Source organism: Actinoplanes sp. NPDC049316 (genome assembly GCF_040677315.1).
In the GTDB taxonomy this organism is placed as follows: Bacteria; Actinomycetota; Actinomycetes; order Mycobacteriales; family Micromonosporaceae; genus Actinoplanes.
On the sequence record NZ_JBFAQM010000004.1, the window covers coordinates 281624 to 338447 of the forward strand.

The following is a 56824-nucleotide window of genomic DNA, read 5'->3' on the forward strand; positions in this document are numbered from 1 at the left end:
TCTCCTCGTAGACGGCGTGCGCGTTGGCGTTCGTCTGGCTCAGCGCGACGAGGCCCACGGCCGCGACCACACCGCCGGCCAGCAGCGCCACGACGAGCGCCAGGCCGATCTTGACACCGACCCGCAGGTTGGCGATCCAGCCGCCGTGCTCGCCGTCCGCCGTACGTGCCCGTCGTGCCATCGGTGCCCCTCCGGTTGCGTCCCACTGTGGGTGTGAGCGCTCCTATCGGCGCGAGGATGCATCGGTTGAGCTTTGGTGATCGATCAGCCGCGCACCAGGCCGTTGCGGTACGCGTACACGACGGCCTGCACGCGGGTCCGCAGCCCGAGCTTCATGAGGATGCGGGACAGGCGGGTCTTGACCGTCGCCTCGCCCAGGTACATCCGCGCGGCGCCGGCGCGCTGCTCTCCCCGTGGCGCGACGTGTCGATGCTGGGCTTCCTCGGCCTGCTCCTGCTCTACATCGGGCTGGCCCGGACGGGCGTCGTCGGCTGGTGGGCCACCGGCGTCTACGTCGTCGCGCTGGTGGGGATGTTCACCGCGCTGTTCGCCCCGCTCGCAGTCGTAGGGATCCGAGCAGCCCGCCGCGCGCGGACGCTGTGACGAGCTGCCCGCCGGGGGCCGTGGAGGCGGCCTCCGGCGCGGGCGTGGCGGCCCTGCGGCGGCCGGACGGCCGGACCCGGACCCGGCGGGCGAGGTCGGCGACGAAGGTGAGCGGCGGCAACAGCAGCAGGAACAGCAGGACGGGCCAGGCCCACGGGTGGCTCTCCACGGCGTCGACCCCGGCGCCGAGCCCCGGGAACAACCGGTCGTGCAGCCACGGGAGCCAAGGCGCGGCCCCGAGCAGGAGCGCCGCGACCAGCACCAGGGTACGCAGCGCCCCGGCCGCCCCGGGCCCGAGCGTGAGCGCGAGCACGACCGCCCCCGTGGCGCAGGCGACCATCCCGGTCAGGCCCAGCAGGGTGATGTCGGTCAGCAACGCCAGCACCCCGCAGGCCAGCAGGGCGAGACCGCTGAGCACCATCGGCCCGCGCCGCCCGGAGCTGCGGTCCACGGCCTGGTACGCCGTACGCGTCACCGCCCGTACGGTGGCGAACGTCGGCCGCAGCGAGCGCGGCGGGTCCGCCATCCCGGTCCCGGCCGCCGTGGCCACCGCCGCCGCCCGCGTGGCCGTACGCAGGAACAACGGCGTACGCCTGCGGGCCTCCTCGCGCAGGGTCTCGCCGGGAACCGGGCAGGAGTCGAGCAGCGCGGCGGTCTCCGTACGCGACGGCTGCTCCTGCGCCGACCACGCGTCGAAGGCCTGCAGCCACTGCCCCCGGCCACCCTCGTCACGGATCTCCTCGGCCACCACGCGCAGCTCCTCCGCGGCGATGTCCTCCTGGAAGGCCTCGGCCAGCCACATGGCGAGGCCGGGCAGGCTCGGCGGGACGGGCAGCGTCTCGTCGTCCAGGAACGCCAGCGCGGCGCGATGCTCGCCGGGCACCGGCCGGCCGAACTCCGCCAGCCGGTCCACGAACGTCGCCACGCGCCGGCCGGCGGGAACGCCGTCGTTCTCCAGCACGGCCAGGACGCGCCGCGGGTCGAGGAGCAGGTGCACGAGCCAGCCGCACCCGTCGAGCCGGCCCCACATCCAGTCGTTGGCGCGCCACGACCGCTTGTAGAAGGCACCGAAGTGATGGACCTGCAGGCCGGTCAGCTTGCTCGCCGCGGTCGGATGGCCCGGCGCCAGCCCGCTGCGGGTGTCGGCGCTGACCTGGATCAGCTCGACGAACTGCTCCACCTCCTGCAGGACCGGCAGCACCGACCGTACGGCCACGTGCAGGTCCAGCAGCATCCGGACCGGTTCCGGGCCGCCGAGGACGGCGAGGTAGGCCTGGATCTCCTCGCCGGCCGCCGCGCGCCGCTGGGCCGCCGACGGCCGGGCGCCGTCGGGGGCGGGACTGCCGGCCGTCACCGCGTCCCCGGCGAGCCGCCGCAGCCGTCCCGCGACCAGGTTCACCACACCGGTGAGCTCGCGCCACGCGGCACGCAGGTCCTCCTCGGAGCCCTGCAGCCGCGCGTACTCCGCGGCCAGCTCCGCCACATCGCCGGGCAGCGACGCGACCGAGGCGCGGCGGGCCACCGGGTCCAGGTGAGTCCGGACGAACGACTTGATCTGCGTCTGGCGCGTCTCGCTGAGCGGCCGCAGCACCCGCATGGCCGCATGGGCGAAGGCGTAGCGGTCCTCGACCGACCCGGACAGCGTGTAGCCCAGCCGGACCAGGCGCAGCACGGTCGCCTTGGCCGCGTCGAACGCGGGCCGGCCGAGGGCCACCGCCGCCTCGGCCGCCTCCGCCTCGGTCGCGGGCGGCTCGGCGGGCCAGCGCCGGTTGACCGCGTCGACGGCCGCCGCCCGCAGCTCCTCCATCTGGTCGGTGCCGGGCAGGAACGGCCCCTCGGCGTGCTCCGGCCACAGCGCCGGCAGCTGCCGGGCGATCTCGGCCAGGAGCGGCGTCACGAGCCAGTTGCCCTGCCGCCGCCGGTAGTCCGCCCACGCGCCCGGGTCGGTGAGCAGGCCGCCGTCGCCCAGCCGGCCCGCGAGGACCGCGAGGCGAAGCCGGGTGTCGGCCATGGCGCGTACCCGGTCGTTGTGTTCCTTGATCGCGGCCAGGTCGGCCGCGATGGACTGGTTCATGGTCGCGTTCAGATCCGCGAGCAGGGCGGCGGCCAGATCCGGCGGCTGCGCCTTGCTGCTCTCCGGCGGTGCCGCGGCAGGAGCGCTCGACGGTACGACGTACAGCAGCGCACGGCGGACGTGCCGGTCCCCTTCCCGGTCGAAGATCGTCTGGAGCACGGGCGCGAGGGGGCGGTTGACGAGCAGGCCGCCGTCCGCCGCCCAGTGCGAGCGGGTCGCGTCCACGTACGGCGTCATGTCCGGGTGCAGGTCGTCCAGCTCCCCGGCGGCCCGGCGGCCGACCGGCAGGAACGACGGCTCGAAGGCCCCCGGGAAGGAGGCGCTGCTGCGGGCGGCGAGGGCCAGCGGCGCCGCGATGTCACCGGCGAGCGCGGACTCGTCGAAGTGGAACAGCGCGTGGTGGTCGGCGTCGCCGATCTGCGTACCGTAATCGTCGGTGAACCGGCCGATCTCCGGCGACAGCAGCGTCGTGGTGATGAAGACGTCGGTCCTGCGGGGTTCCGCGACCGTCGCCCGGCCGCCGAGGATCGTCCGGATGCCGGAGTTCAGCGCGGTCAGCATCTGGTCGTCGCCCCGCAGCAGTGAGGGCGGCGCGGGCTCGCCGGGGTCGCGCAGCAGCCGGCCGACGTCGCCCGCCTCCAGCCAGATCCCCCGCAGCCCGCCCAGGCCGACGCGGCGCGCACCGGACAGCCCGAGCAGCGCGGCGTTGATGCCGCCCGCGCTCGTGCCGGCGAGCACGTCGACGCCCACCTGCACATCCACCAGCTCCAGCAGCCGCTGGTAGCGCTCCCGCAGCCGCAGGGCGGCGCCGCGCTCCGCCGGCTGCGGGAACGGCTCCCGGGGTGTCCGCAGGGCGCTCGCCTGCACGAGCAGGTCCAGCTCCCGCGCCACGCCGCCCATCCACACGGCGAGGCTGACCCCGCCGGTGAACGCGAGCGCCAGGCGTACCTCCTGGGTCGCCAGCGTCGCCGGCCGGGGACCGCCGTCCGGCGCGGCGGCGCCGCGCGAGGTCAGGTCCGGACGCCGCGGGACGACCTCGTCCGGCGCCGTCGTGATGCCGGGCTCGGCGGCGGTGGTCTCCGCGGCGGGCGGTACGGGAATGGTGGGAACGCTCACGACGCACCTCCTCTGTGCCTGCCAAGCCGATGCACGGGCACGGTCGGTGATACCGGCGGTCGGGTTGCGGACCGGTTGAACCTCGGACGACCGCTCACCAGCGGCGTACGGCGACCGATGGTGCACACATGGAACGCTTGCCCGCTCGCGTCGTACCCGCGGTGGCGGTCGTCGCGGGGCTGCCCACCGTACTGGCGCCGGGGTCCGGGGTGGCCCAGGTGGCGTACACGGCCGGCTTCTCCGCCGTCGTGGTGCTGGCGTGGCTGGCCGTACGCGCGAGCACCGGAGCGGCCCGGCTGCCGCACGCGCTGATCGCGGGCGCGCTGACCACCTGGCTCGGCGGCGACCTGCTCTACCTGCTGCTCGACCGGGCCGTCGGCGACCTGGGCGACGTCTCCGCCGCCGACGGGCTCTGGGTGCTGGGTTATCCGGTGCTGGCCGCGGGCCTGCTCGTGATGGTGCGGCGGCGGGCGCCCGGCCGGCTGCGCGAGGCGGCGCTCGACGGGTTCGCCATGGCGACCGTCGTAGGGGCGCTGTTCTGGCAGTTCATGATCCTGCCGGCGTTCCGCGACAACGAGCTGTCGGCCGCGGTGGTGGTCACCGCCTTCTACCCCTTCGGCGACGTGCTGCTGTTCGCCACGGGCGCGTTGCTGGTGTTCGCACCCGGCGGCCGCCGCGGTCCGATGCGGTGTGTCGTGGCCGCGCTGGCCATCACCTTCCTCGGCGACGTGTTCCTGTCCGCAGGCTCGATGTGGCTGCCCGACCTCGACGTCGACCGCCTGGACGCCGCGCTCCTGCTGGCCAACAGCCTGTTCGCCGCCGCGCTGTGGCACCGGGGAGCCGGCGCGCCCACCGCGGCCCCCGCCGACCGCCTGCACCCGGCCCGGGTGGTCTTCCTCGGCGTCGCGCTGCTCACCCTGCCGGCGCTCGCGGTCACCCGCGTCGCCGACGACGCCATCAGCCGGGGCACGCTGCTCACCGCGATGGTGCTGCTGACCGTCATCATCCTCGTCCGGTTCACGCTGGTCGTCCGCGAGCAGGAACAGGCCCGCTCGGCGCTCGCCCACCGCGCCACCCACGACGACCTCACCGGGCTCATCAACCGCCAGGACCTGCACGCCCGGCTCGCCGCGGCCCTGGAACGCGGCGACGACGTCCTCGTGCACTTCCTCGACCTGGACGGCTTTAAGGCGGTCAACGACCGGTACGGCCACGCCGCCGGCGACTTCGTGCTCACCGAGGTCGCCCGGCGGCTGCGCCGGCAGGCCCGCACCGGCGACACCGTGGCGCGGCTGGGCGGCGACGAGTTCGTGGTGGTCACCGACACCACGGTCGACGCCGCGCGGATGGCCCGCCGGCTGCGCGACGCGGTGCACGCGCCGATGCCGTTCGAGGGTCACGACCTGGTCGTCGACGTCAGCGTGGGACACGCCCGGGTCGGCCCGCAGTACACGACCTCGGACCAGCTGCTGGCCGCCGCGGACAGCCAGATGTACCGGGAGAAGGCCGGGCACCGTACCCGCCGCGACGCCGGCCGGACGAAGCCCGGAACTGTCGTACCGCTGCCGTAGGGTCCCCTCGTCGCTTCCGAGAGGGGATCCCATGCGCCTGCCCGTCCGCTTCGAGCCCGCCGCCGAGCCGGTGGCGGCCCCGGTGACCAAGCTGGGCGGCCGGCCCGACTGGCTCACCGGCCCGGAATGGCCGCTGTCGGCCGCGCTGGGCGAGCCCATGACCTTCATCGGCCAGTTCCGCGTGGACGACGGCGAGAGCCCCGCCTGGCGTACGTCTTCATGAGCGACGACGACGCGGACGGGACGTGGGAGCCGGAGAGCGGCGAGAACGCGGTCATCGTCCAGCCGGGCGCCGGCGCGCCGCCGTTCGTCACCGCCGCACCGCTGCACGAGGGCCCCAGCCTGCCCGGCACCGACCACCTGCCGGTCGAGGACACGCTCGCGGACGACGAGGTGCCCTGGCAGTTCCTCGGCGGCGAGCCGGTGTGGCTGCAGGGCGACGAGACCCCCGGGGAGGGCTGGCGGCTGGTCGGTCAGATCACCGACGCCATGGGCCACAACTTCGGCGACGCGGGCATCGCGTACGTCTTCGTCTCCCCCGACGCCGCCGAGGGCCGCTTCCTCTGGCAGTGCGGCTGACCGCCGGCGGACAACGCGACCGGCGGACAACGCAGCCGGCGGGCGACGCGGCGGCACGGCTGCCCGGTCCAGCGGCGTGGGCGGCCGGCCACCGGCGGCCTCTTCCCGGCGCCGCGCCCGGCGGGCCTGCCGCGGCAGCGGCGTGGCGGGTCGATCCCGCGGCGACGGCGACAGCGTGGGCGGGCCGGCGGCGGCGTGGGCGGGCCGGCGGCGGCGGGGCGGTGCAGGTCAGAGGGGGTACGGTGGCCGTGATCCGCTACCGTGGGCGGCCATGAACGAAGCGCCGCCGCGGCCCCCGGCCTGGATCGACTGGCCCCTTCGCGTCCTCGCCGTCATCTTCGTGCTTCCGTTCCGTCTGCTGTGGGAGCTGCTCGGCGTCGTCGGCCGGTTCCTCGCCCGGTACGTGGGGCGGCCGCTGGCCTGGCTCGGGCACCACCTGATCGTCGTGCCGGTGACGTTCCTGTGGCGCTACCTGGTCGTCGTGCCGCTCTCGTTCCTGTGGCGCTATCTGATCGTCGTGCCGGGACTGTGGTTGTGGCGGTGGGTCGTCGTCGTGCCGTTGTCGTGGCTGGCGCACTGGCTGCTCGTGGTCCCGGGCCGGTGGCTGTGGGAACGGCGGCGGGCTTTGCTGCGACCGCTCGCGCTGGTCGTGCGGTATCTGGTCGTCGTGCCGGTGGGGTGGCTGCTGACCGTCGTCACACCCGTCCTGGTGCTCCTCGGCAACGGGATCGCCGCGGTGGCGCGCGGCTTCGTGCGCTGGGTGCTGGTGCCGGCGTGGCAGGGCATCGGGTGGGTGTCGTGGCAGGTGTACCGGTGGCTGCTGCGGCCGGGGTGGCGGGGCGCGGGCTGGCTGTTGCGGCAGGCGTACCGATGGCTGCTGCGGCCGGTCGGGCTGGCCGTGCGGTGGGGGTGGCAGCACACGGTCGGGCCCGCGTACCGGATGGTGGCCGCCGCCGGACGATGGGTGCGCGAGAGCGTGCTGCGTCCCACCGCGGACACGGCCCGCGCGGTGCTGGTCTCGGTGGGCCTCCGCCGGTGACCCGCGTGGCCGATTCGTTCAAGACGGCGGGCGGGCGGCGCTTCTAGGGTTCTGCCATGAGCGCTGAACGATTCATCATGGCCGAGGCGCGCGTGCTGGAACGCCGCCTCTACGAGACCTGTGTGCACGGCGCGGCGCCCGGCGGCGTGGTCGAGGCGCTGCGGGCGTACCGCAACGGCGACGGCGGCTTCGGGTACGGCTTGGAGCCGGACAAGCGAGCCCCGGACAGCCTCCCGCTCGACGTGGAGACGGCCTTCCGCACCCTCGCCGCCGCCGGGGTGACCGCCGCCGACCCGGCTGCCGCGGAGCTGATCGGTCCGGCGTGCGGTTTCCTCGCCGGGGTCGCCGACGAGCGAGGCGCCGTCTCGCTGGCCGCGCCCGTCATCGAGGGCTATCCGCGGGCCGGGCACATGACCGACTGGACGTACGTGCCGGGCGTCAACCCCACCGCGGGGCTCGCCGGGCTGCTGTACCAGCTGGGCTTCGACCACCCGTGGCGCGCCGCGGCGACCGCGTACTGCTGGGCCGAGCTGGAGGCCGGCACGCTGCCCGACGACGTGCACGCGCTGTCCGAGGTGCTCGGTTTCCTCGAACACGTGCCGGACCGGGACCGCGCCGGCCGGCACGCCCACCGCGTCGGCGAGATGATCAAGAAGACGGCGATGTTCCACCTCGAGCCCGGCACCCCCGGGTACGGCATGACGCCGCTGCAGATCGCTCCGGAACCCGCGTCGCCGTGGCGGGCTTTGTTCACCGGCGAGCAGATCGAGGGGCATCTCGACCGCCTCGTGGCCGACCAGCGGGAGGACGGCGGCTGGCCGATCACCTGGGATCCGCCGAGCACGGCCGCGCGGCAGGAATGGCGGGGCATCGTCACCGTGGCGGCGGTGCGCACGCTCGCCGCGTACGGTCGATCGCCCGCACGGCCGTGACCACGCACGAAGCGGGGCCCGGCGCACGAAACGCCGGGCCCCGCAGCCGATCCGGGCCGGTCAGCCGGCCAGCGCCGGCCGGCGCAGCACCCGCCGCACCGCGCCGCGCACCGGCGGCAGCCAGCGGACCAGCTCGGCCGTCCGCCGGTTCGAGCCGTACGCCAGCAGCGTGAGGAACACGCCGTACACGGGCAGGTGGCCGAGCAGTTCGGTGCCCCCGAAGAGCAGCAGCGTGGCGTTGAACGGGATGCCCGCGACCAGCACCGCCACCTGGGGCAGCGCGCCGGAGATCACCAGCAGGCCGAACAGCAGCTCGGTGACGCCGGCGATCGCGACGAAGTGGTCGACCGGCAGGTGGATGCCGGCCAGCGCGAACACGTCGAGCTGCGGGAACATCGCCACGGTCTCGCGGGCCAGGGCCGGGTTGGCGAGTTTCTCGGCGAACGCCAGCGTGATCAGCGCACCGCCGGCGCCCAGGCGCAGGGCGAGCAAGGCCCGGCGCAGCGTGACGGCGTCCGGCTCGACCCGGCCGAAGGTGGCGTCCGACGGCGGCACGAAGGCCAGGAACACGGCGACGCCGAGCAGGTCCATGGCCGACAGCAGGCCTACCGGGCCGGTGACGAGCAGCGCGAGCGGGCCGGCGAACGCCAGCAGCAGGGCCGCCGGGCGCAGCCGGATGCCGGTGATGAACCAGACGCCCAGCGCGCCCTCGAGCAGCAGGATCGCCGAGCCGCCCGCGAGGTGCTCGACCTCCAGGTCGTGGGTGAGGAAGTGCCCGGAGACGGCCGCCGCGAGCAGCGAGACGCCCAGGTGGATGGCGAGCAGGCGCGGCACGTACGGCACCAGCCGGCCGACGAACCCGAGCCGGGGCAGCTCCGGGGTGGGCAGGAAGCGCACGGCCGCGTACCGCCAGGCCGCCGTGACCAGCACGACGGTGACGATCAGCGCGAAGGTGACCGGCCGCAGCACGAACGACCAGTCGCCCGGGTAGCCGTCCGGGTCGGGCACGAACCACTTCTCGTGCGCGGAGGCCGGCTCCGCGGCTGCCAGCAGGGTGGCGACGGCCGCACCCAGCACCGCGCCGGTCCGCTTGATCGTGGTCCGCATGTCTTCACTCCTTGATCGGTTCCGTCGTCATTCCTACGGCGTGACGAGGCGTCGATCGAGGGTTCGGCGGGCTTTCGGGACCTTGGTCCCGCCACTTCAGGACCAGTGCTGATCAGGCCGCAGGCCCGGTGGAGCGTCAGTCGGTGGGCTCGGTGGCGCCGGCCTCCGGCTCGTCGGTCAGCTCGGGGCCGGGGCGCACGTCCACCCCGGTGGGCAGCTCGGGCGCGTCGGCCCGGTCGGCCAGGGTCTCGTCCGGCTCGGCGGGTGGTTCCTGCTCGGTGCTCATGGTCGCTGCTTACCCGCCCGTGAGGCGGCGAAGCGCAGCATCGGCCAGTAGATCCGGGTCGCGTCGGCCACGACGGCGAAGTGCGAGGACGCGTTGTCATCCAGGTACGTCGTCGCGATCGTCACCTCGTCGATCGGGTTGCCCAGCCGTGCCGCCTCCAGCAGCACGTTCATCTCGTACTCGAAGCGCTCCCCCGGCACCGACCCGAGCCGGCCGAGCATCGCGCCGGGGTAACCGCGCAGCCCGGTCTGGGTGTCCGTCACGATCCGGCCGGTGACGGCCTGGAACAGCAGGCAGGTGAGGGTGTTGCCGACGCGGCTGCGCAGCGGCATCCCGGCGAACCGGCGGACGCCGAGCACCATCCGCCCGGTCTCGCGGACCCGGTCGGCGACCCGGCACACCTCATCGGCCCGGTGCTGCCCGTCGGCGTCGGCGCAGACCACGTCCTCACCCGGGTACGCCTCCGCGATGTGCCGGAAGCCGGTCTTGAGCGCGGCGCCCTTGCCCCGGTTCACCGGGTGCCGCAGCACGGTGCAGCCCCGCTCCGCGGCCCGGTCCAGCACAGCGGCCGCCGCCGGGTCGCTGCCGTCGTCCACGATGACGACGCGCGCCGCGTCCAACTCGTCGACGAGGCTGAGCAGAGTTTCTCCCGGCTGGTAGACCGGCAGCAGAACGACCATCGGCGGACCCATCGTCGGCGGAAACGGATTGCGGGTCCTATACCCGGCCGCCCAGCACGGAACGCGTCAGATCCGTCACCTCATCGGGGGTCGCGCGCCGCAGCCGCAGCCGCTCGGCACGCCGCAGCCACGCGACCATGTGCCGCTCCCGCCGCCGCAGCGCCGCCGGGTCGCGGGCGCCGGCCAGGAAGACCCGGACGGCGGCGCGGGCCAGGCGTTCCCCTCGCGCCGCGCCGTCGGCTCCGCCGGTCACGGGTACGTCGAGCAGCGCGCTCCCCGGCAGCCCGAGCACCTTCCCGGCCAGGTAGCGGATCCGCGGCAGATGCCACGGGTGCGACACCAGCCCCAGCGGCCGCGCGGGGTCGAACGCGTACCCGCTGAGCAGGCCGTCCTCGACCGTGTGCAGCAGATTCTCCAGCGTGCTGCGCGACCTCGTCTCGGCGCGCAGATCCGCCCACCGGCCGAGGCCCAGCGACCGGGCCGCGGCGAGCATGAGATCGCCCTCCCGGCTGCCCACGGGCGGCTCCGGCGCGCCCTCGCACGCCTCGGCCCAGCCACCGCTGAAGATCACCGGAACGGCCCGCGACCACGCACCGTGATGCCGCTCGACGTAACCGGCGGCGGCCCGCACCCGGGCCAGGCTGGCGGGGGTGAGCGCGTACCGGCCGGTGGCACAGGTGACGCCCCGCCCGAAGACGAGCAGGGCGGCGGCGGTCGGCGGGGTCATGACCTTCCTATCGTCTCGCTAAGCTCCGACCGTACCCCCGCTTCCGCCGAGGGCGGACCCACCCGCCCCCCGGGATGGCTGATCGAGGTGGCACCAACGGGGATCACCAATGAAGACTCGGCTCGTCGTGCTCGCGTCCGTACCGTTGACCGGGCTGGCGCTCGTCACCGGATGCACCCCGGCCGCCTCCTCCGCCTCCCCCGCGGCCACCGCGCACCGCTTCCGCGGCTCCGGCAACCTCGTCGACATCGAAGCGCGGCGCCGCTCCGGCCGCCGCTCCGGCCGCCTCGCCGACGTCGGACGGCGGGGACGGCGGGATGCTGGCCGGGCTCGGGACCGACGCCGACTGAAAGAAGCTCGTCACGCCGTGCCCGCACGACGGGCAGCAGCCGGTCGTCCAGCAGGTCGTGCCGGCCGACGTCACCGGCGACGGCATGGACGACGCCCTGGTGGCGCGCAGCTGCGAGGCGCGGACGTCGTACTACCCGTCCACGGTGGAGGTCTTCGACGGCGCGTCGCAGTCCACCCACCCGCGGCGGCTGGCGACGCTGCTCCGGGAGGTCGGCCCGGCGGACCAGCCGTGGATCACGAAGCTGCGGGTGACCGGCCGGCAGGTCGTCATCGAGGCGAACGGCACGGACAGCCGGGACGACAACGCCTGCCCGAGCGTGTCGTTCACCTATCGCTACCGCTACAGCAGCGACGGCTTCCAGCGCGTGGGCCGCGACGCGGCAACGCGAACGAGTGCCTGCCGGTCGGCTGAAAACACTTGAGTGTCCACCCGGTGGAAGGCCGACACTTCCGGCATGGACGATCTCACCATCGGACAGCTCGCTGAGCGCGCCGACGTTCCCGTACGCACCATCCGCTTCTCTGGTCGGACGCCGGCATCCTGCCGCCGTCCGGCCGCTCCGAGGGTGGCTACCGCCTGTACGGCCCCGAGGCCGCCGCCCGCCTCGACCTCGTCCGTACGCTGCGCGAACTCGGCGTCGGCCTCGACGACATCGCCGAGATCCTCGGCGCCCGCACCACGGTCGCCACCATCGCGGCCCGGCACGTGACGGCCCTGGACGCGCAGATCAGGGCCCTGCGCCTGAACCGGGCGGTCCTGTCCACCGTCGCGAGACGCGGCTCCTCCGCCGAGGAGACGACCCTGCTCAACCGGCTCGCCCGGCTCCCCGTCGCCGACCGCGCCACCCTCATCGAGGACTTCATGCGCGAGGTGGCCGCCGGCCTGGACGCCCGCCCCGACATCGGCGAACGCCTGCGCCGCTCCCCCGTCGAACTCCCGGAGAACCCGACCGCGACCCAGGTGGACGCCTGGCTCGACCTGGCGGACATGATCCAGGACCCGGACTTCCGAGCCCGCATGCGCACGATGATGGAGATCACCGTCCCGGGCCGCCCGGCCGGCGCCGGCATCTGGTTCGCCCGCCACGTCACGGAGGTCATCGCGGACGCCCGCGGCCGCGGCGTGGACCCGCACAGCCCGGAAGCGGACGAGGTGCTGGACCGGCTCTTCCCGGGCGCGGACCGGGCGGAGGTGCTGCGCTGCCTGGAAGCGGGCCTGGCCGCGGACGCGGAAAGATTCCGGCATTTGCTGCGCACGGTCCGCGGACACGAGCCGCTGCCGTCACGCCTGCCGGAGCTCACCTGGCTGGCCCAGGCCCTGCGAGTCAGCCCTCGATGACACCGATTTCCCCGCGCACCGCGTCGACTTCTTCCGGGCTGCAGACCAGCACCACCTGGAACGGGACAGGATGCGCACGACCGCTGAGCATGGGATTCGCCCACTCGGCGGCCGCCCGGCGCAACGTGGAGAACAGCAGCCGGCGCTGCCGCCGATCGCCACCGAGGGCCCGCTCCGCGTGGTCGATCAGGATCAGGTACCGGTCAGCGGTGTGCCAGCCGAGATCGCGGAGGCAATCCGACAGGGCATCCCAGTTCCACCCGAAGTAGTCGGGAAACCGGAATGCCTCGTAGAAACCCAGGAACACGCTGTCCTCGTCCGGCAGCGCCGCGCCGTCGAGCCGGGCGACCGCAATGGTTCCGCTTCGCGGGAAGACGTCGAGCAGCGACTCTTTGGCTTGCTCGTCGACCACGGTGAGGTGGTTGTCGGTGACATCCCAGAACGCAGAACCGGTCACGGGTCAATCCTCGATGACCGGGTTGCAGGGCGACAGGAAGGGGTCCGCCCGCTCGGTGAGGAGACCACGGGCCAGGACGCGCACCCGGAACATGCCGGGCCCCGGCGGCATCGGCATCTCGTCCGCCCGGTCGTGCACCAGGCCGTACGAGCCCGGCAGGACCCGGGCGATCAGGCCGAGGAGGTCGTCGAGGAAGCGGCCCTCGTCCCGGATCCGGTTGACGAACCCCGTCGCGGTGAGAAAGTACTGACCGTTGAGCCGCCGCACGGCGAAGACGGCATCCGGCCAGTCCGCCCGGCCGACGAATGCACGCACCTCCGCCACGCCGCGTTCCAGCAGATCGTCGTCGTCCTCGTACGGCGACTGCGCCAGCCCTATCCAGGCGTGGAACTCGTGCACAGTTCTCCCATGAACGTCGACGTCGGCCGCGCGGGTGGTCGATGGTGGCCGACCTGGCGCAGAGCCGCCGCGACGGGGTCGTCAATCATGTGGGCGGCGAGAGGAAGAGGGGGTTTGCGGCCCATCCCGTGAGTGCCTCCGCGTCGGGACCGACTGCGAGGGACGGACCTCCAGGTACGCATTCCGGCCAGAACTCGTGGAACCACCGCTGTTCCGCTGTGTGCAAATGGGACCAGTGCTCCCGGATCAAGCACGTCACGCGCTCCCGTCGTCCCGGCACGCCGAGGTGACGTCCTAGGTAGCAGGCGGCCTTCAGCACTGTCGATTGCAGCGAGAGTCTTCCACACCAGCCCGTACGGCGGGGTAGGGGTTTGCTCTCGAATGTCCGCTGCGAGAAGGTCGAAGGTTGACCAGGGCGACCAGCGCGCCGCAGCGCCGGTCGGTGCTCTCCGTGGCCGCGTTGCCTGTCATCCCTCTGCCTTCACATCCGGCGGGTGGTTCTGCTAGCTGGGGACGTACGCTACCGGCGGTTCGGGGCGGAGGCGGAGTGCTGCTCGTTCGGCTCGGCGTTTGGCTGGGGCGAGGCGGTGGCGGGTTGCGCTCAGGCCGTACCTGATCATTCCGGCCGGGCGGGTGCGGCCCGTGCCCGTGATCTGGTAGCCGCAGGCGCGTAAGCGGCTGCCCAGCGCCGTCTCGCAGAGGGCGATCTCCTCCTTCGTCAGGCGGGTCCGCCAGCTTTCGACGCGCTGCGTGGTGACCGGTTCGTGGGTGTGTTCGTGCCAGGTCTTGAAGGCCGGGACCGCCACGTCCGCGACCTCCGAGGGCCGGGTCATGGCCGGGTCGTAGTCCTCGGCGAGGAAGGCGCAGATCCCGGTGAGCTCGCGGGTGGGGTCGGCGACGAGGTCTTCGTAGCGCAGCGAGTGCCATTGGGCCGGTGGGAGGCGGCGGGCCGCGCGGCCGGCCTCGTCGATCGCTCGGGCCCAGGCCGCGATCGTGCCGGGGACGTCCTCCTTGTGCCAGGTCATCTCCTTGAGGGAGGCGACGCAGGCGCGGCCGTCGCGGATCACGTTGATGATCTGGGCGTCGGGGAAGAGGCGGAGGATCGCGTCCAGGTTCTGCAGGTACGCCGGGCGTTTGTCGCCCCAGCGGGCTTTGCCGAAGCGGCCGGCGTACGCCTGGAAGACGGTCGCGAAGGCCGCACCGAGCGTGCCCGGTCCCGTGGTGATCCGGTGGATCGTTTCCTCGGCGTCCAGGCCGAGGTCGGCGAAGCGGGTCTGCTCGCGGCCGGTGATCCAGTGGGCGAGGCGGCGACGGGCGGCCTCGCGGGTCAGGTCGCCGAAGTCGCGGCGCCGGCGGTACGCCTCGAGGACGAAGCGGGTTTCGGGTGGGACGGCGATGCGCGGGTGGGCGTGCAGCATGAGCTGCAGCATCGTCGTGCCGGAGCGGGGGCAGCCGACGACGAAGACGGGACGGGCGGCGGTCATGATCACCTCCGGTGGGCCTCGGCTCACCGGAGGTAACTTACGGATGTCGACCGGCAAAGTGAAGAAGCGGGCCGGAGCCGAAGCTCCGGCCCGCTTGCTGTCACGGGGCCGGGTACTCGGTCACGTAGACCGGCTGGCCCACCTTGGTGGTGTCCGCCGGGCCACCGACGCCGTTCACGACGTTGTCGATGGTGCCCGCGCTCAGGTTCACCGTCATGATGTGGTGCAGCTTGACGCCCGGGCGGTTCGGGACCTCGAAGCCGTTGGCGGTGTGGATGGACGGGTTGTTCTGGTTGAAGACGTACACGCCCGCGCCGTACAGGGTGTGGGTGCGTACCTTGTTGCCGACCTTGTAGCCCGCGTAGCCCTCGACCGAGCCGTTCATCCAGTCGGCCTGCGTCGGCGGGTCGTACGGGAGCTCGTTCTGGTAGAGGATCGTCGTGCCCTTGTCGCCGTTCCAGACGGTGTTGTACTTCTGGAAGTGCTCGACGAACAGGCCCGTCGCGGTCACGTTGTCGCCGTTGATGACGGCGCCGTAGCGGCCGGTGTTGGTGCGCCAGCGATCGGTGTCGCCGTTGACGCCCTCGGTGAAGCCCTCGACGCCGTGGTCGGCGCGCCACACCCAGGTGTGGTCGATGAGCACGTTGTCGCTGTTCACCTCGAGCGCGGTGTCGGTCTTGCCGACGTGCGGGCCGCCGACGCGGAAGTACACGTCGGACAGCGTGGTGGGGTTGGTGGGCGAGCTGATCTTCAGGCCGTGGCGGTTACCCACGCGCAGCAGCGTCTTCGACTCCTTGGTGCCGGCGTCGATCGTGACGCCCGCGACCACCACGCCGGGCACGTCCGCCACGGTCAGCGGCGTGGCGCCGTTCACCGCGGTGAGCGTGGCGTGGCCGATGCCGAGCACGACCTGGTTGGGCCGCCACACCTTGATGCTGCTGCCGACGTTGTAGACACCCGGGGTGAGCAGCAGATTCTTGCCCAGCGCCAGGGCGGCGTTGATCAGGCCGACCGGGGTGGACGGCCTGGCGACGAAGAAGTCGCTGATCGGCAGCGTACGGCCCGCGGTGATGTCCTCGTCCCACGAGGCGCCGCTGGTGTTGCGGTGCGCCGACGGCACGCGGACGTTGTACTTGCCCTTCGCGTCCACGAACAGGTACGGCTTCTCCCGGCTGAGCGGGGTCTTCTCGACCGTCGTGTACGGCGGGTTCGGGAACGCCGAGTCGTCCGGTGCGCCCTCGACGCCGGAGAAGACCTGGTTCCACACGCCGTTGGACCAGTTCTTCACCGTGCTGTTGCGGGTGATCCACTGCTGCTGCGACCCGTTGACGACCTCGGGCATGTTCGAGTCGGCGATGAAGCCGCCGCTGGCGTACTGCGGGCCGGCGGTGCAGTAGTCCATCAGCGACAGCGTGCCGCCGGTGATGTCGAGCCGGCGCAGCGACACGGCCTGCGACACGGCCCAGAAGTTGGCCGTGCTGCGGCAGCCGTCCTGGCCGGCGGCGTTGACGTTGATCGTCAGGTTGGACAGGGTGCGCCAGAAGTTGACCAGCGCGAGGCAGTTGCTCGTGCCACCGTCGGCGAGGCAGCGGTTGTAGACCTCCACCTTGCCGTTGATGACCACATCCTTCGGCGAGGCGCCGAGGCCGGAGATCTCGGTGTAGTAGCCCACCTTGATCTGCAGCGGCTTCTCCGCCGTGCCGTAGGTGCCGGGCTTGAACAGGTACGCGTAGCGCTCGGTGCCCATCTCGTTGTCGACCTGCTTGGCGTGGGTCGCGTCCAGGGTGGCCTGGATCTGCTCCACCGGCATGCCGGGGTCGAAGACGGTGACATTGGCCCCGAGGTTCGGCACGGCGCTGCCGTACCGGGCCGGCGCGGCGGTGGCGGCCGTGGGGACGCCGGTCAGGGAACCGGCGGTCGCCAGGGCCAGACCGAGGGCGAACATGCGGCCGAGGCGTCGGCGTACCAGCCGGCGATCGGCCAGACGTCCAGCGCCGGCGAGGCGAGTCGTCATGCTCTGGTGGTCCTTTCCGTAACAGGGCTGCAATGAACCAGGTCACAGAAAGCGATAGATGTGGCCGGATGTCAAGTGGGGAAGCGCTCTCTGCCTGCCGCATTCGGGCGTCATCGGGACAACTCGCCTCGGTTCCGGAACCCGCGCTGGCCGAACGGCCCATCCGCGCTCGCCGCAGGCGACGAAAGCGGGATGGGAAAAAGCCGGTGCTCGAACCCGGAAATGGTCGGCGAAATGTCAGTCCATTAAGGAATGACGAACGTGAGCCGAACTCATGTTCGTCATGACATTTGCGACTGTAATGGCGCCCTCTCCGGCTGTCAGGCTTTTCCGTGAACGCCACACCCGTTGCCGGCACCGGCACCGTCGCCCGGTGCAGCTGACCAGCTCTGGCAGGGAGAACCGTGTTCCAGATCGCCTCCGCCATCAGACCCGGCCGCGACACCGGGCGGCCCGCCGATCTTCTCGCGCGCCCCGCGCCGCGGCAGCCCGTACCGGCCCGGCCGGTACGGGCGAACCGGGCCGGGTTCGGCGAGGCCACCACCCTGGTGATGATCGACGTCGGCGCCGTGGCCGCCGTGTCGGCCGCCACCGGCTCGTGGTGGGCCATGACGCTGATCCGCGCCGCCGCCGTTCCGCTCGCGCTGGCCGCCGCCGGTCTGTACCGCCCCCGGCTGCAGTTCGCCGTCCTCGACGACCTCCCGCGCCTCGTGCTCGCGCTGGTGGTCGCCGCGGCCGTCACCGTCTGGCTGCCGTGGCCGGTGCTACCGCCGCTGGACGTCCTCGGCATCATGCTCGCCGCGCTGCTGGCCGGGCGGGTCGCCGGCTACCGGCTGCTGCGCCGGCACCGCCGCCGCTCCCCCGGCCGGGCCGCGATCGTCGTGGGCAGCGGGGACCTGGCCGTCCAGCTCGCCGAGGCGCTGCGGGCGGACCGCTCGTACGGCATCGCGCCGGTCGGCTTCGTCGGCCCGCGCACCCTGACCCGGTCCACCCTCCCGGTCCTCGCGGCGGCCGACGACCTGGAGAAGGCCGTCCTGCGCTACAAGCCGCTGCACCTGATCGTGGCGTTCCCCGCGACCGCCGACGGCGACCTCGTGGCCGCGCTGCGTCGTTGCCGTCGGCACGGCGTCACCGTGCACGTCGTACCGCGGCTGTTCGAGCTGGCCGTCGGCTGCGGCGGCACGGACTCCGTCCGCGGCATCCCACTGGCCCGGCTGCGCCCGGAGCCGGTGCAGATGCGGCGCTGGGCGCTCAAGCGGCTCCTCGACATCTGCGGCGCGGCCGTCGCCCTGGTCCTGCTCGCCCCGGTGTTCCTGCTGTGCGCGCTGGCCGTGAAGATCGAGTCGGGCCGCCACGGGGTGCTGTTCCGCCAGGAGCGCATCGGCCGCGACGGCGAACCGTTCACGATCGTCAAGTTCCGCTCGCTGACGCCGTCGACCGACCTCGAGTCGCAGGTCACCTGGAACATCAACACCGACGCCCGGCTGGGGCCGGTGGGCAAGCTGCTGCGGTTCAGCTCGCTGGACGAGCTCCCCCAGCTGGTCAACGTGCTGCGGGGCAGCATGTCGCTGGTCGGGCCGCGGCCGGAGCGGCCGTACTTCGTCGAGCAGTTCCAGCGCACGTACGCGGGCTACCTCGACCGGCACCGGGTCCCCGCCGGTATCACCGGCTGGGCGCAGATCCACGGCCTGCGCGGCGACACCTCGATCGAGGAGCGCACCCGGTTCGACAACCACTACATCGAGCACTGGTCGCTCGGTCTCGACCTGAAGATCATCCTGCGGACGGTCGGCGCGATGCTCAGCATCCACCGGGACTGACCATGGCCACTGCCCAGATGCACCCCATGGTCGCCGGCGACGGAAGCGCCGCGCGGGGACCGGTACGGCCCAGCATCCTCGTGGCCGGCACGGTGCTGCTGATCTGCGTACCGAGCCGGATCAGCGACGTCTCGGCCTCCGGGCACATCACGGCGGCCGACCTCGGCGCCGGGCTGGTGGTGGCCGTGGTGGCCGCACGCCTGCTCGCCGGCGACCGATCGGTGGCCGGGCGCGGCTGGCTGCCGTTCGGCTTCGCGCTGGCCTCCTTCGCCGCGGCGACCGTGACCGCGAGCGACGTGTCCGCCAGCGTCATCGGGTTCATCCGCTACAGCGAGCTGTTCGTCCTCGTGCCGGTGGCGGTGGCGATGTCCCTGCGCGACCGCCTCGACCTGTTCCTGGTCGCCGGTGCGATCATCACCGTGACGGTCGTCGAGGGCGGCGTCGGCGTGTACCAGTACCTCACCAAGACCGGCGCGTCCTACGCCGGCGAGTACGTCCGCGCGGTCGGCACGTTCGGCGCGGAGCAGGTGATGGCCCTCGCGGCCCTGCTCGGCTACGGGCTCGTCGTGACGCTGGCGCTGGGCCTGGCCCTGCGCGGCCGGGCCCGCCTCGCGCTGCTCGCCGGGGCGACGTTCCTGCTGCTGCCGCTCGGTCTCACGCTGAGCCGGGGCGCGTGGATCGCCACCGCCTGTGCGGTGCTCGTCCTGCTCGTCGTCGCGAACTGGCGGATGGCCGTCGCCCTGGTCGGCGTGGGCGCGCTGGGTTTCGCCGTCCTGACGCTGACGGCCGGCAGCAGCGATCCGGCCTCGGGCACCTTCGACCAGCGGATCACCAGCATCGCGTCGTCGGGCAGCGAGCCGGACCAGTCGGTGCAGGACCGGTACGCGCTCTGGCACGCCGCCACCGCGATCTGGGCCGACCACCCGGTGCTCGGCGTCGGGCTCAAGGACTTCCCGCACTACCGCGACAGCTACGCCTCGGTGGCCCTCTCCGCCGGCAGCGACGTCGGCGACCCCACGACCGGCGTCGGACGCGAGCCGCTGCTCTCGGCCCACAACCAGTACCTGATGGTGCTCAGCGAGCAGGGCACGGTCGGCATCCTCGCCTTCGCCACCCTGCTCGGCACGCTGGCCGCCGGGGCGGTACGCCGCCGGGAGAGCCTGCTGCCACCGCAGGGCCGGCGCTTCCTCGACCTCGCCGCCCCGGCGCTCATGGTGTGGACGCTCGTCGACTTCCTCTACGGCGACATCGGCGGCGGCCCGAGCAGCGTCCTGCTGGCCGTGACCCTCGGGCTGGTGGCCCGGCGCGGCGTCGTCGCACCCCGCCCGCGGCCGGGAGGTACGGCATGACCACCACGGCCCGCCCCACACTGGTCCGCGCCGCGCTGCTGACCATCGTCGTCACGATGGCCGGCTCGGTGCTGGGGCTGGTCCGCGACCTGCTGCTCGCCCGCTTCTTCGGCGCCGACGGCGGCACGGACGCGTTCCTGGTCGCGTGGACCGTGCCGGAGACGGCGTTCGTGCTGGTCGTCGAGGGCGCGATGTCGCTGCTGATGATCCCCGTGTTCAGCCGGGCGCTGGCGCGGCACCGCGCGGCCCGCGAGGTCGTGGCGGCCACACTGCCGCGGATCCTCGTCGTGCTGGTCGTGCTCTCGGGCGCCACGGCCGCCGGCGCGCCCGTGCTGGTCCGCGTCGTCGCCCCCGGGCTGGCCGACCCGGCCCTGGCCGTGACGTGTACGCGACTCACGGCCGTCACCGTGCTGACCTTCGGCATCGCCGGCTACCTCAGCGCGGCGCTGCGGGCGAGCAACGTCTTCGGCGCCCCGGCGGCGATCCACCTGGCGTACAACGTCGGGATCGTCGGTCTGATGTGGACGTTGCACGGGCGGCTCGGAGTCGTCAGCGCCGCCGCGGGGGTCGCGCTGGGCAGCCTGTTCATGGTGCTCGTCCAGGTGCCGAGCTTCCTGCGCCACGTGGGGCTCCCCCGGCGCTGGCGCGGTTCCGCCCCGGCGGTGACGCTCGGTGTGGTCGCCCCGATCGTCGTCTACACGCTGACCCGGCAGGCGCAGGTCTTCGTCGAGCGCTACCTCGGCTCCTCGCTGGCCCCGGGCACGATCTCGTACCTGAACTACGCGCAGAAGGTCGCGCAGATCCCCATGCTCATCGCACTGCTGGTCTGCACGGTCACCTTCCCCACCCTGGCGCGCAACGTCGCCGCGGGTGAGATCCAGCAGGCGCGGCGGCGAGTCGAGACGGATCTGCGTACGGTCGCCGCCCTGATCCTCGTGGCGACCGCGTACCTGGTGGCCTTCGCGCCGCAGATCGTCGCGGTGCTGCTGGAGCACGGCCGGTTCACCGCCGGGGACACGGCCGCCACCGCCGCCGTCATGCGGGTGTACGCGCTGGGCGTCCTCGGTCACGCGATGGTGGGCGTGCTGTCCCGGCCGTTCTTCACCGGCGCGCGGCGCACGTGGTACCCGGCCGTCGCGATGGGCGCCGGGCTCGCGGTGACCGCGGGGCTCGCCGTCGTGGCGGTGCCGTGGCTCGGGGCGTACGCGATCGCGGCGGCCAACGGCATCGGCATCACCACCACCGCCGTCCTGCTGCTCCTGGGCCTGCGCCGGCACATCGTCGCGGTCTCCGTCACCGGCGCGACGGCCCGGCTGGCGGCCGCGGCGGCCGGCGCCGGCGCCGCGGGCTGGCTGGCCGGGCGCGCGATGACGACCTGGGCCGCCCTGCCCACGGCCGTGACGGGGGGCCTGCTGGTGCTGGGCGCGTTCGTGCTGCTGGGCCGGCTCGCCGGAATCGAGGAGCTGAGGAGGTTGCCCCGTGCCCGATGAACTCTCCCCGATGCCGCTGGTCCTGATGTACCACTCGGTCGAGGCGTACGAGGCGGACCCGTACCAGGTGACCGTGCACCCCGGCCGCTTCGACCGGCAGCTGCACTGGCTGCGCCGCCGCGGCCTGCGCGGGGTGGCCATGTGCGAGCTGCTCGAGGCCTGCCGGGCCGGCCGGGCGCGCGGCCTGGTGGGCCTGACCTTCGACGACGGCTACCGCGACTTCCTCACCGAGGTGCTGCCGGCCCTGCGGCGGCACGGCTTCACCGCCACGGTGTTCGTGGTCGCGGGCTCGCTCGGCGGTTACAACGCCTGGGACGAGCCCGGCCCGCGCAAGGAGCTGATGACCGCCGCGGAGGTCCGGCGGGTGGCCGCGGCCGGCATGGAGATCGGCTCGCACAGCCTCTCGCACGTGCACCTCCCGCGGGTCGGCGAGGAGGAGCTCCTGGACCAGGTACGCCACAGCCGGCTCATCCTCACCGAGATCACCGGCAGCGCGGTGACGGGTTTCTGCTACCCGTACGGCGACGCCGGCCCGCGGGAGATCCGTGCGGTGGAGGAGACCGGGTACGACTACGCCTGCGCGGTGCACGTCTCCGGGCCGGCGGGGCGGCACGCCATCCCCCGGACGTTCATCGGCGACCGCGACACCGCGCCGCGGCTCGTCGCGAAGCTCGCCCGGCACCGCCTGACCACCGGCAGGGCCGGCCGATGAGGGTGCTGCACGTGATCACCGGGCTGGCCGCGGGCGGCGCCGAGCACCAGCTGCGGCTGCTGTTGCGGCGGCTGCCGTACGACTGCGAGGTCGCCACGCTGTCGAACCCGGGCGCGGTCGCGGCGGCGATCCGCGCCGACGGCACCAAGGTGCACGAGTTCACGATGTCGAGCAACCGCGACGTGTCCGTGGTGGGCGGGCTGCGCCGGCTGATCCGCTCCGGCGGCTTCGACCTCGTGCACACCCACCTCTACCGGGCCTGCGTGCACGGACGGGTGGCCGCGCGGCTCGCCGGGGTGCCGGTCGTGGCCACCGAGCACTCCCTCGGCGACGGCTACATCGAGGGACGCCGTACGTCCGCGGGTGTCCGCACGCTGTACCTCGCGACCGAGCGGTTGGGCCGCATGACGATCGCCGTCTCGGACACCGTCGCGCGGCGGTTGCGGGCCTGGGGCGTGCCCGCGCACCGGATCGCCGTGATCCCCAACGGCATCGACGCCGCGGAGTTCACCTACGACCCGGTGCTGCGCGCCCGGACCCGGCAGCGGCTCGGGATCCCCCGCGGCGCGGTGGTCATCGGCGGTGTGGGCCGCCTGGAGCCGGCCAAGCGGTTCGACCACCTGATCTGGGCGCTGGGTGAGGTGCCGGGCGCGGTGCTGCTGCTGGTCGGCGACGGCTCGGCGGGGGCGGCGCTGCGCGAGCAGGCCGTCCGGTCGGGCGTCGGCAACCGGGTCGTCTTCACCGGCGCCGTCGGCCACGTCCGCGACGTGCTCTGCGCGATGGACGTGTTCGCCTCCCCGTCCACCCAGGAGACGTTCGGGCTCGCGGTGCTGGAGGCGCTCGCCTGCGGCCTGCCCGCCCTCTACGCGGTCTGCCCGCCGCTGGACGGGGTGCCCGACAGCGGGGCGCAGCGCCTGTCCCGCGACCCGGAGTCGCTGCCCCGCGCGCTGCGCGCGGAGGTGGTGCGGCTCGCCGAGCGCGACGGGGCCCGGCTGCCGGGCCCGCCGATCGCCACCCGGTACGACATCGCCCGGCTCGCCGACTCGGTCAGCCGGCTCTACGAACGCATCGTCCTGAGGCAGCCGGTCGAGAGCAAAGGAACGCAACGGTGAAGTCACGCGAGATCCTGCCGCGGCTCGTCCGCCGCTTCGGGCTGCTGCTCCTGCTGACCGTCGTCGGCGGCGCGGCCGGGGCGGCGTACGCGGCCCTGAAGACACCCGCCTACACGGCCAAGGCGTACGTGGTGGCGATCGGCAACCCCGGCGACTCGATCGCCGCGCTGAACTTCGCGCAGGCGTACGGCCGCATCGCGACCAGCGGGCCGGTCCTCGTGCAGGCGCGGGCCCGGCTCGGCGCCGACGCGTCGGGCCTGGACCGGGTGACCGCGGCGACCTCGCCGGACGCCCCGGTCGTCGAGATCACGGCGACCGGCCCGGACGCCCGGCACACCACGGACGTCGCGAACGCGGTGGCCGGCGCGCTCGCCGACTACGGCAGCCTGCGCAGCTCGGACACCAAGGTCGGCCTGTCGCTGCTGGCCGGCGCGACGGTCCCCGAACGGCCGAGCTCACCGCGACCGCCGCTGGAGCTGGCGGTCGGCGCGGCCGGCGGCCTGCTCATCGGTGGCCTGGGCGCCCTGGCCGGCGTCGGCCGGTCCGCGACGACCTCCGCCGCGGCGCAGACCGCCGAGGAGACCGGGACGCCCACCGAGACGCAGACCGGGACCGAGCCGGCCCGGTACGAGGCGAAGGTGGAGGACGACGCCGTGGACGTGCCCACCGAGCGTTACACGGGCAAGGCCCTGGTGCAGCAGCCGCCTCCGAAACAGATCACCGCCTACCGGTCGGAGGAGCAGCCTCCGCCGATTCCGGCACAGCGGGTCGTCGGGCGGGCCACCGTCGCGGGAATGGACGACGACGAATGATCACCGTCGGCGAGGACCTGTGGACCGCGGAGACCCGTCGCGGCGACGACGCGCTGGCCGGCCTGCGCCACGAATGGGAGGACCTGTACGCGCGCTGCACCACCGCCGCACCCTTCCAGGCGTACGCGTGGCTCGAGTCCTGGTGCCGCTCGTACGCCGAGCCGGGCGCGCTGCGCGTGACCCTCGTACGCCACCACGGCCGGCTCGTCGCCGCCGCCCCGTTCCAGCTGAGCCGCCGCACGGGAGCCGCGGTGCTGACGCCGCTCGGCGGCGCCCTGGCCGACTTCACCGACGTGCTGGCCGCCGACGACGCCGTGCGGCCCGCGACGCGCATCCTCGCCCGGGCGCTGCTGCTCGACCCGGGCTGGGACGCCGTGGACCTGCCCGAGTCGCGGCCCGGCCCGGCCGGCGCGGCCCTGTGGCAGACGTGGCCGGGGCGCAAGTGGCGGATGCCCGCCTCGCTCTGCTTCGAGCTCACGGCCATGCCGATGGAGGATCTCGTACGCTCCCTGCCCGCCAAGACCCGCAAGACGGTCCGGCGCCGGCTCAACCAGCTGGCGCGTACCGATGTGGACGTGAGCGAGGTGACGCCGGAGCGGGCCGCGCCGGCCGTGGCCGAGCTGCTGCGCCTGCACGAGCTGCAGTGGCGCGGCCGCGGCATCAACGAGCACCACCTCAGCGCGCAGTTCGCCGCGCACCTGACCCGGTCGGTCACCGGCATGCTGAGCGGCGGTCAGGCCGCCCTGTACGAGTACCGCATCGACGGGCGGCTGATGTGCTCGTCGCTGATGCTCATCGGGCGCGACCTGGTCGGCGGTTATCTCTACGGCACCGACCCGGAGCTGCGCGAGCGCGTCGACGTGAGCACGATGCTGATGAACGACACGCTGCCGCTGGCGCACCGGCTGGGGCTGCCGACGATGAGCATGCTGCGCGGGGACGAGCCGTACAAGCTGCGCTGGGAGCCGCGGCTCGCGCTCAACGAGCGGATGGTGCTCGCGCGGCCCGGAAGCGCCCGGGGGCTGGCGTACGGGCTGCGCGTCCGGTCGGCGCGCGCGGCGGTGCAGGCGGCCAAGGAGCACGCGCCCTGGCTGCGCACGGTCCGGGACCGCCTGCGCCGTGGCGCCGGGAGCGCGAGCCACGGAAAGCCCAGCGGCGACAGCGCGAGCCCCGGAGAGCCCGGCGCCGACAGCGCGGGTGCCAGGAAGCCCGGAGGCGACAGCGCGGGTGCCGGGAGCGCGGGATGAGCCCGGCCGTGCTGCACGTCGCCCAGCCGCGCGACGGCGGCGTGGCGCGCTACGTCGTCGCGGCTTGCCGGGACCAGATGGCCCGGGGCTGGCGGGTCGCGGTCGCCTGCCCGGACGGCGGCCGGCTCGCAGCGGACCTCGCGGCGGCCGGCATCCCGCGGCTGCGCTGGCCGGCCGTGCGCAGTCCCGGCCCCGAGTCGCTCGCCGAGGCGCTGCGGCTGCGGGCCCTCGCCCACCAGGTCCGGCCCGACGTCATCCACCTGCACGCCGCCAAGGCCGGGCTGGCGGGCCGGTTGCGCCCACCTCGCAGGGTGCCGATCCTGTTCCAGCCGCACGGCTGGTCCTGGCTCGCCGCGGCCGGGCCGGTCCGGGCCGCCAGCCTGGCGTGGGAGCGGGCCGCCGCGCGCTGGACCGACCTGCTGCTGTGCGTCGGGCACGGCGAGGCCGAGCAGGGCCGCTCGTCCGGCGTCCGCGGCCGGTACGCGGTGGTGCACAACGGTGTGGACCTCGACCACTTCGCCCCCGCGGGTGACGTGGCCCGCGCCGCCGCCCGGGACCGGCTCGGGCTGCCCGGCGCGGCGCCGCTGGCCGTGTGCGTCGGACGGCTGACCCGGCAGAAGGGCCAGGACGTGCTGCTCGCCGCCTGGCCGCTGATCCGCCGGTCCTGCCCCGGCGCCCGGCTCGCACTGGTCGGGAACGGCGATCAGGCGACCGCCCTGCGCGCCCTCGCGACCCCCGGCGTGATGTTCGCGGGCGAGGTGGACGACGTCCGGGACTGGCTCGCCGCGGCCGACGTGGTGGTGCTCCCGTCACGGTGGGAAGGCCTGTCGCTGACCGTGCTGGAGGCGCTCGCCACCGGCCGCAGCGTGGTGGTCAGCGACGTGCCGGGCCTCGGCGACGTCGTGGCGCCCGGGGCCGGCGACCGGGTGCCGCCGGAGGACGCGCCGGCGCTCGCCGCGGCGGTCGCCCGGCGGTTGTCGTCCGGCGCGCTGGCCCGCGAGGAGGGCGAGGCCGCGGCCCGGCACGCCGCCGCCTTCGACGCACGACTGACCTTCGAGCGGCTGGCCGCCCGCACGGCCGCCCTTTCGGACGAGCGGTAGGAGGCCTGGCATGGTGCTGCAGCAGGTGAACCTCGACCTCGCCGACCCGGCGTTCTGGCGGTTGCCGCCCGGGCAGCGGCTGGCGGCGTACCGGATCCTGCGCGAGCTCGACGCCCCGGCCCGGTGCGGCGACGGCTCGTACGTGCTGGCCCGGCACCGCGACGTGGTGGAGGCGAGCCGCCGGCCGGACGTGTTCCTCAGCGGTCCGGGCGTCACCACGCCGCGCCCACCGGCCTGGGTCCGTACGGTCTTCGGCGATTCGATGGTCAACATGGACGATCCACGGCACGCCCGGCTGCGCGGCGTGGTCTCCCGCGCGTTCACCCCGCGCGTGGTGGCACGCATCGCCGAGGACGTCGACGAGATCGCCCGCGGGATCGTGGCCGACGTCGTCGCCGAGCGCCCCACCGAGTTCGTGGCGGCGGTCGCCACCCGCATGCCGTTCGAGATCATCTGCGCGATGATGGGCGTCCCGCCGGCCTGTCGGCGCGAGCTGCTGGCGGAGATCGGCCGGGCCACCGAGGGCACCACCGTACGGCCGCGGCTACGGGTGCCGGGCCGCGGCCTGCGCGCGCTGGCCCGCATGCACCGGGTCATCGGCCGGGTCGCGCGGGAGCGGCGCCGGGAGCCCACCGACGACCTCATCTCGGCGCTGGCCGCCGCCGACCTCACCGGCCGCGAGCTCGGCGCGTTCTTCTCGCTGCTGATGGTGGCCGGCGTGGAGACCACCCGCAACGCGATCTCGCACGGCCTGCACCTGCTCAGCGAGAACCCCGACCAGCGGGCGCTGCTCGCCGGTGACCTCGACCGGTACGCGCCCGGCTTCGTCGACGAGGTCGTGCGGCACTCGTCGCCGATCGTGCAGTTCCGGCGTACGCTCGCCCGCGACCACGAGCTGGGCGGGCGCTTCCTGCCCGCGGGCGCCGACGTGGTGCTCTGCTACGCCTCGGCCAACCGGGACGAGAGCGTCTTCGCCGGCCCGGACCGCTTCGACATCACCCGCCACCCCAACCCGCACGTCGGCTTCGGTGGCGGCGGCCCGCACTTCTGCCTCGGCACGGCGCTGGCCCGCCAGGAGATGACCGCGCTCTTCCGCGAGCTGCTGACGCGCCTGCCGGACATCCGGTCGGTGGGCGAGCCGCGGCTCGTGCCGTCCAGCTTCGACAACCGCGTGGGACGCCTGTCCTTCACGTACTGAGAGGACCGCCTCGTGACCCGCCGTGCCCTCGCCCTGCTCGCCTGTCTCCTCGCCGCCGCGGCGTGCACGGGGCCGGGCCGTGCCGAGCAACGGCTGAGCGCCACGGCACCGGCGGCGGCACCCCGGCCGGCACCGGCGCCGGCGCTGCCGGACGGGCACCCGAGCGGCTGGACGCCGGCGTTCCACGACGAGTTCGACGGCGCCCGGCTGGACCCCGCGCGCTGGGCCGACCACTCCAGCGCCGAGCCCGACGAGGGCCGCGGCAACCTCGGCAACCAGCAGCTGGAGTGGAACCGCGCGGCCAACTGCCGGGTCGGCGACGGTGAGCTGGTGATGACGGCGCGCCGGGAGACCGTCACGTCGCCGTCGAGCGGGCGACGCTACGACTGGACGTCGTGCCTGATCACGAGCACGCCCGCGTACACGTTCCAGTACGGCTACATCGAGGAACGCGCGATCCTGCCGGCGCCGCGCGGCTTCTGGCCCGCGTTCTGGACGTGGCAGGCGCGCGGCGTGGACAAGCACACCGAGACCGACGCGTACGAGTTCTACTCCGACAACCACCAGCGGCTCTACGGCACCCAGTTCTCCGGCGCGCGCGGGCGCTGCGAATGGCGGCCGGCGTTCGACCCGACCGCGGGCTGGCACACGTACGGCGTCGCGATCGAACCGACCGGCACCACCTGGTACGCCGATGGCCGGCGGGTCTGCCACACCGATGCGACGTCGGACGCGCGGACGGCGATCATCTCCAACCTCGCCGTCTACTCGCAGATCCCGCCGGATCCGGGGACGACGAGCGCCGTGAAGCGGGTCGACTACATCAGGGCGTGGACCGCGTCGTGACGGCCGCCGCGGCCAGCTTCTCCCGGCGCTGCCCGGCCGCCCACAGCACCAGCGCCCCGGCCACGCCGCCGGCCGTGTTGGCGATCAGGTCGTTGACGTCGACCGTACGGAAGCTGCCGAGGGTCAGCCACCACACCAGCTGCAGCGTCTCGATCGCGGCGCTGGCGGCGAACGACAGCGCGGCGATGCGGCGCAGCGAGCCGGCGGCCGGCCACAGCAGCGGCACGAGCACGCCGAGCGGCACGAACATCACCACGTTGAGCACGAAGCTCCACGCCTCGACGCGGAACGGCACCCAGTGCACGACGATCCACCACGGCACGTCCCAGCGGGCCTCCGGCGGCCGCATCCGGACCGGCACGACGGTGACGGCCGCGACGCTCACCACGTACCCCAGGAAGATCGAAGCGGTGACCACCCGCCGCCGCGGGCCGAATCTCATGCGTCGACTGTAGGCGGATCTTCGCCGGTCAGCGCAGCCAGCCGTCCTTGCGGACGATGCGGATCGCGTCGAGGCGGTTGCGGGCGCCGGTCTTGTAGATCACTGAGGACAGGTAGTTGCGCACGGTGCCGCCGGACAGGTAGAGCCGCTTGGCGATGTCGTCGACCGAGTCGCCCTCGGCCGCCAGCCCCAGCACCTCGAGCTCGCGGGTGCTCAATCCGCGCTCGGTGTTCAGCGACGCCGCCTGCAGGCGTGGGTGCACGATCCGCTCACCGGCGGCCAGCCGCCGCACGGAATCCGCGAGGTACGCGGGTGAGGCCTCCTTGAGCAGGAAGCTGATCTCACCGCCGCGGCGGCGCGGCGGCAGCATGCCCGGCTTCGTCGGGTCGCACAGCACGAGCACCGAGCACGACGCGATCCGCGCGCGCAGCTCCGCGGCGGTCGGCAGGACCTGGCTGACCATGAGCTCCGAGTCGACGACGACCACGTGCGGGGCGAAGGGCACGGCCCGGGCGGCCACGTCGTGGTCCATCGGCAGCGTGCCGACCACCTCGATGCCGGGCTGGGCGCTCAGCAGAACCCGTACCTGGATGCCGAAATACCCGCCGTCGCGCACCACCAGAACCCGGATCATCGTGCCCCCTCACCGGCCGCGTCCGATTGTGACGGTAGTACCGGGCGTCACTTCATGCACACGCCCCGACGTCATTCCGACAGGCGGAAATCGCGCGTCCCGACCCGGTCCACAGTGCCCTACCGACCCATTTCCACTGCTCAGACGATTCGGCGTGGAGCGGCACGCGGATGGGTCGCGGTGCAAAATGAGATCGACGGGCGTCAACGTCGTGACAATTGTGTCCGATCAGCCGAATAGCGATCGGCAGCACGCCCGGACGACGACGCCGATCAGCCCTCCGGACGAAACACGCTTTTTCCTTCAGTGGGCGAACAGGACGGTACGTCCTTCCTTGACCTGTCCGGCCGTATACGCCACCTGGTCGATCGGCGTGCCGAGCGCGTCCACGAGCGTCAGCGTGCCGCCGGCGTTGCCCAGCCGCAGCGGCTCGGCCGGGACCTGCACCACGCCGCCCGCCGCCAGCGTGCCCTCGAGAGCCCGCGCGCGGCCGGTCCGGTCACGCAGCTTCCAGCCGCTGAGGTCCACGGCCTCCGCCGTGGCGTTGAGCAGCGTCAGCCGTTCGTGGCCCCGGTCGGCGCCGGCCGGGTCGGGCAGCGCCGCCACGATCACCACGTCGCCGGCCGCGGGCGCCGACGGCCGGGTGGGCGCGTTCGGCGGCGGCGGGTCCGGCGTGATCACGAAGTCCTCCGGCCATGCCGTCAGCTGCACGGTCGTGCCCCGCGCCACGACGATGTCGTGCAGATTGCCGGTCTCCAGCCGGTCGAGCAGGAACACGGCGTCGTCTCGGTTGACCGGATCCGATCGCAGCCACGCGTCGAAGCCGTCGAGGCTCGCCGCCCCGGTGGCCAGGTACGGCACGAGCCGGCGGAACAGCTTCGGCCAGCACACCAGCGACTGCAGGTCCGCCGCGCCGGTCACCACGGCCGGCCCGTCCGGGTCGGCCGTCGAGCGCGGCCAGATGCCCGCCGCGCCGGCCCGCGCCTTGCGCGACACCCCGGCGAGATGCGTACGCAGGGACGCCGGCAACGTCGAGTAGAACGCCGGATACACCAGTCCCGCCGCGAGCAGGCGCGCGTTCAGCGACATGTCGGTCAGCGCGTCGTCCAGGAACACCGTGCCGCCGTCCGGCCCCGCCGGCTCGCCCGGGAACACGAAACCGATCATGCGCCCGTTCGCGTCGATGCCGTTGGAGAGCACGTGCCCGCGTACGGCGTCGTGGTCCGCCGCGCGCACCTTGTTGGGCAGGTCGTCGAAGAACTGGACGCCGGTGAAGCCGAGCAGCCGCAGCAGCTCGTCGCGCGCCGCGTTCGCCCCGGCGAGCTCCTGATGGGTCTCGGCGAAGTGCGTCTCCAGCGCGTCGACGGCCTCCAGGCGTACGGAGATCCCGCGGGCGGTCAGGTCCGGCGGGGTGCCCGACGGGCGCGCCAGCCCCTCCACCAGCGCCGGCGTGTCCGGCCGGAACTTGACGGTGTCCCCGTCGGGCTCCGGACCCTGACGCGGCCGATCCGCATACCGGATGACGAATTCTCCTCGCAGCACCGTGTACGTCATGGCGACCTCCCCAGCCGAACGTAAACCCGCGGGCACCTCACCAGCACTGATGCGTCGGGTAGGCGTCCCACACCCGCGGGGTGGCGCGGGCCGATCGTTGCGGGCAGCATGGCTCGCGTGTCGCAGCCGTCCCCCCTCCACGCCTACCGGCAACGCGCGCAGGCGCTCGCCGGATCCGGTGACCTCGCCCAGGCCCGCGCCGTGCTCGAGCACGCCGTCGAGCTGGGCCGGCTCAACCTCGGCGAGGACGACCCCGACGTGCTGGTCACCGCCCAGCAGCTCGCCACCGTGCACCAGCAGGCGGGCGACCCCTCGGGCGCCCGGCGGGTGCTGGAGGAGGCGTACGCCGCCGGCCAGTGGCGGCTCGGCGACAGCGACCCGGTGATGCTCGCCATATCTTTCGACCTCGGCGTGGTCGCGGAGGAGATGGAGAACAGGCACGAGGCCCGCCGCGCCTTCGGCCGCGTCGCCGCGCACGGCCCGGCGGTGCTGGGCACGGATCACTGGGCGGTCACCCGGGCTCGGGCCTATCTCGGTGACGAGCCGCCCACCGTACGCATGGAGCTGCCGGCCCCCGCGCCCCTCGCCCCGCCGGTGCCTGCGCCGCCGCCCGGACCCGCGCCCGCCGCGCCGCCGCCCGGACCCGTGCCCGTTGCTGCGCCGGCGCCGCACATCCCTGCGCAGCGTGTGACCTACGTCGAGCAGCCGCCGCCGCTTCAGCACATCGTCTCCGCGCCGCCGATCACCTCGGCAGCGCCCACCCCCGCGCCCGCGGCCGGCGGGTCGTCGTCCGGTGGGCGTACCCCCGCGCTGTTCGCCGCGATCGCCGCGGTGCTCGGCGTGATCATCGCCGTGGTCGCGCTCGTGGTCGTGCTGGCCCGCGCGGGAGGCGACGGGGACAAGTCCGATGTGCCAACTCTGAGCGGCCCCGCCCCCACCGACGTGCGACTGCGCGATTACGGGGCGTCGGTGCAGGTCTTCTGGTCCGACCCCGCCAACGGCCGGACCTCCTTCCTCATCACCGGCGGCCACCCCGGCGAGCAGCTCAAGCCGATGGGCCAGGTCGGACCCACCACGACCTCGTTCAACCTCAACGGGCTCAACCCCGACCTGGAGTACTGCTTCGCCGTCGTCGCGGTCTACAGCACGAGTCAGTTCGCCACGTCGCCGCAGTCGTGCACCAGCCGTACGCGCAGTGATCCCACCCCGGGGAAGAGCCGAAGATGATCACTCTCGGCGATCACAACTATTCACAACCGTGACTCGCCGGGTGTCCACCTCCCCTCGCCGACCCCTATGATGGCCTGCGTCCTGGAGCAGGTCAGCCGGTGAACGGGGAGGGGATGCGGGCCGTGGCCAGTGCAGATGCGTCCAGTGAGGGCGCGATGACCGACCGGCGTGGGCGGCTGTGGCGCAGCCGTGGCGGCCTGGTCACGATCGGCACTGTCCTCACGCTCGTCACGGGTCTCGGGCTCACCGTCCTCGGCCTCGGCGCAGCCGATCAAGCCGTCGCGAGCTTCGACGCCGCGTCGTGGGTGTGGAGCCGCGCCAAGGGCGAGGTCGCCCGGGTGAACGGCGTCACCGCCCGGGTGGACACCCGCGTCGACGTCCCGCGCGCCCGCGGCCACCAGATCCAGGTCGCCCAGAACGACCGCTTCGTGATCCTGCGCGACGTGCAGACCGGCCTGGTGAGCACGATGGACCTCACGTCGCTGCGCGAAGCCGCCGGCACCTGGCCGACGGCCTCCGGCATCGGCGTGCGGGTCGCCCTCGACGACGACTCCGCCTTCGTCATCGACTCCGTGCAGGGCGTGATCCGCCAGCTGGACCCGGCCACGCTCCAGCCGGTCGGCGAGCAGCTGCGCTTCCCGCCCGGCATCACCGGCGGCAGCTTCGACGGCAAGGGCCGGCTGTGGATCGGCGTCCCCAGCGAGGGCACGGTCTCCGCGATCACGCCCGCGCCGCTGCCCGGCGACACCCCCGGCGACGCGAAGAACGCAGCCGCGCAGGACAAGCCCGCCGGACCGGTGCTGGTGCGCACCGAGTCCGTCGCGCCGGCCAACCACGACCTCATGATCTCCACGCTGGACGACGGCGTCGCGGTGCTCAACCGCACCACGAACGGGCTCACGACGATCCGGGACGCGACCGGCGGCCCGGTCTCGGTCACGCTGCCCCTCGACGGCCCCGGCTCACTGCCACGGCACACCGAGGGCACCGTCGTGCCGGTCACCGTCCCCGACTCCCGCCGGGTGTACGGCGTGAGCGGCGACCGCACCACCACCGACTTCCCGGTCCCCGGCGACGGCTCCGAGCTGCAGCCTGCGGTGGCGTGGGAGGGCTACTTCTACGTCGCCGACGAGTCGACCGGCAAGGTGCACGTCTTCGACCAGGCCGGACGCGCGCAGAAGGACATCGGCTTCAAGAACCCGGGCGGCCCGCTCGAGCTGGAGGTCCGGGAGAACTACCTGTTCATCAACGCGCCCGGCTCCTCCACCGCGCGCGTGGTCGACGACGCCCACAAGGTGCGCGTCGTCGACAAGTACGCCGACGACGTCCTCGGTGGCGACCCGCCGCCCACCCCGCCGGACCCGCCGCCGCCCCCGCCGAAGCCCAAGAAGCCGCCGGTCAGCGAGCCGGGCGCGCCCCGCAACGTGCGCGCCGCCGCCGGCAACGCCGAGGCCCGGGTGACCTGGCAGGCCGCCGCCGCCAACGGCGCCGCGATCACGCGGTACGTGGTCGAGGGCGCCGGCAAGACCTTCCAGGTGGGCGCCAACCAGCGCTCGCTCAACGTCACCGGGCTCACCAACGGCGAGACGTACCGGTTCGCCGTGCACGCGGTGAACAAGAAGGGCGACGGGCCCGTCCGGACGAGCAACGCGGTCAAGCCGACCTCCGAGGTGCCCGACGCGCCGACCGCCGTGACGGCCGAGGCCAAGCCGGACGGCACGGTGGTCGTCAGCTGGCCGGCCGCCAACGGGCAGGGCCTCGACATCAAGCGGTACACCGTCACCGCGATCAGTGAGGGCGGCAGCTCGCCGATCGGCGACGCCGAGGACACCTCGCTGACCATCAAGGCCGGCGACCTCGAGTACGGCAAGCAGTACGCGTTCACGGTCGTCTCGGTCAACGAGCGCGGCGCCGGCTCGAAGGCGTCCCCGGTCAGCGCCAGCGTCGTGCCCTTCACCAAGCCCGGCCGCCCGGAGGGCGTGGACGCCGCGACCGTCGGCGACCGGCCCGGCGCGATCCGGGTCGCCTGGACGGCCCCCGCGGACAACGGCCGGCCCATCAGCAAGTACCTGGTCGCGGCCGGCGGCAAGACCACCGAGGTCACAGCCGGCACGGACGCCACGCTGACCGGCTTCGGCGAGGGCGAGACGGTCTCGGTCGAGGTGCGCGCGGTCAACGAGGCCGGCGAGAGCGAGCCCGGCTCGGCCACGGCCCGCACGGTCGCCAAGCCCACCGTGACGATCACCGGCTCGTCGGCCGGGTACGACAACGCCACGGTGAAGTTCACCGTCGACGCGGGCGGCGGCACCGCGACCTGCTCGATGTCCGGTGGCGGCGGGTCCGCCTCGGGCAACTGCTCCAGCCTCACGGTCAAGGAGCTGACGGCTGGGACGCCGTACACGTTCAAGCTCACCGTGAAGAACGCCGCCGGCGCCGTCAGCGCGGACCGCGACGTGCGGACGGACCCGTTGTACGGCACCGCGACCTGCAACAACGGCGAGAGCGGCGACACCGCGCACTACTGCGACAAGGACGTCGACGGCCGCAACGGCAACGAGATCTTCAGCGTCACCGAGCAGGACAACAGTAAGCAGGTCGGCTGGGCGAAGCCCGGCACCAAGCTGCTCGCGTACTGCAAGAAGAAGGGTGACAAGATCGACTCTTACATCTACAACCACCAGAAGGTGTCGACCTGGTGGGTCCAGGTGAAGTACAGCGGCAAGAACTACATCCCGTACGCCTGGTTCAACCTCGACGCCGGTGACGAGATCGAGATGCTGCCGACGTGCTGAGGACGACACTGTGAGCACCGAACCGCTGCCGCCCCAGCACGTCCAGGGCTTCGCCACGATCGCCGCCCAGCTCGCCGAGCGCGTCGGCACGGTCGTGCTGGGCAAGCCCGACGTGGTCCGGCTGGCGCTGACCGCGTTCTTCGCGCAGGGGCACGTGCTGCTCGAGGACGTGCCCGGGGTCGGCAAGACCACGCTGGCACGGGCGCTCGCCGCGGCCGTACGAGGCCAGTGGCGCCGCATCCAGTTCACGCCCGACCTGCTGCCCTCCGACGTCTCCGGCGTGACGATCTTCAACCAGGCGAGCCGCGGCTTCGAGTTCCACCCCGGCCCGGTCTTCGCCAACATCGTCATCGCCGACGAGATCAACCGCGCCTCGCCCAAGACCCAGTCGGCGCTGCTCGAGGTCATGGAGGAGCGCCGGGTCACCGTCGACGGCGTACCGCACCCGGTGCCGCAGCCGTTCCTCGTGGTGGCCACGCAGAACCCGGTCGAGATGGACGGCACCTACCGGCTGCCCGAGGCTCAGCTCGACCGCTTCCTGGTGAAGCTGTCGGTCGGCTACCCCGCCGAGGACGTCGAGGTCGAGGTGCTGCGCGGCGCGGCGCTGCGTTCCCCCGACACGCTCGAGCCGGTCACCGACACGGCCACGGTCGGCGAGATGGTCCGGATGGCGCTGCGGGTCCACATCGCCGACCCGCTCTACACGTACGCGGTCCGCCTCGCCGCCGCCACCCGCGACCACCCGCAGGTCCGCGTCGGCGTCAGCCCCCGCGGCGTCATCGCCCTGACCCGCGCGGCCTCGGCGTACGCGCTGATCAACGGCCGCGGGTACGTCCTCCCCGAGGACCTGAAGACGCTGGTCGGCCCGGTGTTCGCGCATCGCGTCCTGCTCTCCCCCGACGCCCAGCTGCGCGGCGTGACAGCGACCGAGATCCTCGACGACGCGGTCCGCTCGGTCCCGGTCCCGCTGCCCGACAGCCAGCGCGTCGGAGCGTGACCACCCCACCGGCCGCACCCGGCCCTGGACCGCCGGAGCCGGCCCCGGAACCCGGCGACCCGGGCACCGCGGCCTCCGGGTTCGCCGACGCGGCGAGCGGCCCGCGCACCCCGGGCGACCCGGCCCGCGACTCCGCCGACGCGGCGAGCGGCCCGCGCACCCCGGGCGACCCGGCCCGCGACTCCGCCGAGGCGGCGAGCGGCCCGCGCACCCCGGGCGACCCGGCCCGCGGGTCCGCCGGCGCGGCGAGCGGACCGCGGCAGACGGTCGCGGGGACCGGTTCGCCCCGCCCGAGCGCACCGCCACCCGCCGGGCGCGTGGGCGGGGATCGGTCACCGACCCGCCGCGCGGCGGCCGGCCGGCGCTTTCCGCGGCTGCGCGGGATCACCGCTCGCGGACTCGGCGTGGTGGCGGCCGCCGTCGTGCTGCCGGTCCTCGGGTTCCGTTACGGCTACCCGGACCTGGCGCTGCTCGGTGCCGCCGCGGCCGTCGCCGTGGTCTGCGGCGTCGTCTTCGCCGTGTGGCGGCCGCGGCTCGGCGTGGACCGGGTGGCCGATCCGGACCGGGTGGCCCGGGGCGAGCCGGCCGCCATGACGCTGACCGTGCGCAACACGAGCCGGCTGCGGGCCGCCAACCTCGTCGCCGCCGACCGGTGCGGGGCCGCGGACGTGCCCGTGCCCCTGCTGCGGCTGCGGCCCGGGCGCGACACCACCGTGGAGTATCCGGTGCCGACGACCCGCCGCGGCGTCGTGGCGGTCGGACCGTTGCGGGTGACCCGCACCGATCCGCTGGGACTGCTCACGCTGTCGCGCGCGTACGGCGGAACCGCCACCGTCTGGGTCCACCCGCGGATCCACCTGTTGCGGGCGGTCCCGGCGGGGATGGCGCGCAGCCTCGACGGGCGGATCGACAAGGTCCCGCACGGCACGATCACGTTCGATTCGCTGCGCGAGTACGTCGTCGGCGACGAGTTGCGCCGCGTGCACTGGCGCAGCTCGGCCAAGGTCGGCGAGCTCATGGTGCGCGAGCAGCTCGACACCAGCGAGCCGACGATCGTCGTGCTGCTCGACGATCGCGCGGCCGCGCACCCGGGGATGCGCGACGGCACCGCCGAGTCGTTCGAGGCCGCGTGCGAGGCCGCCGCGTCGATCGTCGCCGCCGCCGTCCGCGAGGACCTGCCCGTCCTGCTGCACCTGGTGTCCGGCCGGGCGGAGGGACCGTTCCTCGACGTGCTGACCGAGGCGTCCCTGCGCGGCGGCGACCTCACGCAGACGGTGCGCAGCCTGCGGCAGAGCCGGCTCGGCGACACGCTGGTGTATCTGACCGGCCCCGGCGGGCGCGCCGACCTGGGCGAGGTGAGCGCGCTGCGGGGGCCGTACCCGGTGGTGATCGCGGGGCTGTTCGGCGACCCGGACGCGGCGCCGGTCTCCGCGGGCGGCTCGCTCATCGTCATCGAGGCCGAGAACGGCGAGCAGTTCGCCGGCGCCTGGGACGGGGTGCGCGGATGGTGAGGTGGGCGCGGGCGGCGGCCGTACCCGTGGTCCTGATGGTGTTGATCTCCCTGTCCGGGGTGGTCCTCGGCCGGATCTACGCCGACGGCCTGCTCCTGCAGCTCGTGGCCGGCGCGGCCGTGCTGTCGGTCGGCGCCGGCGCCGCCGCCCGCCGCCTGCCGTCCTGGAGCGTCGCGCCGCTGTCCGTCGTGCTGCTCGCCGGGTACACGCTGCTGGCGCTGAAGGTGGCGGCCGGTCGCGCCGCCGTGCCGGACCCGCTGCCGGAGATCGTCCGGGACGCGCTCGCCAACGGCATCCCGCGGCTGCTCACGGCCATGATCCCGATCGAGTCCACACCGGACACCGTCGTCGTGCCGGTGGTCGCCGCCTGGCTGGCCGGCCTCGCGGGCCACGAGGTCGCCGCGCGGGCCGGCCGGGTGCTGCTCGGCTGCGTGCCCGCCGCCGCCCTGTACGGCGGCGCGCTCTACGTCGTCGGGCCCAACGCCGGGTCGGCCGGCCGTGCCACCCTCGCGTTCGCCGCGCTGGTCGTGGTGGCGCTCGCCGGCACCGCGCGTCCCGCCGCCGGGCCGTCGCTCGCCGGCGTACCGCCGAAGACCCGCGCGGCCGTGCGGGGCCGCGCGCTCGCCGGCGCGGCGACCGGCCTGGTGGTCCTGCTCGGCCTGATCGCGGCGGTCGGACCGTGGGTCGGCGGCCGGGTCTCCGCCACCCCGGTCGACCCCCGCCGGTACGTGCAGCCGCCGCAGGTCGACAGCCTCGACGAGAGCCCGCTGAACCGGATCTCGGGCTGGGCGCTCGCCCCGAGGCAGAAGCTGCTCGAGGTGGGCCCGTCCGCCACGGGCGCCGGCACGGTCCGGCTGCGCCTGGCGGTGCTGCCCGACTACGACGGGATCACGTGGCGCGTCGGTGCGACGTACCGGAACGCGGGCCGGGTGCTGCCCTCGCCCCCGGCGGCGCCGGACGTGCCGGTCAAGCGGATCACGCAGCGGATCACCGTACGGGCGCTCACCGGCCGCCTGCTCCCGGTCGTGCCCACCCCGACCGGCGTCGACGGCACGCGCATCGCGTACGACGCGGCCAGCGGCACGGTCATCCGCCCCGAGGAGCTGGCGCCGGGGCTGAGCTACACCGTCACCTCCGCCGCCCCGGAGCCCGACTACAACTTGCTGCCCACCGCGAACGCCCCCGCGGGCGCCGCCGTCGCGCGGTTCCTCACCGTCGGCGCGGGTGTGCCCGACTCCATCCAGCGCCTGGCCGACCAGCTCGCCGACGGCAACGGGGCCGCGTACGACCGGGCGGCGGCGATCGAGGAGTTCCTGTCCGAGCACTACCGCCAGGTCCCGGACGCGCCGAGCGGGCACGCGTACCCGAATCTGTCGTTCTTCCTCTTCGGCCCGCGCGACCAGGGCGGCCAGCGCGGCACGTCGGAGCAGTTCGCGGCGTCGTTCGCGCTCCTCGCCCGCCTGACCGGCCTGCCGTCGCGGGTGGTCGTGGGCTTCGACGCGCCGAAGGCGGGCGGCGCGGTCACCGCGGGTGACGCGGTGGCCTGGCCGGAGGTGCTCTTCGACGACCTCGGCTGGGTGCCGTTCGACCCGCTGCCCAAGAGCGACGAGAAGCCGCGCCCGGTCGAGGACGATTTCACGCCGAAGCCGTCGACGCCCCCGCCGACCTCCGAGCCGCCGCCACCCACCGACTCGCCCAGCGAGTCGGCCCCGCCCGCGCTCGCCGAGCCGCCGGCGCCGGCGGCCGGTGGCGTGTCCCGGGTGGTCGTCGCGTCCGGGGCGTCGGGGTCGCTGGTGCTGGTCGTGGCCGCGGCGGCGCTGACTGTGATCATGCTGCGCCGCGGCCTGCGCCGGCGGCGGCTGACGGCGGGCGCACCGGCCGAGCGGATCACCGGCGCGTGGTTCGAGTTCACCGATGCGATGCGGCTGGCCGGGCGTCCGGTGCCCCGGCATCTGGCGGCCACGGAGGCGGCGGCCTGGGCCGCGGCCGGCCCTGACGAGCAGCAGGTGCTGCGGCCGGCCGCTCCCCCGGCCGGTTCGGACATGCCACCCCTCGGCGACCTCGTCACGGCGGTGAACACGGTCGCGTTCGCGCCCGGCGCCGCCGACGACGAGCAGGCGCGGCGGGCCGGCACGCAGGCCGTCGCGTACGCCGAGGAACTGCGCGCCCGGCGGCCGTGGTGGAAGCGCCTGTGGTGGAGTGTGCACCCGGGTCCGCTGCGCTGGCACCGGAACTGAGCCGGTGCGGCGCGGGAGGAGTTCCGCGGGGCGCTTCGTGGGTACAGGAGGGCCATGAGACTGGGCCTGCGGCTGACGACGGCCGCCCTGCTCGCCGTCGCCGTGCTGGTGCCCTTCGCGCTGCTGGCCGTCCTCGTCGTCGGCGGGTGGGCGCCCCTGCACGACGGCGACGCCGCGATCACGAACGCGCTGCACTCGTGGGCGCTCGGCCATCGCGGCTGGCGCGACGCGGCGGTCTGGTGGACCAACATCTTCGGTCCCACGCCGTTGCGCGCCGCCGCGCTCGGCCTGGTGGTGTGGCTGATGGTACGGCGGGCCAGGCGGCTGGCGCTGTGGGTGGTCGTCACCATGGTCACCGGTGGCGTGCTCGGGGCCGTGCTCAAGGTGCTCGTCGGACGCGACCGGCCGGACCTGCTGGACCCGGTGGCACGGGCGACCGGGTACTCGTTCCCGTCCGGGCACGCGTTGAACGCGGCCCTCACCGCCGGGGTGTTCGTGCTGGTGCTGCTGCCCGTGGTACGGCGGCGGTGGATGCTGTGGACGGGCGCCGGGATCGTCGCCGGGCTGACCGGGCTGACCCGGATCGTGCTGGGCGTGCACTGGACCAGCGACGTGGTCGGCGGCTGGCTGCTGGGCGTCATCGTGGTCGCCGCGACGGCGGTGGCGTTCACCCGGCGCGGGCTGGGCTCCGTTGTGGAGCAGGGCGTCGAGCCCGCGGTGGCGGACGCACCGCAGGCCGCCGAGAGCCGGTGATGCGTAGCGCAGGCGTCGATCGGGTAAGAGCGGCGCCATGTCCGATGTCGCGGTTCAGGTGCTCAAGCGGGTGCTGGTCCCGGTCGCTCTGCTGTTCGGCGTGATGGTCGCGCTCGGGCTGCTGATCACGAAGGTCGTGCTGCACGTGTGGCCGCTGACCGCCGAGGACTCGGTCAACCGGGAGCTCGAACGCGACCGTACCGCCGAGGGCAACGCCGTCTCCCAGTTCTTCAGCATGGTCGGCAGCACGCCTGTGATCATCGGCGTGACCGCGCTGGCCGCCCTCGTGTTGCGACTCACCCTCAAGCGATGGCGTGAGCCGATCTTCCTGTGCGCGGCGGTCACCGCCCAGGCGCTCGTCTTCTTCTTCACCACCCTCGTGATCGACCGGCGCCGGCCCTCCGTCGAGCACCTGGACAGCTCCCCGCCGACGTCCAGCTTCCCGTCGGGCCACACGTCCGCGTCGGTCGCCCTCTATGTCGGGCTCGCCCTGGTGCTGTCGCTGCTGGTGCACCGTACGGGGTGGAAGGCGGCCTGCTGGCTGCTGGTCCTCGTGCCGGTCGGGGTGGCCGTGGCCCGGATGTACCGCGGCATGCACCACCCGAGCGACGTGCTCGCCTCGTTCCTGAACGGCGCGGTGTGCGTGGGGGTGATGGCCCGCGCGTTCCTGGACCGGGGCGTGCGCTGGGCGCGGGAGCACACCCCCGCCCGTACCCTCGCGCACCGCTGACCTCCAAGGTCCGGCTGGGGCACCCGGCCGGCGTGCTGATCTGGCAAGATCGCGCGCATGATGGTGCGCCGCGCACGGGGGGCGGCGGCTCTGCTGCTGGCCGCGTCCGGCGTGGCGCTGGCCGCGGCGACGCTGCTGGCCGCGCTCGCCGTGTACAGCGCGGCGGTCACCGACGCGAGCGTACGCACGGCCGTCGCGTCCGCCCCTCCCGCCGAGCGCACGATCCTCGTCCGCGGCTCGGCGGGCTCGGAACCGGGCGCGCAGCAGCGGTGGGACGCCGCGCTGCGCCGTACCTTCGCCGCCGGGCTGGGCGGGGTGCCCGTCGCGGTCAGCGGTGCCGAGTACGGCGCCGGCTGGGCGCTCGCCACGCCGAGCGGTGCGGCCCGGCCGGACTCGTCCGGCGTCGCGTACGCGTCGATCCTGCACGCCGACGACCTCGCCGGGCACGCGCGGCTGACCGCCGGCCGCTGGGCCACCCCCGGCGCCTCGCCCGTCGAGGTCACGCTCGCCGAGCCGGTCGCCCGGCTGACGGGCCGCACGGTCCGGGACCGGATCGCGCTGACCGACCGCCGCACCGGCCGGGTGACCGAGGTGGTGGTGGCCGGCGTGTGGCAGCCGGCGCAGCCCGGCGATCCGTACTGGCGGCTGATGCCGGAGGTCGCGACCGGCGTGCGGCCGCAGTCCGCGACCTACGGTCCCATCGTGGTGGAGCCGGCCGACTTCGCGGCGCGCTTCGCCACCTCCGCGGACGCCGCCTGGCTGGTCGCACCCCGGTTCGAGGGGACCACGCTGGACGAGGTGACCCGTGTCGCCGCCGGGGCGGCCGCGGCCGGGACGGGGCTGCCGGCGCCGCGCGGGCTGGACCAGTCGGCGTCGGCCGACACGGGCCTGCCCGAGCTCGCCGCGCGGCTCACCCGCGCCGATCTGGTCGGCCGGTCCACCCTGGTCACCCCGGCACTGCTGATCATCGTGCTGGCCGGGTACGCGCTGCTGCTCATGGCGACGCTGCTCGCCGAGGACCGGCGCGGCGAGACGGCGCTGCTGCGGGCACGCGGCGCGTCGCGCGCCTGGCTGACCGGGCTCGCCGTCCGGGAGGCGCTACTGGTCGTGCTGCCCGCGGCGGCGCTCGGCCCGGTGCTGGCGGTCCAGCTGGTCGAGCTGGCGAGCCGGACGCCGGCGCTGACCGCGGTGCTCGATCTGCATCCGCGCCTCACCGCGTCGACGTGGCTGGTCGCCGCGGCGGCCGCCGCGGGGTGCGCGCTGGCCGTCGCGGCTCCGGCGGCCCGGCGGGACCGCGGGTACGCCGCCGAACTGGCGCTGCGCTCCCGGCCGCGTACCCGGTCCGTCGTCCTGCGTGCGGGCCTCGACGTGGTCCTGCTGGCGCTCGCGGTGCTGAGCTGGCTCCAGCTGCGCCAGTACGCGTCCCCGCTGTCCGCCGCGGGGTCGGACGGCGACCTGGGCATCGACCCGCTGCTCGCCGCGGCGCCGACGCTCGGGGTGATCACCGGGGCCGTGCTCACGCTGCGGCTGCTGCCCCCGGCGGCGCGCCTCGCCGCCCGCCTCGCGGAGCGGACGACCGACAGCGCCGCGGTGTTCGGCGCCTGGCAGGCCGGCCGCCGGTCGCACGCCGGCCCGACGATGCTGGTGGCGCTGGCGGTCGCCGCGGGCACGGTCTCGTGGTGCCTGGCCGCCACCTCCGCACGCTCCGCCACCGACCAGGCCGACCTGCGCGCCGGCGCCGACCTGCGAATGAGTGACACCGGCAGCGTCCCGCCCGTGGCCCGCTCCGCCCAGCTCACCGCGCTGCCCGGAGTGGTGGCAGCGCTGCCCGGCGGGCGCACCGAGGTGACTCTCGGAACGGGCGGCAGCACGGGTGAGCTCGTCGCCGTGGACGCGGTGGCCGGGGCCCGTGTGGTACGCGTCCGCGGCGACCTCGCCGGCGGCGATCCGGACGCCCTGTGGCGCACGCTGGCCGCGGCCCGCACCGCACCGGGTTCCGCCGCGGTGCCGCGCCGGGGCACTGTCACCGCGGGGCCGGGCGTACGGACGACGGCCGTGCTCGCGGACCTCACCGGGCGGCAGGCCTTGATCCCGCTCGAGCCGGACGCCGCCGGCCGGTTCGCGCTGACGCCTCCGGCGGGCGGTCCGTGGCACCTGGCCGGTTTCCTCGTCGAGGCGCCCGCCGCGGTCCCCGGTGCGACGGTGACCTGGCGGCTCGACGGCGCGCAGCTCCCGGCCGCGCCGGGCTGGCGTACGGCGGACCGGGTCTCCACGGCGCCCGCCGGCCGTCCCCGGCCGGACGTCCTGACGGCGGCGTACCGGGTGCCCCGCTCGGGCCGGGTGGACTTCGCCGTCGTCCCGCTCGCCGCCGGCACACCGGTGCCGGTGGCGGCCACCCCCGCCGCGCTCGCCGGGCTGCGTCTGGGCACCGGGCAGTCGGCCACCCTGACCGTCGGCGGCGTCCCGGTGGAGGTCACCATCGCTGCCACGATCGACGCCGTGCCCGGCACCGACGGCGGGCCCGCGCTGCTGGCCGATCTGCCGTCACTCAACGACCAGCTGCTCGGCCGGCGCGGCGTCGTCTCGGCGCCCCGGGAGTGGTGGCTGGCCACGCGCCCGGCGGAGCACGCCGCCGCGGCGAGCGCCGCGGCCCGGCTGGACGGCGTGGAGCTCGTCGACCGGCGGGCGCTGGCCGCAGCCGGCCGCGACCCGTTCGGGGTCGGCGCCCGCGGCGCGCTGTTCGGCGCGGCCCTGGCGGCCGTCCTGCTGGCCGCCGTCGGCGCCGCGGTGGACGTGCAGGCCACCACCCGGCGGCGGGCGGACGAGCTGGCGGTGCTGCACGCCCTCGGCGCGGAGCCCCGGCTGCTGACCCGGTCGCTGCTGGTGGAACAGGGTTTCCTCGCCGGAATCGGTGCGCTCGCCGGGCTGCTCGGCGGGGCGCTCGTCGCGGTCGCGGTGGCCCCGCTGCTGGTGCTCACGCCCGCCGCCGAGCGGCCGGTGCCGGCGCCGCTGCCCGAGGTCGAGTGGGCCCGCGCCGCCGGTACGGGTGTCCTGCTCGTCGTCGTCGCCCTCGCGCTGACCGCCCTGGCCGCGGCCGGGCTGCACCGCCGCCTCGCCACGACTCCGCCCACCGCGGTGTTCGACCGGTGAGCGCCGTGCTGCACCGCGCCCGCGCGTTCGCCGGTGAACTCGCCCTGCTGGCGATCCTCACCCTGGTGGCCACCGTGCTGGTGAGCGGCGTGCCGAAGCTGGCCAACGGCTACACCGACGCCGGTCTGCGGGCCGACGTGGCACGGCTGCCGTACACCGCCCGCGATCTGATCTTCCGCAGCGTGCCCGCGGGCTACGCGCAGCGACCGGACGACGACGTCGTCCGCGACGGCGCCCAGCGGCTCGGCGCCTACCGGGAGCGGCTGGCCGCGCCGCTGCCCCGCCTGATCGACGACCAGTGGTACACCGCGCGGCTGGGGCCGGCGGGGGTCCGTAGCACCGGGGACGTGGCACCGTTCCTCGGCAACTGCACGCCCAGCCTGTCGGTACGCACGCTGACCGGCGCGGACCGGGCGTTGCGGATGGTCGAGGGCAGGGTGCCCGCGTCGGCGGACGTCGTCGAGGCGACCGTGGCACGACCGGCCGCCGCGGCCGTCGGCCTGCGAGTGGGTTCCACCTTCACGCTGGTCGGCTCCACCGGGCCGGTGCCGGTACGGGTGGTGGGCATCTTCGAGCAGCTCGACCCCGCCGCGCTGCTCTGGGACGACATGCCGCTCACCCGGACCTCCTGCCCCAACCCGGCCGACGGCTCGGTCGTGCGGGCCGGCCTGCTCACCGACCAGGCCGGCATCCGGCTGGCCGCCGAGCGTACCGGCGACGTGGTCCACGAGTGGCGGTACCGGCTGGCCGAGGACCGGCTGTCGGCCCCGGACGTGCCGGCGCTGGCGGCGGCCGTGGCCGCCGCCCGTCGCGATCCGCCCCGGCTGACAGCGCTGAACAACGGCCTCGAGTCCTCCCTGAGCCGGTACAACGGCCAGCAGAGCGCCGTCGCCGCGCTGCTGGCCGTCGTGCAGTCGGGCGTCCTGGCGACCCTGCTCGGCCTGATCGCGCTCGCGGCCGGACTGGTCGCCGACCGGCGCCGCGCCGAGTTCGGCCTGATCCGGGCCCGCGGCGGCGCCGCCGCGACCATCGGTGGCCGGCTGCTGGCCGAGACGCTGCTGGTCGTGCCCGCCGCCGTGCTCGCCGGCCTGCTCGCCGGCGCGCTGCTGCCCGGGCGAGCGTCCGCGCACGGATGGTTGCCGCTGCTCATGGTGGCGACGGTGGCGACGCTGACCGCGCCGGTGCTGGCCACGGTGACGCAGCGGCATCCCACCTTCGCCCGCAGCCGCCGGGACCTCACCGGGTCGCGTCCGTCGGCGCGGCGGCTCGTCGGCGAGGGCTTCGTCGTGCTGCTGGCGGTGCTCGGCGTGCTGCTCGTCCGGCGGCGCGAGCTGTCCGCAGCCGGCGGCGTCGACCCGTACCTGGTGGTCGTGCCGGTCCTGCTGGCGGTGGCGGCGGCCCTGGTCATCCTACGGCTCCTCCCGTGGCCGCTGCGGCTGGCCGGCCGGCTGGCCGCCCGCGCCCGGGGCGCCGTACCGTTCCTGGGCCTCGCCGGAGCCGGCCGGGGCTCACCGGTGCGGACCGCGCCGCTGGCGGTGCTGGTCGTGGCGGTCGCCACGGGCGTCTTCACCGGCACGGTGACCGTCTCGATAGCCGACGCCCGGGACCGCGCGACGGACCTCGAGGTGCCCGGGGACACGCTGATCACCGGCGCCGGGTTCGGTGCCGGCACCGGGCCGGCGCTGGCCGCCGTTCCGGGCGTGACGGCGGTGGCGCCGATGTGGGCGGCCACCGCCTCGCTGCGCTCCGTGGGGGCCGGGCCGCCGTTGGGGCAGGTCCAGGTTCTCCTCGTCGACGGCCCGGCCGCCGACCGGGTGCTGCGCCGCAGCGGCAACGACCTCCGCCTGCCGGACGCGCTGACCCGGGCGGACCGCGCGGGTGACACCGTGCCCGCGCTCGTCTCCCCCGATCTCGTCGCTCAGGTCGGTGGTGGCGGCGCCCTCGAGGTCCAGGGCACGCCGTATCGGTTCCGGGTCGCCGCGGTCGCCGCGGAGGTGCCGGGGCTGGGCGTCGGCGCCCGGCGGTTCGTCGTGCTGCCCGCCCAGGCGCTGCCCGTTCCGCTGGAGCGGCCGCTCGTCGTCAACCGGTTCGCCGTCGCGGGCACCGGTGCGGACCCCGAAGAGCTGCGCCGCGCCGGTGACGCCGGGCAGCTCGCGTACCTCGGCGGCGGTCTCGGCCGGACGCCCGCCGATTGGGCGCTGCCGCCGACCACCGTCACGACCTGGCAGGGCCGGCGGGCCTCGCTGGAGGACAGCGGGGTCAACCGGGTGCTCAGTTTCACCTTCGCGGCGGGTGCCACGGGCGCGGTCCTGCTGGCGCTGCTGACGGTCGCCTTCGCGGTTCTGGCCGGCGCGCCGGCGCGGGGGGTCACGCTGTCCCGCCTGCGCACCTTGGGACTGTCCGCCGGTCAGGGACGCCGGCTGCTGCTGTACGAGCTCGTACCGCTGCTGGCGGTCGCCCTGCTCGCCGGCGGTCTGGTCGGCATCGCGCTGCCCCGGCTGATCGGGTCCGCCCTGGGGCTGGCGGGGTTCACCGCGGGTGTGCCGGCCCGCGACCGCATCGACCCGGTGCTCGTCGCCGCCATGCTCGCCGTGGTGCTGCTCGCCGTCGTCGCGGCCCTGGCGGTGGAGAGCGCCGCGAACCGCCGGATGCGCCTGGGCGAGGCGCTGCGGCTCGGAGAGGAGTATCCATGACCGAGGATCTCGCCACGCTGGAGCGTCGGGCGGCGCAGCGGGCGGCCGCCCGGGCGGGTGGCGCCGACCGGCTGGCCGGGCACATCGTGTGCGACGGCCTGGTGCGCATCTACCGGACCGACGGTGTCGAGGTCGTCGCCCTGCAGGGTCTGGACCTCGTCGTCGACCGTGGCGAGCTGGTGGCGATCGTCGGCGCGTCCGGCTCCGGCAAGTCCACGGTGCTCAACATCCTCTCGGGACTGGACGTGCCCACCGCCGGCACGGCCCGGGTCGCCGGCTACGACCTGCTGACCATGTCGGCGAAGAGCCGGCTCGCGTACCGGCGGCGCACGGTCGGGTTCGTATGGCAGCAGACGGCCCGCAACCTGTTGCCGTACCTGGACGCGCGGGAGAACGTCGAGCTGCCGGTGCGGCTGGCCGGGGGCAGCCGCCGCGCCGCCCGGGCCCGCGCCGGCGACCTGCTCGAGCTGGTCGGGCTGGCCGATCGCGCCGACCGGCGGCCCGGCCGCCTCAGCGGCGGCGAGCAGCAGCGCTGCGCGGTCGCCGTGGCGCTGGCCAACGACCCGGAGGTCCTGTTCGCCGACGAGCCGACCGGCGAGCTGGACGAGGCCACCGCGGTGGAGGTCTTCGGGGCGCTGCGCACCGTGAACGCCGAACTGGGCGTGACCGTGGTGGTGGTGACCCACGACCGCAACGTCGCCGGGGAGGTGCGCCGGGCGGTCGCGATCCGCGACGGCCGCACGGCCGCGGAGGTACGCCGCTCGGCCCGCCGCGGCAGCGACGGTGTGGAGGAGCTGGTCAGCGAGGAGTACGCGGTGCTCGACCGTAACGGCCGCCTCCAGCTGCCGGCCGCCTTCGTCGAGGCGCTCACGCTGCGCGACCGGGTACGGCTGACCCTGGAGCCCGACCACGTGGCCGTACGGCCCGGTGAGGAGCGCTGATGTCCGGCACGGTGGTGCGGGTGACGGATCTGGGCCGCGACTTCCCGGCCGGCGGCGGCGTGGTCCGCGCCGTCCACGGGGTGTCGTTCTCGGTGGCGCGTGGCGAACTCGTGGCCGTCCGCGGCCGGTCCGGGGCCGGCAAGTCGACCCTGCTGAACCTGATCGGCGGGCTGGACCGGCCCACCACCGGCCGGATCGAGGTGGCCGGGCGCGACGTCGGCACGGCCTCCGAGCGGGATCTGCTCGAGCTGCGCCGGTCCACGATCGGCTTCGTCTTCCAGTCGTTCGGGCTCATCCCGATCCTGTCGGCGGCCGAGAACGTCGGGGTGCCGCTGCGGCTGGCCCGCCGCCCGGCCGCCGAGCGCGACGAGCGGGTCGCCGTGCTGCTCGAGCTGGTCGGCCTGGGGGCGCACGCGGCGCAGCGGCCGTACGAGATGTCCGGCGGTCAGCAGCAGCGGGTGGCCGTGGCGCGGGCCCTCGCCAACAACCCTCAGCTGCTCATCGCCGACGAGCCCACCGGCCAGCTCGACTCCGACACGGGCCGCTCCATCATGGACCTGCTCCGCGCGGTGGTCGACGCGCACGGGATGACGGCGCTGGTCGCCACCCACGACCTGAGCCTGATGGATCGCGCCGACCGGGTGCTCACCCTGCGCGACGGCGCGCTCGTCGACGAGGTCGCAGCCACCGGGTGACCGGGCGACCTACAGCAGATTCTCGGCCGTCAGCGACACGTGCCGCTCGAGGAGAGCGGCGGCCAGGTCGGGGTCGCGCGCCAGGGCGGCCTCCTCGAGCTGCCGGTGCTCGGTGAGGTAGTCGCGGCCGGGAGCGCGGTTGGTCGACCATTGGCGGGCGAGCTCACCGGCCAGCCAGAGGCGGTCGAACGTCTCCAGCAGCACCGCATTGCCACTGCCCTCCAGCAGGGCGCGGTGGAACTCGTGGTGCGCCCGGGACCACTCGGGACTGACCTGCCGGCTCTCCGGCGAGACGTAGGCGGGCGTCCGGGTCAGCCGGTGGTGGGCCGCCCGTACGCGCGCCTCCCACTCCAGATCTCCGCGGGCGATCGCCAGCCGCAGGGTCGCGGGCTCCACGGTGCGCCGTGCCTCGGCGATGTCCTGCCACCGCCGATCGGACCGGGCCGGTACGGCGAACCCCCGGTTGGTGAGCCGATCGGCGAGGCCGTCACCGACCAGCCGGACCAGCGCCTCCCGCACCACCGCCAGGCTCACGCCGTGCGCCGCGGCCAGTTCCTGGGGTTTGAGCGCGTCTCCGGGGGCGAAGTCGCCGCGCAGGATCGCCTCCCGCAGCGTGGCGTAGATCCGCCCGGAAAGCATCTCCTTCATGGCCACACCATAGACCATTACTCAGATAATCGATTATCTGTGCTACCGTCGATCACGATCCACCCCCTCGACGGAAGGAGCACTCCGCGATGAACGACCCGTTCGCCCGCCTGCCCGAGGCAGCGACCTTCACGGTCACCAGCACGACCGTCGCCGACGGGGCGCCGCTCGATCCCCCGCAGTACTCGGGGATGTTCGGTGTCCCCGGCGGCGCCGACATCTCGCCCCAGCTGTCCTGGACCGGAGCCCCCGCCGGCACCAGGAGTTACGCCGTCACCGTCTACGACCCGGACGCACCGACCGGGTCGGGCTTCTGGCACTGGGCGGTCGCCGACATCCCGGCGACCACGACCTCGCTTCCGGAGGGCGCCGGCGACGACGCCGGCTCCGGCCTTCCCGAGGGGGCGTTCCAGCTGCCGAACGACGCCCGGCTGGCCCGCTTCATCGGCGCCGCGCCGCCCGCCGGGCACGGCCCGCACCGTTACGTCGTCACCGTGCACGCTCTGGACACCGAGGACATCGGCGTGCCGGCCGACGCGACCCCGGCGAATCTCGGCTTCACCATGGCGGGCCACATCCTCGGCCGCGCAACCCTCACGGCCGTCGGTGAAACCCCGGCGGCTTAGGGAAAACGAGAGGCCGGCGGATGCCACTGCACCAACGCGGCCGTCGCATCGTCGCGGAGCTCGCCGTTCTCGTACGAGACGATCGTGTGGATCAGGTGCCGCATAAGCTCGGGCGCCGGGACGTCGCGGCGCATCTCGTCCCGGACGAACGCGCCCAGCCGCTCCACCCCGAACAGCTCCCCGTCCGCCGAGCGGGCCTCGGTGATGCCGTCGGTGTAGAACACCAGCGTGTCGCCGGCCTCCAGCATCAGCTCGGTGACGCCGGGCGGCCGGGGCAACATGTGGCCCAGGCCCAGCGGCAACGCCGTCGGGGTCGGCAGCGCCGCCATCGGCCGGTCACCACGCAGGTGCAGCTCCGCGGGGTGACCGGCCGCGATGCGGCGGTACGCGCCGGTCGTGGTGTCCAGTTCGGCCAGCACCGCCGTCACGAACGCGCCGGGATACTGGGCCCGGATCCACTTGTCGATCGACCGGTACGTGTCGGCGAGGCCGAGCCCGCAGCGGCGCGCGTTGCGGTACGTGTTGAGCGTCAGCGTGGTCAGCGCGCTCGCCGCGATGCCGTGGCCAACGGTGTCGAAGAGCGCCACGTGCACCAGGTCACCGTTGGCCGCGTAGTCGAACGCGTCGCCGCCCACGTCGTAGCAGGGCTCGAGGACGGCGGTGACCAGCGCGCCGTTCGCGGCGAAGGTCAGCGGCGGCAGCTGATTCCAGATGATCTCGGCGGCGAGCTGCATGGGCTGACGGCGGCGGGTCAGCTCGACGGCGTCGCCGTAGAAGCGGCGGCTCGCGATGAGCTCCGCCACCAGCGACGCGATCGCCTCGAGGTCGCGGCGCAGCGGTTCGCCCGGGTCGGCGTCGAGCCAGACCTCCAGCACGCCGAGACGTTCCGCCCCGTGCAGCAAAGGCACCCACAGGCAGGGCTCCGCGTACGCGGTCCGCGCGGTGCTGAACGCCTGCCCGGCCGGGGTGCCGTCGACCCTGCGCGGCGCGCTGTCCGACGCGGTGCCGTGCAGCGGCCACAGCGAGATCTGCTCGTAGTCGACCATGAGCGCGGTGATCCGGGCGGCGCCCAGCAACGGCGCCACCGCATCCAGGACGGGCGGCAGATCCTCCGGTCGGCTGCGGTGGCGCAGGTCGAGCAGACGTCGCACCGCTTCCATGGGATCGGCCATGCCTGACTCCCTTCCCCCCGCACCGGTGCGCTCAACCACCGCACCGCCGGAGTTAGGGTCATTCGGACCAGCCTGCCCACCGGCCATCCGGGACTGCGTCACCCGCGTACCGCGCCCCGCCGCGGTCAGCCGCGGCCGGCGCCGACCATCTCGGCTGAGTCCACGTCGCCGCCGAAGCCCTGGCGCTGCATCGCGCCCCACACCGCCTGGCGGCCGCGTACCGCGCCGAGCACCCCGGCGACCTGCCACACCGCCAGCACCTGCCGGTATCCGAAGTTCTCCAGCACCGCCGCCGCCACGCCGCGGGCCATGTCGCTCCATCGGGGATAGCGGTGGAACGACACCTCCTCGATGAACAGGGAGATGAGGCTGACGAGCAGGCCGTACCCGTACGCGACCAGCACGAAGCGCCAGGCGAAGCCGACGTCCACGGCCCCGATCCACAGCCCGAGCGGGAGCAGCACGACGGCGGCCAGCTCGACGAACGGCGCGAGCAGCTCGAAGAGTACGTAGTACGGCAGCGCGAGCAGGCCGATGCGGCCGTACCGGGGGTTGAGGATCATCCGGCGGTGCTTGCCGAGGATCTCCGCGATGCCCCGGTGCCAGCGGCGGCGCTGGCGGCCCAGCACGCGCAGCGTCGCGGGCGCCTCGCTCCAGCTCACCGGCTCGGCGACGAAGATGACGCGGTAGTCGTGCCGCCGCGTCTCGCGCAGGTGGTGGTGCAGGCGGACGACGAGCTCGGCGTCCTCGCCGATCGTGTCGGGGTCCAGGCCGCCGACGTCGATCACCAGGTCGCGGCGGAACACGCCGAACGCGCCGGAGATCACCACCAGGCCGCCGAGGCGGGACCAGCCCGTACGGCCCATGAGGAACGCGCGCAGGTACTCGACGACCTGCACGCGGACCAGCCACTGCCGCGGCATGCGGACGTCGACCACGCGGCCGCCGACGACCTTGCAGCCGTTGGCGATCCGCACCACGCCGCCGCACGCCGCCACCCGCAGCGGGTCGTCGCCGAAGGGCTTGGCGACCGAGAGGAGCGCGTCCGGGTCGAGCACCGAGTCGGCGTCGACCATGCAGACCAGCGGGTGCCGGGCCAGGTTGATGCCGACGTTGAGCGCGTCGGCCTTGCCGCCGTTGGTCTTGCGGACCACGGTCAGCGTCTGCGGGTTGGCGCGGGCCACGTGCACGGAGAGCACCTGCGAGCGGTACGGCACCTCCGCCGGCACCACCCGCGGCACCTCGACGAGGTCGAAGTGGGCCCGCAACTGCTCGAACGTGTCGTCGGAGGAGCCGTCGTCGACGACCACGACCTCGTAGCGCGGGTAGCGCAGCGCGGTCATCGCCTGCACCGCCGCCACGATGCTCGCGCCCTCGTTGTGCGCCGGCACGATCACCGACACCGGCAGGGTGAGCGGGCTGCGGAACATGTCGTCGGCGCCGGCGAACGGGATGCGCCGCAGGTGCCGCCCGAATTCCAGCCCCGCCATCACCATGAGCACCAGGTAGCTGGTGTTGAGCGCGACGAAGTATCCGAAGATCGCGAGGTCGGTGCCGCGCAGGATCTCACGGACGATCTCGTCGCTCACGCGGCGGCCCCCACCCGCTCGCCCGCCAGCACCTCGGCGAGGGCCAGCGCCTCCTGGGCGTGGGCGGCCGCGGTGGAGAAGCGGGCGTGCGCCCCGGAGCGCGCGCCGGACTCGGCCTCGACCACCTCGCGCAGCGCCTCCAGCCCGGCCGGGCCCAGGCGGCGCAGCGCGTGGGCCGCCTCGTGCGCGACCTGGTACGCGTCGTCGCCGAGCAGCTCCGCGAGCGTGGGTACGGCCGCGGGCGCGCCGAGGTCACCCAGCGCCCGGGCCGCGGCGGCACGCAGCGGGGTGGGCCGCGAGCCGCGCAGCGCCCCGGTCAACGGCTCCAGCGCGGAGCGGGTGCCGAGCTTGCCGAGCGTGGTCGCGGCGGCCACCCGGACGTCGAGGTACGCGTCGTCGCGCAGCACCTTGGCGATGCGGCGTACCGAGCCGGCGGCGCCGAGCAGGCCGAGCGCGTCGAGGCAGACGGCGCGGACCCGGGCCTGCGGATGGTCCAGGGCGGCGGACAACGTCACCTCCGCCTCCGGCCCGAGCTGGACCAGCGTGTGGGTGGCCAGCAACGACGGGACGGGGTCGGGGCGGTCCAGCGCGGCGATGATGCGCCACGCGGCGGCCGGGTCGCCGATGCGGCCGAGCGCGCGGACGGCGACCACCCGTACCTCGGCGTGCCGGTCCGTGAGCAGCCGGCACAGCTCCGGCACGGCCCGGCGCAGCTCCAGGTCGCCGAGGACCTGCGCGGCCCGGGCCCGGCGGACCCGGCTGCGCGAGCGCAGCCGGCCCAGGGCGGTACGCGCGGCGCCGCGGCGCAGGAAGACCGAGACGAGCCCGAGGTGGGCCTCCCCCCGCAGCTTGCCCAGCAACGCGAGCGCGTGCGGCTCGGCGGCACGCCACGCGTCGTCGGGCACAGCGACCAGTTCGTCGCCGCCCTCCTCACCGTTCTCGGCGACGAACGCGAGCAGCGCCCGCCGGGGCTGGGCGGCGAGCCGGGCCAGCGTGCGCTGCCGGCGCCCGCGGATCAGCCGGACGGCGACGATGGCGGTCGCGGTCACCGCCACGATCCCGGCCAGGACGGCGATGACGAGCGTGAACACCCACAGCATCAGCCGGCCACCCGGGCCAGCGCGGTCTCGACGCGTTCGAGCAGCTCCCGGGGGCTGAACGGCTTCACGATGTAGTCCGTGGCGCCGGCCGCGTACCCCTGTTCCAGATCCTGCGGGCGGGCCCGCGCGGTGAGCAGAATGATCGGCACGTCCGCGGTCAGCGGGCCGGCACGCAGCTCGCGGCAGACCTCGATGCCGGACATGCGCGGCATCCGCACGTCGAGCAGCACGAGGTCGGGCGGGTGCACGCGGGCCTCCCGCAGGGCCGCGACGCCGTCCGCCACGCCGATCACGGTCAGGCCGCCCTTGCCGAGCTTGTACGACACCAGGTGCCGGATGTCCGGATCGTCCTCGACGAGAAGGATCGTGCTCACCCGTCCCCCCGATTGCCGAGCCGGCCGCTGACCTGCCCAACATATCCGTTTTGCACCGCCGGCTCGGAGGGAACGGGAGCAATGCAGCAACCTGTCAGCCGGCTCTCAACCCCCTCCCGGCCGGACCCGATAGAGCCTGCGTGAACATCACCCGGTGGTTCGGGGCCCCTGGCCGGCGCGGCTTCGCCCTGGCGGGCGCCGTGCTGACCCTCGGGCTCGGCACCGGTGCCGCCGCGGCCGCCGGCGTGGCCGACGCCGAGCGGGACGCGGCCGCCTCGGCACTCGCGCTGCGGACCGCGACCGTACGCGGAGCGCTTGACACGACGTTCCGGCAGTACGCCGACACGGTCCGCGCGATCGTCGCCGCCGCCGCCACCCAGCCCGCCGCCGGCCTCGCCCCGACTGTGACGCGGCTCGTCGCCGACCCGCCCCCGGGGGCGCAGCAGGTCGTCCTGATCGACGCGGACCGGGCCGTCCTGATCCAGCAGAGCCTCGACGGGAGCACCCCGCCGGCGCGGACGCACCTGGAACCCGAGCCCGCTCTCGCCGCCGCCCTGGACCGGTCCCGCGACACCGGCCGCCCGGTCGCCGGCCCCGCGCACGTGCTGACCACCGACCGCGAGCTGCCGCCCGCCCACCGCCAGCAGGCCTTCGAGCTGGTCGCGCCGGTGCACGGCGGCGCCTTCCGCGGCTGGGTGATCGTCAGCGTGCGCGCCGGCGACCTGCTCGCCGAGTCACTGCGCGCCGCCGGGGTCACCGGGGTGACCGCCACCCTGACCTCGACCGGCGCCGAGGGCACCGCCCGGGAGATCGCGCGCTGGCCGTCCGGCGCCCCGATCGGCGGCGCCGGCGCCACGATCGACGTGGCGCTGGCCGGGCACACGTGGCAGGTGCTGGTCCACCCGGTGCCGGGAACCCTCGGGGAACCGGCCGCCGCGACCGCCACGTTGCTCGGCGCGGCGACGCTCAGCTTCCTGCTCGCCGGCACCGTGCTCGCGGCGGAGACCCGCCGGCACCGGGTGGTGGCCCGCGACGCGATCCGGGGACAGGACCGGGGGCACGCGACCGAGCTCACCGACTTCGCCGCCGCGGCCGGCGAGCACCTGCTCACCCCGCTGCACGCCATCGCCGGCTACCACGAGCTGCTCCGCGAGGAGACCGCCCCGCACCTGGACGAGGCGTCGCGCGGGTTCCTCGAGCGCATCGGCGGCAACACCCGGCGGCTGCTGGGCACGGTCGACGAGCTGATCGCGTACGCGTCGGCGAAGGACGCCGCCCTCAAGCCCGAGCCGGTCGACACCACCACCCTGGCGCTCGGCGTCGTCGCGGGCCGCCTCGACGCGATCGCGGGCCCCCGCCCCGGCATCGCCGTCGGGGACCTGCCCCCGGTGCTGGCCGACGCCGAGCTCCTCGCCGGGGTCCTGGGCCGGCTGGTCGACAACGCCGCCCGCTTCGTCCGGCCCGGCGCGCCCGCGCGCATCACGATCGGCGCGCGCGAGCACGCTCCCGGCTGGTGGCGCATCGAGGTCACGGACCGCGGGATCGGCGTACCGGACGAGCACCGCGCCCGCATCTTCGCGCCGTTCCACCGGGCCCCCTCCGCGTACGGCTACCCGGGCGCCGGTCTCGGGCTGGCCGTGTGCCAGGGCATCGTCGCGCGCCACGGCGGCGAGATCGGCGTCGAGCCGAACCCGGGCGGCGGCAGCGTCTTCTGGTTCACCGTGGCGGCCACGACGGCGGCGCCGGCGCCCGGCCCCGAGCTGCTGGCCGCCGACCTGGCCTGACACATGGCGTCCGATCACACCGCACGGCGTCCGGGACGGTGCTCGCACACATAGTCCCGTGTCCATGCGCGACCTTACGGTCAGGGCCTACGCGGTTCCCCGCGTCCTCCCCCGCACCGATCGCGCATCAGGAAGGCACGCCATGTCGACGCAGGCCAGCAGCCCGGATTCCGCCGCCCCACCCGTACCCACCGGCCGCACCCCGCTGATCAAAGTGGTCTTCGCCGCGCTGATCGGCACGGCGGTCGAGTGGTACGACTTCTTCCTCTACGGCTCCGCCGCCGCTCTCGTGTTCGGCACGCTGTTCTTCCCCAAGTCCGACCCGGTGACCGCCACGCTGCTCGCCTTCGGCACGTACGCGCTGGGCTTCGTCGCCCGCCCGCTCGGCGGCGTCGTGTTCGGCCACTACGGGGACCGGGTCGGGCGCAAGAAGATGCTCGTCGTCTCGCTCATGGTGATGGGGCTCGCGACGATCGCGATCGGGCTGCTGCCCACGTACGCGTCCATCGGCGTCGCGGCGCCGGTGCTGCTACTGGCCTGCCGCCTCGCGCAGGGTTTCGCCGTCGGCGGCGAGTGGGGCGGCGCGGTGCTGATGGCCGCGGAGCACGGCGACGACCACCGGCGCGGATTCTGGTCGTCGTGGCCGCAGGCCGGGGTGGCGCTGGGCAACCTGTTCGCCACCGGCGTGCTCTGGGTGCTCGCGGCCGTGCAGTCCGACGCGGCGTTCG

Annotated in this window: 49 protein-coding genes and 2 pseudogenes (2 of these 51 cut by a window edge); 32 read left to right on the forward strand and 19 right to left on the reverse strand. The window is 74.5% G+C overall.

All coding sequences use genetic code 11. The features are described 5' to 3' along the window. Both AB0K03_RS08655 and AB0K03_RS08660 read right to left on the reverse strand, forming a co-directional pair. Positions 1–181 carry the 5' portion of a methyl-accepting chemotaxis protein gene (locus AB0K03_RS08655; protein ID WP_364682194.1) on the reverse strand. 1445 nt of this gene lie to the left of the window's left edge, so 181 of the gene's 1626 nt are visible here — the first part of the coding sequence; its start codon is at positions 179–181; its stop codon lies off the left edge, out of view. Between the two features lie 83 nt (positions 182–264). Next, positions 265–393: pseudogene (locus tag AB0K03_RS08660) on the reverse strand (LuxR C-terminal-related transcriptional regulator); the annotation flags it as partial. Between the two features lie 30 nt (positions 394–423). On the opposite strand from AB0K03_RS08660, the gene AB0K03_RS08665 reads away from it, so the two are divergent. Next, positions 424–603, forward strand: coding sequence for a hypothetical protein (locus AB0K03_RS08665; protein ID WP_364682195.1), 180 nt, complete (start codon positions 424–426; stop codon positions 601–603). Here the strand turns inward: AB0K03_RS08665 and AB0K03_RS08670 are convergent. Then, complete coding sequence (locus AB0K03_RS08670) at positions 536–3793, reverse strand: patatin-like protein (protein ID WP_364682197.1); 3258 nt, start codon at positions 3791–3793, stop codon at positions 536–538. The genes AB0K03_RS08665 and AB0K03_RS08670 overlap by 68 nt on opposite strands. Positions 3794–3921: 128 nt before the next feature. Between AB0K03_RS08670 and AB0K03_RS08675 the strand changes: the two genes are divergently transcribed. The 5 genes from AB0K03_RS08675 (at position 3922) to AB0K03_RS08695 (ending at position 7914) form a co-directional block, all read left to right on the forward strand. After that, on the forward strand, positions 3922–5364 hold the full coding sequence (locus tag AB0K03_RS08675; RefSeq protein ID WP_364682199.1) for a GGDEF domain-containing protein: 1443 nt from the start codon (positions 3922–3924) through the stop codon (positions 5362–5364). Positions 5365–5395: 31 nt separating this feature from the next. Next, positions 5396–5587, forward strand: coding sequence for a hypothetical protein (locus AB0K03_RS08680; protein ID WP_364682201.1), 192 nt, complete (start codon positions 5396–5398; stop codon positions 5585–5587). Continuing rightward, positions 5584–5943, forward strand: a complete 360-nt coding sequence (locus tag AB0K03_RS08685) for a hypothetical protein (protein ID WP_364682203.1) — start codon at positions 5584–5586, stop codon at positions 5941–5943. The genes AB0K03_RS08680 and AB0K03_RS08685 overlap by 4 nt, the downstream gene beginning before the upstream one ends. Before the next feature lie 271 nt (positions 5944–6214). After that, positions 6215–6982 carry a hypothetical protein gene (locus AB0K03_RS08690; RefSeq protein WP_364682205.1) on the forward strand — a complete coding sequence of 256 codons (768 nt, stop codon included), beginning with the start codon at positions 6215–6217 and terminating at the stop codon, positions 6980–6982. Between the two features lie 56 nt (positions 6983–7038). After that, positions 7039–7914: a hypothetical protein gene (locus tag AB0K03_RS08695; protein WP_364682207.1), complete on the forward strand. Its 876-nt coding sequence runs from the start codon at positions 7039–7041 to the stop codon at positions 7912–7914. 60 nt (positions 7915–7974) lie between these two features. Here the strand turns inward: AB0K03_RS08695 and AB0K03_RS08700 are convergent, their stop codons facing one another. From AB0K03_RS08700 to AB0K03_RS08715, 4 genes are all read right to left on the reverse strand, one after another. Beyond that, positions 7975–9021, reverse strand: a complete 1047-nt coding sequence (locus tag AB0K03_RS08700) for a hypothetical protein (RefSeq protein ID WP_364682208.1) — start codon at positions 9019–9021, stop codon at positions 7975–7977. Between the two features lie 136 nt (positions 9022–9157). After that, positions 9158–9307: a hypothetical protein gene (locus AB0K03_RS08705; RefSeq protein WP_364682210.1), complete on the reverse strand. Its 150-nt coding sequence runs from the start codon at positions 9305–9307 to the stop codon at positions 9158–9160. Then, a complete protein-coding gene (locus AB0K03_RS08710) occupies positions 9304–9987 on the reverse strand; it encodes a glycosyltransferase family 2 protein (protein WP_364682212.1) in 684 nt (227 codons plus the stop codon). The genes AB0K03_RS08705 and AB0K03_RS08710 overlap by 4 nt, the downstream gene beginning before the upstream one ends. A 37-nt stretch (positions 9988–10024) precedes the next feature. Then, positions 10025–10714 carry a YdcF family protein gene (locus AB0K03_RS08715; RefSeq protein ID WP_364682214.1) on the reverse strand — a complete coding sequence of 230 codons (690 nt, stop codon included), beginning with the start codon at positions 10712–10714 and terminating at the stop codon, positions 10025–10027. A gap of 407 nt (positions 10715–11121) precedes the next feature. Between AB0K03_RS08715 and AB0K03_RS08720 the strand changes: the two genes are divergently transcribed. Beyond that, positions 11122–11487, forward strand: a complete 366-nt coding sequence (locus AB0K03_RS08720; RefSeq protein WP_364682216.1) for a hypothetical protein — start codon at positions 11122–11124, stop codon at positions 11485–11487. 113 nt (positions 11488–11600) lie between these two features. Further along, positions 11601–12404, forward strand: a pseudogene (locus AB0K03_RS08725) (MerR family DNA-binding protein); the annotation flags it as partial. Here AB0K03_RS08725 and AB0K03_RS08730 read toward each other — a convergent pair. The 4 genes from AB0K03_RS08730 to AB0K03_RS08745 all read right to left on the reverse strand — a co-directional run bounded on the left by AB0K03_RS08730 (position 12391) and on the right by AB0K03_RS08745 (position 16689). Next, positions 12391–12861 (reverse strand): barstar family protein, encoded by a 471-nt coding sequence (locus AB0K03_RS08730; RefSeq protein ID WP_364682218.1) that lies wholly within the window; start codon positions 12859–12861, stop codon positions 12391–12393. The pseudogene AB0K03_RS08725 and the gene AB0K03_RS08730 overlap by 14 nt on opposite strands. 3 nt (positions 12862–12864) lie before the next feature. Further along, positions 12865–13260 carry an Imm7 family immunity protein gene (locus AB0K03_RS08735; protein ID WP_364682220.1) on the reverse strand — a complete coding sequence of 132 codons (396 nt, stop codon included), beginning with the start codon at positions 13258–13260 and terminating at the stop codon, positions 12865–12867. A 503-nt stretch (positions 13261–13763) separates the two neighbouring features. Further along, positions 13764–14771: a sulfotransferase gene (locus tag AB0K03_RS08740; protein ID WP_364682221.1), complete on the reverse strand. Its 1008-nt coding sequence runs from the start codon at positions 14769–14771 to the stop codon at positions 13764–13766. 73 nt (positions 14772–14844) lie between these two features. Beyond that, complete coding sequence (locus AB0K03_RS08745; RefSeq protein ID WP_364682450.1) at positions 14845–16689, reverse strand: adenylyl cyclase; 1845 nt, start codon at positions 16687–16689, stop codon at positions 14845–14847. A 473-nt stretch (positions 16690–17162) separates the two neighbouring features. Here AB0K03_RS08745 and AB0K03_RS08750 point away from each other — a divergent pair, with 473 nt between their 5' ends. The 10 genes from AB0K03_RS08750 to AB0K03_RS08795 are packed head-to-tail and all read left to right on the forward strand — an operon-like array spanning position 17163 to position 28444. After that, on the forward strand, positions 17163–18578 hold the full coding sequence (locus AB0K03_RS08750) for a sugar transferase (protein ID WP_364682223.1): 1416 nt from the start codon (positions 17163–17165) through the stop codon (positions 18576–18578). A gap of 2 nt (positions 18579–18580) precedes the next feature. Further along, the gene (locus tag AB0K03_RS08755) at positions 18581–19927 is read left to right on the forward strand and encodes an O-antigen ligase family protein (RefSeq protein WP_364682225.1); all 1347 of its coding nucleotides are present in this window, start codon (positions 18581–18583) and stop codon (positions 19925–19927) included. Further along, positions 19924–21417, forward strand: coding sequence for a lipid II flippase MurJ (locus AB0K03_RS08760; protein ID WP_364682226.1), 1494 nt, complete (start codon positions 19924–19926; stop codon positions 21415–21417). Before AB0K03_RS08755 ends, AB0K03_RS08760 begins: the two co-directional genes overlap by 4 nt. Further along, complete coding sequence (locus tag AB0K03_RS08765; RefSeq protein WP_364682228.1) at positions 21407–22129, forward strand: polysaccharide deacetylase family protein; 723 nt, start codon at positions 21407–21409, stop codon at positions 22127–22129. Before AB0K03_RS08760 ends, AB0K03_RS08765 begins: the two co-directional genes overlap by 11 nt. Then, a complete protein-coding gene (locus tag AB0K03_RS08770; protein WP_364682229.1) occupies positions 22126–23241 on the forward strand; it encodes a glycosyltransferase in 1116 nt (371 codons plus the stop codon). The genes AB0K03_RS08765 and AB0K03_RS08770 overlap by 4 nt, the downstream gene beginning before the upstream one ends. Continuing rightward, a complete protein-coding gene (locus AB0K03_RS08775; protein WP_364682231.1) occupies positions 23238–24053 on the forward strand; it encodes a Wzz/FepE/Etk N-terminal domain-containing protein in 816 nt (271 codons plus the stop codon). The genes AB0K03_RS08770 and AB0K03_RS08775 overlap by 4 nt, the downstream gene beginning before the upstream one ends. Further along, positions 24050–25300 (forward strand): GNAT family N-acetyltransferase, encoded by a 1251-nt coding sequence (locus AB0K03_RS08780; protein WP_364682233.1) that lies wholly within the window; start codon positions 24050–24052, stop codon positions 25298–25300. Before AB0K03_RS08775 ends, AB0K03_RS08780 begins: the two co-directional genes overlap by 4 nt. Continuing rightward, positions 25297–26400: a glycosyltransferase gene (locus AB0K03_RS08785; RefSeq protein ID WP_364682235.1), complete on the forward strand. Its 1104-nt coding sequence runs from the start codon at positions 25297–25299 to the stop codon at positions 26398–26400. The genes AB0K03_RS08780 and AB0K03_RS08785 overlap by 4 nt, the downstream gene beginning before the upstream one ends. A gap of 10 nt (positions 26401–26410) precedes the next feature. After that, positions 26411–27598, forward strand: coding sequence for a cytochrome P450 (locus AB0K03_RS08790; RefSeq protein WP_364682237.1), 1188 nt, complete (start codon positions 26411–26413; stop codon positions 27596–27598). A gap of 12 nt (positions 27599–27610) precedes the next feature. After that, positions 27611–28444: a glycoside hydrolase family 16 protein gene (locus AB0K03_RS08795; RefSeq protein WP_364682239.1), complete on the forward strand. Its 834-nt coding sequence runs from the start codon at positions 27611–27613 to the stop codon at positions 28442–28444. Here the strand turns inward: AB0K03_RS08795 and AB0K03_RS08800 are convergent. From AB0K03_RS08800 to AB0K03_RS08810, 3 genes are all read right to left on the reverse strand, one after another. Then, on the reverse strand, positions 28422–28886 hold the full coding sequence (locus AB0K03_RS08800) for a VanZ family protein (RefSeq protein ID WP_364682241.1): 465 nt from the start codon (positions 28884–28886) through the stop codon (positions 28422–28424). The two genes, AB0K03_RS08795 and AB0K03_RS08800, sit on opposite strands and share 23 nt — an antisense overlap. A gap of 28 nt (positions 28887–28914) precedes the next feature. Then, positions 28915–29520 (reverse strand): response regulator transcription factor, encoded by a 606-nt coding sequence (locus AB0K03_RS08805; protein WP_364682243.1) that lies wholly within the window; start codon positions 29518–29520, stop codon positions 28915–28917. Positions 29521–29823: 303 nt separating this feature from the next. Then, the gene (locus tag AB0K03_RS08810) at positions 29824–31074 is read right to left on the reverse strand and encodes a lamin tail domain-containing protein (RefSeq protein ID WP_364682245.1); all 1251 of its coding nucleotides are present in this window, start codon (positions 31072–31074) and stop codon (positions 29824–29826) included. Between the two features lie 117 nt (positions 31075–31191). Between AB0K03_RS08810 and AB0K03_RS08815 the strand changes: the two genes are divergently transcribed. From AB0K03_RS08815 to AB0K03_RS08865, 11 genes are all read left to right on the forward strand, one after another. Further along, positions 31192–32301, forward strand: coding sequence for a tetratricopeptide repeat protein (locus AB0K03_RS08815; protein WP_364682246.1), 1110 nt, complete (start codon positions 31192–31194; stop codon positions 32299–32301). A gap of 158 nt (positions 32302–32459) precedes the next feature. Next, a complete protein-coding gene (locus AB0K03_RS08820) occupies positions 32460–35096 on the forward strand; it encodes a fibronectin type III domain-containing protein (RefSeq protein ID WP_364682248.1) in 2637 nt (878 codons plus the stop codon). Positions 35097–35106: 10 nt separating this feature from the next. Next, positions 35107–36093, forward strand: coding sequence for a MoxR family ATPase (locus tag AB0K03_RS08825; protein ID WP_364682250.1), 987 nt, complete (start codon positions 35107–35109; stop codon positions 36091–36093). 374 nt (positions 36094–36467) lie between these two features. Then, positions 36468–37604, forward strand: a complete 1137-nt coding sequence (locus tag AB0K03_RS08830; protein WP_364682452.1) for a DUF58 domain-containing protein — start codon at positions 36468–36470, stop codon at positions 37602–37604. Next, a complete protein-coding gene (locus tag AB0K03_RS08835) occupies positions 37598–39841 on the forward strand; it encodes a DUF3488 and transglutaminase-like domain-containing protein (RefSeq protein ID WP_364682252.1) in 2244 nt (747 codons plus the stop codon). The genes AB0K03_RS08830 and AB0K03_RS08835 overlap by 7 nt, the downstream gene beginning before the upstream one ends. 54 nt (positions 39842–39895) lie before the next feature. Next, complete coding sequence (locus AB0K03_RS08840; RefSeq protein ID WP_364682254.1) at positions 39896–40594, forward strand: phosphatase PAP2 family protein; 699 nt, start codon at positions 39896–39898, stop codon at positions 40592–40594. 37 nt (positions 40595–40631) lie between these two features. Then, positions 40632–41324 carry a phosphatase PAP2 family protein gene (locus AB0K03_RS08845; protein WP_364682256.1) on the forward strand — a complete coding sequence of 231 codons (693 nt, stop codon included), beginning with the start codon at positions 40632–40634 and terminating at the stop codon, positions 41322–41324. 57 nt (positions 41325–41381) lie between these two features. After that, on the forward strand, positions 41382–44474 hold the full coding sequence (locus AB0K03_RS08850; protein ID WP_364682257.1) for an FtsX-like permease family protein: 3093 nt from the start codon (positions 41382–41384) through the stop codon (positions 44472–44474). Beyond that, the gene (locus AB0K03_RS08855) at positions 44471–47167 is read left to right on the forward strand and encodes an ABC transporter permease (RefSeq protein ID WP_364682259.1); all 2697 of its coding nucleotides are present in this window, start codon (positions 44471–44473) and stop codon (positions 47165–47167) included. The genes AB0K03_RS08850 and AB0K03_RS08855 overlap by 4 nt, the downstream gene beginning before the upstream one ends. Beyond that, a complete protein-coding gene (locus AB0K03_RS08860; RefSeq protein ID WP_364682261.1) occupies positions 47164–48108 on the forward strand; it encodes an ABC transporter ATP-binding protein in 945 nt (314 codons plus the stop codon). Before AB0K03_RS08855 ends, AB0K03_RS08860 begins: the two co-directional genes overlap by 4 nt. Further along, positions 48108–48803, forward strand: a complete 696-nt coding sequence (locus AB0K03_RS08865; protein WP_364682263.1) for an ABC transporter ATP-binding protein — start codon at positions 48108–48110, stop codon at positions 48801–48803. The genes AB0K03_RS08860 and AB0K03_RS08865 overlap by 1 nt, the downstream gene beginning before the upstream one ends. A gap of 9 nt (positions 48804–48812) precedes the next feature. Here AB0K03_RS08865 and AB0K03_RS08870 read toward each other — a convergent pair whose 3' ends face one another. After that, positions 48813–49451 carry a GntR family transcriptional regulator gene (locus tag AB0K03_RS08870; RefSeq protein ID WP_364682265.1) on the reverse strand — a complete coding sequence of 213 codons (639 nt, stop codon included), beginning with the start codon at positions 49449–49451 and terminating at the stop codon, positions 48813–48815. Between the two features lie 89 nt (positions 49452–49540). Between AB0K03_RS08870 and AB0K03_RS08875 the strand changes: the two genes are divergently transcribed. After that, positions 49541–50077: a YbhB/YbcL family Raf kinase inhibitor-like protein gene (locus AB0K03_RS08875; RefSeq protein WP_364682267.1), complete on the forward strand. Its 537-nt coding sequence runs from the start codon at positions 49541–49543 to the stop codon at positions 50075–50077. Here AB0K03_RS08875 and AB0K03_RS08880 read toward each other — a convergent pair. The 4 genes from AB0K03_RS08880 to AB0K03_RS08895 all read right to left on the reverse strand — a co-directional run bounded on the left by AB0K03_RS08880 (position 50074) and on the right by AB0K03_RS08895 (position 54312). After that, positions 50074–51249: a PP2C family protein-serine/threonine phosphatase gene (locus tag AB0K03_RS08880; RefSeq protein ID WP_364682269.1), complete on the reverse strand. Its 1176-nt coding sequence runs from the start codon at positions 51247–51249 to the stop codon at positions 50074–50076. The two genes, AB0K03_RS08875 and AB0K03_RS08880, sit on opposite strands and share 4 nt — an antisense overlap. Positions 51250–51374: 125 nt before the next feature. Beyond that, the gene (locus AB0K03_RS08885) at positions 51375–52838 is read right to left on the reverse strand and encodes a glycosyltransferase (protein WP_364682271.1); all 1464 of its coding nucleotides are present in this window, start codon (positions 52836–52838) and stop codon (positions 51375–51377) included. Then, positions 52835–53938, reverse strand: a complete 1104-nt coding sequence (locus AB0K03_RS08890) for a HEAT repeat domain-containing protein (protein ID WP_364682273.1) — start codon at positions 53936–53938, stop codon at positions 52835–52837. Before AB0K03_RS08890 ends, AB0K03_RS08885 begins: the two co-directional genes overlap by 4 nt. Further along, on the reverse strand, positions 53938–54312 hold the full coding sequence (locus tag AB0K03_RS08895; protein WP_364682275.1) for a response regulator: 375 nt from the start codon (positions 54310–54312) through the stop codon (positions 53938–53940). Before AB0K03_RS08895 ends, AB0K03_RS08890 begins: the two co-directional genes overlap by 1 nt. Positions 54313–54452: 140 nt before the next feature. Between AB0K03_RS08895 and AB0K03_RS08900 the strand changes: the two genes are divergently transcribed. Together AB0K03_RS08900 and AB0K03_RS08905 are read left to right on the forward strand one after the other, a co-directional pair. Next, complete coding sequence (locus AB0K03_RS08900; protein ID WP_364682277.1) at positions 54453–56096, forward strand: ATP-binding protein; 1644 nt, start codon at positions 54453–54455, stop codon at positions 56094–56096. 142 nt (positions 56097–56238) lie between these two features. Continuing rightward, positions 56239–56824 carry the beginning of an MFS transporter gene (locus AB0K03_RS08905; RefSeq protein WP_364682279.1) on the forward strand. The gene runs 788 nt beyond the window's last position, so 586 of the gene's 1374 nt are visible here — the first part of the coding sequence; the start codon lies at positions 56239–56241; the stop codon falls past the right edge of the window.

What these genes read in the sequence shown, in the direction of transcription:
- AB0K03_RS08870 (WP_364682265.1), bottom strand. Translation starts at nt 49,451, where the DNA reads ATGAAGGAGATGCTTTCCGGGCGGATCTACGCCACGCTGCGGGAGGCG.
- AB0K03_RS08705 (WP_364682210.1), bottom strand. Translation starts at nt 9,307, where the DNA reads ATGAGCACCGAGCAGGAACCACCCGCCGAGCCGGACGAGACCCTGGCC.
- AB0K03_RS08715 (WP_364682214.1), bottom strand. Translation starts at nt 10,714, where the DNA reads ATGACCCCGCCGACCGCCGCCGCCCTGCTCGTCTTCGGGCGGGGCGTC.
- AB0K03_RS08755 (WP_364682225.1), top strand. Translation starts at nt 18,581, where the DNA reads ATGGCCACTGCCCAGATGCACCCCATGGTCGCCGGCGACGGAAGCGCC.
- AB0K03_RS08805 (WP_364682243.1), bottom strand. Translation starts at nt 29,520, where the DNA reads ATGATCCGGGTTCTGGTGGTGCGCGACGGCGGGTATTTCGGCATCCAG.
- AB0K03_RS08790 (WP_364682237.1), top strand. Translation starts at nt 26,411, where the DNA reads ATGGTGCTGCAGCAGGTGAACCTCGACCTCGCCGACCCGGCGTTCTGG.
- AB0K03_RS08760 (WP_364682226.1), top strand. Translation starts at nt 19,924, where the DNA reads ATGACCACCACGGCCCGCCCCACACTGGTCCGCGCCGCGCTGCTGACC.
- AB0K03_RS08860 (WP_364682261.1), top strand. Translation starts at nt 47,164, where the DNA reads ATGACCGAGGATCTCGCCACGCTGGAGCGTCGGGCGGCGCAGCGGGCG.
- AB0K03_RS08700 (WP_364682208.1), bottom strand. Translation starts at nt 9,021, where the DNA reads ATGCGGACCACGATCAAGCGGACCGGCGCGGTGCTGGGTGCGGCCGTC.
- AB0K03_RS08835 (WP_364682252.1), top strand. Translation starts at nt 37,598, where the DNA reads ATGGTGAGGTGGGCGCGGGCGGCGGCCGTACCCGTGGTCCTGATGGTG.
- AB0K03_RS08785 (WP_364682235.1), top strand. Translation starts at nt 25,297, where the DNA reads ATGAGCCCGGCCGTGCTGCACGTCGCCCAGCCGCGCGACGGCGGCGTG.
- AB0K03_RS08710 (WP_364682212.1), bottom strand. Translation starts at nt 9,987, where the DNA reads ATGGTCGTTCTGCTGCCGGTCTACCAGCCGGGAGAAACTCTGCTCAGC.
- AB0K03_RS08770 (WP_364682229.1), top strand. Translation starts at nt 22,126, where the DNA reads ATGAGGGTGCTGCACGTGATCACCGGGCTGGCCGCGGGCGGCGCCGAG.
- AB0K03_RS08680 (WP_364682201.1), top strand. Translation starts at nt 5,396, where the DNA reads ATGCGCCTGCCCGTCCGCTTCGAGCCCGCCGCCGAGCCGGTGGCGGCC.
- AB0K03_RS08865 (WP_364682263.1), top strand. Translation starts at nt 48,108, where the DNA reads ATGTCCGGCACGGTGGTGCGGGTGACGGATCTGGGCCGCGACTTCCCG.
- AB0K03_RS08840 (WP_364682254.1), top strand. Translation starts at nt 39,896, where the DNA reads ATGAGACTGGGCCTGCGGCTGACGACGGCCGCCCTGCTCGCCGTCGCC.
- AB0K03_RS08745 (WP_364682450.1), bottom strand. Translation starts at nt 16,689, where the DNA reads ATGTTCGCCCTCGGTCTGGCCCTGGCGACCGCCGGTTCCCTGACCGGC.
- AB0K03_RS08800 (WP_364682241.1), bottom strand. Translation starts at nt 28,886, where the DNA reads ATGAGATTCGGCCCGCGGCGGCGGGTGGTCACCGCTTCGATCTTCCTG.
- AB0K03_RS08845 (WP_364682256.1), top strand. Translation starts at nt 40,632, where the DNA reads ATGTCCGATGTCGCGGTTCAGGTGCTCAAGCGGGTGCTGGTCCCGGTC.
- AB0K03_RS08820 (WP_364682248.1), top strand. Translation starts at nt 32,460, where the DNA reads ATGACCGACCGGCGTGGGCGGCTGTGGCGCAGCCGTGGCGGCCTGGTC.
- AB0K03_RS08675 (WP_364682199.1), top strand. Translation starts at nt 3,922, where the DNA reads ATGGAACGCTTGCCCGCTCGCGTCGTACCCGCGGTGGCGGTCGTCGCG.
- AB0K03_RS08875 (WP_364682267.1), top strand. Translation starts at nt 49,541, where the DNA reads ATGAACGACCCGTTCGCCCGCCTGCCCGAGGCAGCGACCTTCACGGTC.
- AB0K03_RS08780 (WP_364682233.1), top strand. Translation starts at nt 24,050, where the DNA reads ATGATCACCGTCGGCGAGGACCTGTGGACCGCGGAGACCCGTCGCGGC.
- AB0K03_RS08685 (WP_364682203.1), top strand. Translation starts at nt 5,584, where the DNA reads ATGAGCGACGACGACGCGGACGGGACGTGGGAGCCGGAGAGCGGCGAG.
- AB0K03_RS08695 (WP_364682207.1), top strand. Translation starts at nt 7,039, where the DNA reads ATGAGCGCTGAACGATTCATCATGGCCGAGGCGCGCGTGCTGGAACGC.
- AB0K03_RS08890 (WP_364682273.1), bottom strand. Translation starts at nt 53,938, where the DNA reads ATGCTGTGGGTGTTCACGCTCGTCATCGCCGTCCTGGCCGGGATCGTG.
- AB0K03_RS08690 (WP_364682205.1), top strand. Translation starts at nt 6,215, where the DNA reads ATGAACGAAGCGCCGCCGCGGCCCCCGGCCTGGATCGACTGGCCCCTT.
- AB0K03_RS08850 (WP_364682257.1), top strand. Translation starts at nt 41,382, where the DNA reads ATGATGGTGCGCCGCGCACGGGGGGCGGCGGCTCTGCTGCTGGCCGCG.
- AB0K03_RS08880 (WP_364682269.1), bottom strand. Translation starts at nt 51,249, where the DNA reads ATGGCCGATCCCATGGAAGCGGTGCGACGTCTGCTCGACCTGCGCCAC.
- AB0K03_RS08810 (WP_364682245.1), bottom strand. Translation starts at nt 31,074, where the DNA reads ATGACGTACACGGTGCTGCGAGGAGAATTCGTCATCCGGTATGCGGAT.